The sequence below is a fragment of the Ahrensia marina genome (assembly GCF_001293565.1).
Taxonomy (GTDB): Bacteria; Pseudomonadota; Alphaproteobacteria; order Rhizobiales; family Rhizobiaceae; genus Ahrensia; species Ahrensia marina.
In genome coordinates, this window is record NZ_JXMU01000025.1 from 1 (window position 1) to 56916 (window position 56916).

Below are 56916 nucleotides of genomic sequence, written 5' to 3' on the forward strand. Positions count from 1 at the left end.
CGCAATTCCAAGAATTCATTTTCTCTCCCGCGAAGGGAGAGAAAAGGCACCGTGCCCTCCCTCCCACTTTGTAAGGGAGAGGGACACAGGGTGGGGGTTACTCAAACAATCCGTATTCCGCCCCCACCGGCTCTGGGCCGCAAGCGACCCAATCGCTTGCCTCCCCCATAATTGGGAGGAGGCGGTTAGTACCTTCCCCTCCCCACAGGCGTGAGGAGGCAGAAACTTATCCAACTACCTAAAGTCCACCCTCATAATCTTGCCCAAACAACGAGGACGATATGGATTGGCAGGCGGCGATAAACATCAACAGACAGGCATTGCTGCGGATCGTAGCGGCGCTGGTCGCGCTTGTTCATTCCAGTAAGGCTGTGCCACGCGCCCTGCGCCATCAAATCCTGCGCGTGCTCGGCCCTGCTGAAAGCGCCGCGCGGCGTATGATTGTGCTAGCCGCACGGTTTCAGAAAAGCGTAAGCAACGTATCTGCTTCTTCGGCCAACCCTACCCTGCCGGACTTTGCTACGTTTGACTGCGAAACAAAAACACCACGCTTTAAACTGTTTGATCCGCGCAAACGATTTGACTGGCTTAACGAGCAACCATCAAAACACATGCTGAAAGCTCTGCCGCGCATCAGCGTGATCGGCGTAACGAACCCCGTGTTCGAAACACCAAAACAATCCCACGAAGACAGCACCGCCCTCACCCGCCGCCTGCAAGCGCTGCAAGACGCGCTTTCCGACCTGCCCAAACAGGCAAAGCGACTGAACCGCCAAATGCAAAAGCGCAAAACCGCCCCCGCAGGACCAAGACGTGTGCCGCCCCTGCGGCCCGGCCTGCCGCCGGGCTTCCGGCAAAAGCCGCACCATGCCGTCGATCATGTCTTAAAAGAATGTCACGCGCTGGTGGTTCAGGCCCCCGCAGCACCGCCATAAGTCTTATAAATTTCCGCAAATGTGACCTGCCTTGCTGGCGCGGGAACGCACAACCATGTCCAAAATTTGAGGTCAAACCAGCTATAAGATAAACATTGCCGCCGCTCTTCCATCGCCCGCCACATTCGCCTAGTTTCCACGGCAGGAAATAAAGGAATTTAAAATGGCACTTGATGGTAAAATCGCAATCGTAACCGGCGGAGCGCAAGGCATCGGCTATGCCATTTCAAAGCGCCTTCTTCTGGATGGCGCAAAGGTCGCGATCGCCGATATCGATAAACAGGCAGGCCGCACAGCGGTTGAGGAACTATCGTCGCTCGGCAGCGTGGAATTCATTCATACCGATGTCGGCAACCGGCTTGATGTGCACAATTTGATTGCCGCTGTTGTTGAACAGTTCGGCGATATCGACATTCTGGTCAACAATGCCGCCGTTATCCACGGCGAGGATTTTCTGACAATTTCCGAAGAGGATTTCGACCGCGTTATGCGCGTGAATATCAAAGGCGGATTTTTGTGCGGTCAGGGCGTTGCCAAATTCATGGTCGACAAGGTGGAAAAAGGCGGACCGGCCGGCGCAATCGTCAATATGTCGTCGATCAACGGTCATTTCGCATTGGCCGATCAGGTGCCCTATTCGGTTTCCAAAGGTGCGGTCAATCAGCTGACAAAAGTCATGGCGCTGTCGCTCGCGCCGCATGGTATCCGCGTCAATGCGGTCGGGCCGGGTTCGATCATGACCAAAATGCTGTCATCGGTAAACAGTGATCCCGAAGCGCGCGCACGCATCCTGTCACGCACCCCGATGGGCCGCATCGGCAAGGCATCGGAAGTCGCGGCAGTCGTTGCTTTTCTGGCGTCCAACGAAGCAGCCTATATGACCGGCGAAATCGTGCATGTGGATGGCGGGCGCATGGCGCTTAATTATACCGTGCCGATCCCCGACGATGATGCCGCCGCTTCGGAGGATGACGAAGAGTAAGAATATTTGCTGATCCTCCTGACATGATGTTGTCAGGAGCCATGTGCCAATGTGCGCTCATCACAACCCGAGAGGAAAGAACATGAGCGCACCGACTGAAACAAAGAGCAAAACCGGCGAAGCCTGCTGGTTTGAAATCCCGTCAACCGATCTGGACCGCAGCCAGAAATTTTATGAAGCTGTGCTTGGCATCAAAATGATGAAGACAGAAAAAAGCGATGATCAACCCAATGATGTTGTCTGGTTCAAGAGCTTTGATTCAGAAGGCGTGTTCGGCCATATTTATCCCGGAAAACCGGCAAAAGAAGGCGAAGGCAATACGATCCACTTAACCAGCGAAGATAAGTTGGAAGATGTGATGCCGCGCGTGGAAACTGCCGGCGGGAAAGTCGTTTCGCCCGTCATTCCAATTCCGGCCGGCCGCTTTGTTTACATCACAGATCCGGACGGCAATTCTATCGGCCTGTTCAACGTGAACTAAAAAGGGTACTGACATGCGCCGCGCAGATCGCCTGTTCCAGATTGTACAACATTTGCGCGGCGGCAGACTTGTCACTGCCGCCAAACTTGCAAATCATCTGGAAGTATCCGAACGCACAATCTACCGCGATATTGCCGACCTGCAATCAACAGGCGTTCCGATCGATGGTGAGGCCGGTGTCGGCTATATCATGCGCGAAGGTTTTGACCTGCCGCCGCTCATGTTTACGCGCGATGAAATTGTTGCGCTGGTCGCGGGCGCACGAATGACCCGTGCCTGGGGCGGCGCGGCGATGGCTCGCGCGGCAGAAGAAGCTTTGATAAAGATCGAATCCGTCTTGCCAATAGACCGCCGCAACAATTTAAATGCGGTGGAAATCCACGCGCCGTCCCACCGTATGAAACAGAATGACCGTGAAATGATCGACGCGCTGGAACGGGCCTGCGACAAGCGTCAGATTATCGAGATTGTCTATACGAATGCGAAAGGCGAACAAACCAATCGTCCCGTTCATCCGCTCGGCCTCTGGTTTTGGGGCGGCGGCTGGACTTTTGTCGGCTGGTGCGAATTGCGCGAGGATTTCCGCATGTTCCGCATCGACCGGATATCGAAGTTCATCGACACGGGCAGTCAGTTCAAAGTGGAACGCGGCAAAACCTTGCGTGATTTTTATCGGCAGATGGAGGAATGCGGCGAAATTCCGCGCACTCAATGCAGCCTATAGCGCCAACAAAAAAGCCGGGCGATTTATCCACCCGGCTTTAAAGCATTCTATAATCAGCTCTTAGTCTTCTTCTGATGAATTATCATCGTTTGATTTCAAAGAGTTCAATTTTGCAAAAACCGCATCGGCATCAAAATCATCATCTTCAGTTTTGGCCGGCTTATAGTTTCGCGATTCATCCTCAAGCGCCATGCCTTCTGTTTGTGATGCCGGAAGCAGCGCCTCACCGGCAACGTCCACATCAGCTTCTGCCGGACGGTTTTTCGCCGCTTTGTTTACTTCAAAATCAAGATCAATCTGCGAACATAGTCCGAGTGCGACCGGGTCAATCGGTTGAAGATTTGCCGAGTTCCAGTGTGTGCGCTCACGAATTTGCTGAATTGTATTCTTCGTTGTTCCAACAAGACGCGAAATTTGCGCGTCTTTCAACTCAGGGTGATTACGCACCAGCCACAAAATCGCGTTCGGGCGGTCCTGACGTTTTGAAACAGGTGTATAGCGCGGACCTTTTTTCTTGGTCTGCGGCACACGCACCTTTGATTCCTGAATCTTCAAAACATGATCAGGGTTTTCTTCTGCCCGTGCAATCTCATCGCGGGATAGCTGGCCGGTGTTGATAGGATCAAGACCTTTAATGCCCTGCGCTGATTCGCCATCGGCAATCGCTTTAACCTCAAGCGGATGCAATGTGCAGAACGTCGCAATCTGGTCAAATGTCAGTGCGGTGTTATCAACCAGCCAAACGGCTGTCGCTTTTGGCATAAGCAAAGTTGCCATGAGATATACCTTTCCTGTTCGTCCGCGCCGGTGCCGCGGGCGTGGCTTTCAACCACTAATGTCCGGAATATGCCCTCGCATATCAAAACCGCGCGTCAAGCGCAACCAATTTACGCATCTGTGGAGCGTCATCAAACTGTCACCTGACTGTCATCCAGCGTTCACCAGCTTGAGGCAGAGCCATAACATTATTGAGGGCTAGGAGAACAGGCATGCCAAAATCAGGAAAATTATTAAGCAGCGTCGCGATAATGACGCTTGCAACCGCGACAGCAACGACCGTCAATGCGCAAGATACCAGCGCAAAGGTTTTCAACCGGATCGCATCCTTTCCGGTAAACACAAATATCCCTGAAAGCATGGAGCAAACATCAGAAAGCTCTGCGGAAATCATCGACGTAACTGCTGACGGCATGACGCTCGTTTACTCCGATAGCCCGCTTGGCGGCATTGGCATGGTTGATATTGCCGACCCTAAAGCACCAAAACCGGCTGGCTTTATCGCAACAGACGGCGAGCCGACCTCTGTTGCGATACAGGGCGCAAACGCACTGGTGGCAGTCAACACATCTGAAAGCTACACGCAGCCCGGCGGTAAATTATTGAGCATCGTCCTTGCCGACCAGTCTGTCGCGCAAAGCTGTGATCTCGGCGGCCAGCCGGATTCGGTTGCCATATCGCCGGATGGCTCGCTGATTGCCGTCGCGATTGAAAACGAACGCGATGAAGACCTGAACGACGGTGTTATCCCGCAATTACCGGCAGGATATGTGCTGACTTACAAACTGAACAATGGCGCGATCGACTGCGACAGCAAAGTCATGGCCGATATGACAGGATTGGCGGACATCGCGCCAACCGATCCTGAGCCGGAATTCGTAACAATCAATGATGCCAACGAAGTGGCAGTCACATTGCAGGAGAATAACCATGTGGTGGTATTCAATGGAACTACCGGCGACATCATTTCCCACTTTTCAGCGGGCACTGTCGACCTTGAAAACGTGGACACGAACGAAGAAGGTGCGTTGACATTTGACGACACTTTAGAAGGTGTTCGCCGTGAACCGGACGCCATGAAATGGCTCGACAACAACCGCTTGGTCATGGCCAATGAAGGCGATTATGAAGGCGGCTCGCGCGGTTTTACAATCATGAGCAAAACCGGCGAAGTTCTATTCGAAAGCGGCCTTGCTCTCGAATATGAAATCGCCATGGCAGGCCATTATCCTGAAAAACGTTCAGGCAATAAAGGCGCTGAGCCGGAAGGTCTGGAAGTCGGCACATTTGACGGCCAGCAATATATTTTCATCCTTTCCGAACGCGGCTCAGTCATCGGCACCTATAAAGATATGGGCGAAGGCAACGACCCCGAGTTCACGCAGCTTTTGCCGAGCGCTCTTGCTCCTGAAGGTGCTGTTGCAATTGAAAACCGAAATCTCTTGGCAATAGCCAATGAGGCGGATTTGATCGAAGATGGCGGTGTGCGCAGCCATGTTACGCTTTATGAATATGCGGACGGCGAAGCATCCTATCCGATGATAATTTCTTCGATGGATGAGAACGGACGTCCGATTGGCTGGGGTGCGCTTTCAGGTCTTACAGCGGACCCTGAGCAAGCTGGCATTCTGTACGCGGTCAATGACAGTTTCTACGCGATGCAGCCAACAGTTTTCACAATTGATGCCAATCAAAAACCGGCGAAAATTACAAAGGCAACACGTGTGACGCGCGGCGGCTCTAATGCGCAAATGCTTGATCTGGAAGGCATAACACCAGACGGCGAAGGCGGCTTCTGGCTTGCGTCTGAAGGACGCACCGAGCGTATGATCCCGCACGGCCTATACAGAATTAACGCCGATGGTGAGATCGAGGAACAGGTTGCATTTCCTGCTGAATTGCTGGCCGTAGAAAAGCGTTTCGGCTCAGAAGGCATCACTAAAATTGGCGATACATTATGGATTGCCATCCAGCGTGAGTGGAACGATGACAAAGCCGGTTTTGTCAAACTGGTTGCTTATAACACAGCCGATAAAACATGGGGTGCCGTCAGCTATCCGCTTGATGAGAAAGGCGCGGGCTGGGTTGGCCTTTCCGAAATCACCGCCTATGGCGATCAGGTATTTATCGTCGAGCGCGACAACCAAATCGGCGAAGCTGCGAAAATCAAAAAGCTCTACGCTGTTTCAGTTGATCAGCTAAAGCCGGGCAAACTGGGCGAAGAATTGCCCGTCGTTGAAAAAACACTTGTACACGATTTCCTGCCTGATCTGAAATCAACCGGCGGCTATGTCGTGGACAAGATCGAAGGCTTTACAATCGACAAGGCTGGCAATGCTTTTGCTGTAACAGACAATGACGGTATAGATGATTCCAACGGTGAAACATTGTTCCTGAATATCGGACCATTGGCAGTTTCTACGAACTAACTGGCACACCATCAAAAAAGGCGGCGCATCAGCGCCGTCTTTTTATTTGCCTATTTTTAGGCAACATCCAGAACTATTTTCCCGATATGCGCCCCCTCTTCCATCCGCTCATGCGCGCGCCACGCTTCCGCGAGCGGAAAAATCATATCCATGACCGGCGCGATACGCACTTCTTCAATCATGGGCCAGACATGCTCTTCAAGCTGCCGCGCAAGCAATGCTTTGACCTCAAGCGGGCGAATGCGCAACGTTGATCCGGTATGGGTCAGCCTCTTCATCATCAGTTTTGAGAAGTCGGCTTCGGTTTTAGCCCCGCCCAGAAAGGCGATCTGGACAATACGGCCATCCATCGCGGCACAGGCGTAATTGCGGTTGATATAATCACCGCCAACCATATCCAAAATAACATCAACGCCGCGTCCGTCCGTTACCTGTTTGGCAACAGACACAAAATCTTCCTCATGATATTCGACCACATGATCAGCGCCAAGCTGGCGGCATGCGTCCGCTTTTTCACCTGATCCAACAGTTGTAATGACGGTCGCGCCGAAAGCTTTGGCGAGTTGTATGGCCGTTGTACCGATGCCGGAGCTGCCGCCATGCACGAGAAAGACCTCGCCTTTTTGCAAAGCGCCGCGCTCGAAAACATTGTGCCAGACGGTGAAGAAGGTTTCAGGCAAAGCGGCGGCCTGCGTCATCGTCAAGCCTGCCGGAACAGGCAAAACACTGCCGGCATCCACGCTGACATATTGCGCGTATCCACCACCCGCAGTGAGTGCACAGACCGCATCGCCAACGCGAAAGCGCGTGACGTCATCGCCAACCGCTTCAACAATGCCTGCGACTTCCAGCCCCGGCAAATCAGACGCATCTTTCGGCGGCGGATAAGCCCCCATACGTTGAAGCACATCGGGCCGGTTTACGCCCGCAGCCTTTACAGCAATAAGCACCTCATGCGGCGCTGCCTGCGGTATATCGCGCTGACAGAGGCTGAGCGCTTTGGGGCCGCCCGGCTCGGTGATCTCCACCGCTTTCATCTTTTTTGTGTTGGTCATCATACCGTCCTTTTGATTACCCCTCACTTGTTTGATTACCCTCTTGGCAGCCGATTGTGGCAAGTTTAATCTTAGTCCAGTTTTAAGCTGTGAGGATAAAATGATGTTTGACGGGGACGACGAGCCAAAGAAAAAAACACCTTACCAGTTAGGCCAGAATATCGACGACCTTTCTGTTGGCGATCTGACAGAATTGATTGACGACTTAAAACAGGAGATTGTGCGCCTTGAAAAAGAAGCAGACGCAAAGGGCAAAAGTCTGGGTGCGGCACAGGCGCTGTTTAAAAGTTGAACATATGCTTTCAAAAGCGCCGTAAGCGCTAACACCATATTAACCCTTATGAGATATTAACTTTATTGTTCGGATTTATTCGAACTCAATCAAAGCTTTGGCTTTGTTTGACGCCTCCCCTGTATATCTTCAAGAGCCGCTTTTGCGGCTCTCTTTTTTTGTCCGGTTCATTCCTGTAAAAATACAGTCTTCGAAGCTCATTCTCCTGCAAATCAACAATTTACAAGAATGAAGGCACCTTTTACCTCTTTGGCCGTTAACCTTGCATTAAGGATGTTCTTGCGTGATCCTGTGGGAATATGGAATGTGGTCGTGCAAGACACGCACTGAAGCGTTATTGAGCAGAATAAGTTTTCTAAGGGTAGGTAATGACTAACAACGCAGACCATCAGAACACCATTCAATTTTCAAGCCGGAAGGCTGCATCGCCTGCGTTTACAAAACTTTATTCCGAAGGAATGGCGCTTGTCGAAGAAACGGCCGCTTATCTGGAAACTGAAGGGCGTGAAGAGGCTAAAAAATTAAAGCGCGTTGCCGCGACGCTTTATGCAGCCGAATCCATGCGCTTGACGACCCGCCTGATGCAACTTGCCTCCTGGCTGCTGCTGCAACGTGCATTGAACTCAGGTGAAATGTCTGAAGAGCAAGTCAGATCCGAAAAAGACAAAATCCGTCTCGACACAAATTCAAGCAATAAAGACGTGGCTTCCTGGAATGAACTGCCTGAAAAATTTACCGATCTGGTGCGCCGCTCACTGAGCCTCCAAGCGCAAGTTCGCACGATAGACGATGGCGGCGATCTTCTGGAAGATGGCGCATATGCAACGCAGGAAAATCCTGTTCTTAATCAGGTCAATCTCTTAAAAACAGCATTCGGGGCAAAATAAGCCCCGAACTTGCCGCTTAAGCTGAAGCTGCTTACGCCGACATCACGCACAAACAAAACCCCGCTGATCAGATCAACGGGGTTCAATTGTTTTTAAGCTTCAAAAAAGCTTAGAGGCCAAGCCCGTCGAAACGTTTCTTGAACTTGGAAACACGGCCGCCACGGTCCAGCATAGACTGGTTACCGCCGGTCCAAGCCGGATGCGATGACGGATCAATATCCAAATTCATTGTGTCGCCTTCAGAACCCCACGTTGAATAAGTCGTGTATTCTGTACCGTCTGTCATGACCACTTTGATCTTGTGGTAGTCTGGATGGATATCTGCTTTCATGTCGAAAACTCCAATATTTATAATGCTGTGGCGGACATATCGTCGCGCAACCACCAAAGTTTTAAAGGAAAAGCCGCGAACTCAACGCCCACGGCTTTGAAAATTGTTGAGGTGCCTATACATCAGGGATAATTCTGACACAAGACTGTTGGCAGCGATTCATGACAATGAATTTTCAAATGGCCAAAGAACAAACGAGCAAGTGACATGAGTAAAGATGTAAAGCGTGGCGATCGCGCCAAATCCAAATCGGTTCGCCCGCTTGCTGCTCTCCTGCCATATCTTGCCCGTTACAAGAAACTTGTTATCGGCGCGGTTGTTTCATTGTTCCTGGCAGCCTTCACCACACTGGCCCTGCCAACTGCGGTGCGCCGTGTGATTGACCACGGCTTTAGCGATGAAAACGCGGCGCTGGTCAATAACTACTTTACCGTCTTGCTGGCGATTGCGATGCTGTTGGCCATTGCCAGCGCCTGCCGGTATTTCTTTGTGATTACACTTGGCGAACGCGTCGTTTCTGATATCCGCCGCGATGTTTTTGAAAATGTAATGACGCTGTCGTCCACCTTCTACGACACGGCACAATCGGGCGAAATTGTTTCACGCCTGACCGCCGATACCACACAAATCAAATCTGCTGTGGGCGCCACCGCTTCGGTTGCTTTACGCAACATTATTTTAGGTGTCGGCGCACTGATCATGATGGTCATCACAAGTCCTTCACTGGCGGGCATTGTTGTCGGCGTTATACCGCTGATCGTATTGCCGCTCATTGCCTTTGGCCGGCGTGTCCGTGCCAAAAGCCGCAAGGCGCAGGATACTTTGGCAAACGCCTCTGCCTACGCATCCGAAGCAATAGGCGCGGTGCGCAGTTTTCAAGCCTTTACCAATGAAAGCGGTGCAACACGCCATTATTCCAATGCCGTTGATACGGCATTTAACGCGGCACGCTCTGCCATTGGCGCACGCTCCATTCTCACCGCATTTGCCATCTTCATGGTATTTTCTTCGGTCGTTGCCGTGCTCTGGATTGGCGCAAACCGTGTATTGTCAGGTGAAATGACACCCGGAACACTCGGCCAGTTCCTGCTTTATGCAATTTTTGCCGCAGGGGCGCTGGGCGCGCTATCCGAAATATGGGGCGAGATGCAATTGGCGGCAGGCGCAGCCGAACGGCTAAGCGAATTGCTGGTCGAACAAAGCGACATCAAAAGCCCTGAAAATCCTGCGCCCCTGCCGGAGCCTGCGCTCGGCACGGCTTCGTTTGAAGATGTCACTTTCGCCTATCCGACACGGCCACAGGACATGGCGTTGAAAGGCCTGTCATTCAACATTCAAGCCGGTGAAAGCGTTGCAATTGTCGGTGCATCCGGCGCGGGCAAAAGCACTCTCTTCGGCCTGTTGATGCGCCAATATGATCCGCAATCCGGTACCATCAAAATCGACGGGCTGAATGTGCGTGATGTCGATTTGAAACAATTGCGCGAGCGCATGGCAATTGTACCGCAGGATGTGACAATTTTGTCCGGAACGGTGGCCGAGAATATCGCTTTCGGTAAACCTGATGCCTCGATGGACGAAATCAAGGCAGCAGCGATCGCCGCACAGGCCCAGAGCTTTATTGAGGTCTTGCCGGAAGGCTATCATACACAGGTTGGTGAACGCGGCGTCACGCTCTCCGGCGGACAGAAGCAGCGCGTTGCGATTGCCAGAGCCATTTTGCGCGATGCGCCTATTCTTCTTTTGGATGAAGCGACATCGGCGCTGGACGCCGAGAACGAAACGCTCGTTCAAAAAGCGCTTGAAAAGCTGATGGAAGGACGCACCACGCTGGTTATTGCACACCGCCTTGCCACGATTTTAAAGGCGGACAGAATACTTGTCATGGACAATGGGCAAATCGTGGAAAGCGGCAATCACAAAACGCTTTCGGCCAAGAAAAACGGCGTTTATGCCCGACTGGCCAGCCTGCAATTTAACATCGGCAAAGCTGCATGAAGAATACAGCCATCGCACTTGAGAACTCACTCTCTTTTATCACGAAACACATGCCCCCAGATGCAATTGACTGGTGGGTTATTGGCTCCGCCGCCATCGCAATTTCAACGGATATTGATATTGTTCCCAAAGATGTTGACATTGTTGCCAATACAAAAAGCATAAAAGCGTTTCTGCAAAATGCGGGAGAACCTTTGGCACAATCCGTGGCCCATCCGCTTTTCAAATCATTTCCCTTTCAGCGTATTGCCGTGGAAAATGGTATTGCTGTTGAAGTAATGGGTGACCTGAAACTAAAAGACAAAACCCATGGATGGCAGCCGCTTTGCATAAGAACCCGACAAACTGTTATGTTTGGGAAAACAACAGTTTACGTACCTGCGATCGAAGAACAAATAGAAATATTAAAACGTTTCGGGCGGTCAAAAGACCTTGAAAAAGTGAAGCTTATCAACGCTCGGTGAGTTTAAGCTCGATACGGCGGTTACGGCTGCGCGCGCTGTCTGTGTCACCCTCAACAAGCGGTTGAAACTCACCAAAACCGGCGGCAACCAGACGGCGCGGTGTAACGCCCTGCGCGATCAAAAACTTGACCACAGATGTCGCACGCGCTGATGAAAGTTCCCAATTGTCGCGGTAGCGCCCGTTCCCCGATAAAGGCACATTATCGGTGTGGCCATCCACCCGCAAAACCCAATTGATTTCTTCGGGAATCTCGGTTTCCAACTGCTGGATGGCATCGGCAAGCTTTGCCATTTCGGCCCGTCCGGCATCATTGATTTCCGCACCGCCGGAAGAAAAAAGAACTTCAGACTGAAAGACGAACCGGTCACCGACAATGCGAATATTTTCGCGATCCGATAAAATCTCGCGCAAGCGCCCGAAAAAGTCCGAACGGTAACGGTTAAGCTCCTGCACGCGCTGGGCAAGAGCAACATTTAGACGTTTGCCCAAATCTGCGATCTTGGCATTGGCCGCGTCATCGCGTTTTTCTGAAATATCAAGCGCACTTTCCAAAGCCGCAATCTGTTTTCGCAAAGCCGAAATTTGCTGGTTCAACAGTTCAACCTGACTAAGCGCGCGCTGGCTGACTTGCTTTTCGTCATCCAGCTCTTCTGCCAATAAACCTGCGCGTTCATTAGCTTCCTGGGCAGCACCGGCACCACCAGCCAGCAATTGCTGCAAGCGTGAACGCTCTTCCTCATTGGCCTGCAACGAGCTTTGCAGACTAAGCAACTGGTCTTCTATATCCTGCCGGTCGGACTGCTCGAGAGCCAGCAGGTTTGTCAGTTCGTTAATCTGCGCATTCAGCCGGTTAAGAACGGCATCTTTTCCGGTGATTTCCTGACTGAGTAAAAATTGCGCCAGCACGAAAACCGACAAAAGGAACATAATCGCAAGCAGCAATGTGGACAGCGCATCCACAAAGCCCGGCCAATAATCAACCTGCGAACTTCCGCGCCTTCTTCGTGCCAGAGCCATTTACTTGTCCTTCGACAATTTCTGGATTGCTTCGGAAAGCTCTGAAAGCGTTTGACGGACAGCCTTTTGCTCTTTGGCCTGTGCATCGGCCCAATCACGCATCATTTGCTGCTCATTACGCATGGATTTCACAAGGCCCTGTATGCCTTCTGCCAGTGAGCCAAGGGCAGCATTCTGGCGCTGGTTTCCGCCGCCACTTTCGCTTTGCATGGCGGTGAGGCGCTCTGTAATCGCCTTTAGATTGGCGTCATCACCACCTGCAACGGCAAGTGCCGCGCCCGAATCAGGATCGGTTACAGAGGAAAGCCAGTTCTCAAGCTCTGTGTAAAAACGGTTTTGTGCACGCCCTGCCTGAAGGTCGAGAAAACCAAGAACCAATGAGCCGGAAAGTCCGAACAAGGATGAGGAAAACGCCGTGCCCATGCCTTCCAAAGGAGAAGAAAGACCGGCTTTCAGCGCATCCAAAATATCATTTGTGTCCCCTGACCCCGGATCAAGCGACTGGATGGTCGCGCCAATAGAGCCGATCGTCTGCAACAGGCCCCAGAATGTTCCCAAAAGGCCGAGGAAAACCAACAATCCGATAAGGTAACGTGATGTATCGCGGCTTTCATCAAGACGGGTGCCGATGGAATCAAGAATAGACCGCATCGAGACGGTGCTGATTGACACAGATTGCTGGCGGCTGAGCAGTGAGCGCATCGGCGCCAGAAGGACCGGCTCCTTGCGCGCGGCATTGACCGTGTCACCGGCTTTAAATGAATTCACCCAGCCCACTTCACGGAAAAGCCTGATAACCTGAAGAAAGGCCAGAACCACACCGACAAAAAGAACGCCTAATATCAGACCGTTCAATCCGGGATTGGTGACAAAAGCCGTCGATATCTGACGGTACAGGATTGCCGCCAGAAAACCGACTATCACCAGAAAGATGACCATCGAAAGCAGGAAAACCTGCGGGTTTGAAAGTTTATACGGATCGAATTTACGCCGTGTATCTCCAGCCGCCGGATCGTCAGGACCATTGATCGCCATCGATCGTCGTCTCCCTAGTCTTTTGGATGCCAAAGCATCCGTACCAAATTCACAGATCAACCATAGTAGAAACTATGGCTAAATTGAAAGCGTCAATGGCAGGAGACGGCGATAATTACGATTTTGCCGATTTAAACGGCTTACGGACAGTCTCGCCAAGTTGTTTTTGGATATATTCGTTGCCTGTCAGAATATTACCCGATTCCAGCATTGTCTGGCCGCCATTAAGGTCTGACACAAACCCGCCCGCTTCACGAACCAGAACAATACCTGCAGCAATATCCCAAGCGCTCAGGTGATTTTCCCAATAGCCGTCATACCGGCCAGCGGCAACATAGGCCAGATCGAGAGATGCCGCACCGCCGCGCCGCACGCCCACGCAATTGTTCATCACATTGCGTAGCTCGATCAGAAACTTACCATGATCGCCGCGTCCAAGATGAGGCAACCCGCAAGCAACAACACAGTCGGTGAGTTCACGGCGAGCCGCAACACGCAAACGCCGGTCATTTAAAAATGCGCCGCCGCCACGTTCAGCGGTAAACATTTCATCAGTGACAGGATTGTAGATCAGTCCGGCTGTGATAACGCCATGACGTTCCAGAGCGATCGAAATGGCAAAATGCGGAATACCATGAAGAAAATTGGTCGTTCCATCGAGCGGATCAATAATCCAGCGGCTTTGAGGGTCGTTGCCTTCTTTAACACCGCCCTCTTCCATCAAAAAGCCAAAAGCCGGACGCGCTTTTTGCAATTCTTCATAAAGAATTTTCTCAGCGCGTGTGTCCGCCTGACTGACAAAATCGCCCGGTCCTTTTACCGATACTTGCAGATTTTGCACTTCGCCAAAATCGCGTGCCAGTCCGCGGCCCGCTTTAACAGCGGCCTGAACCATCACATTCATCAGGGCAGAACGAGCCATTTTATTTTCCTAAGTTCAAGAGTATCGATTGCCGGTGCTTACGCTTCAGCGCGTTTTACATAAGTAACGTCAGAAGTATCGACGATGATTTTCTCGCCTGCGGTGATAAATGGCGGCACCATAACGCGCACACCGTTTTCAAGCATGGCCGGCTTGTAGGATGAAGAAACTGTCTGGCCTTTAACCACCGGATCAGCTTCGGTAATTTCAAGTGTTACCTGCCCCGGCAACTGAATACCAATCGGCTTTTCCTCATGGCTTTCAACGGTGACGATCATACCGTCCTGCAAGAATGCTGCACGTTCGCCAACAAAGTCGCGTTGCAATTCAAGCTGCTCATAGGTTTCAGAATCCATGAAAACCAATGCGCCATCCTGCTCATAAAGAAACTGATAGTCTTTTTGCTCAAGGCGGACTTTTTCCACTGTTTCACTGGCGCGGAAACGCTCGTTCAGCTTGGAACCGTCAAGCAGGTTTTTCAATTCAACCTGATTGAATGCGCCGCCTTTACCCGGTTTTACCGCATTGGTTTTAACCGCGACCCAAAGGCTGTTATTATGCTCAATAACATTGCCCGGCTTAATTTCATTGCCGTTAATCTTCATAGCTCATCTCATTTATGATTGTCAGAGTGGCGTAGCGCACCCCAGCGTTAAATAGGTCAATGGTGCTCCAGCACATCATTTTGCGGTTCATGACCATAAAAGACGCAAATATGCAAGATGGACACGCATTTTTGGGCTGTTTGCATTTAGCGCAATCGGTTCGCCCGTTCAATGGAAGCCTGCTGAACCTCGCCCGATATGCCTTCCCAAAAATCATCCAGCACGCGGTCACGCATACCGGCGCGCCGTGCAAGAACATACCATGCGGCTGCTTCTGTTGAATCAGCTTCTACACCGATACCGCCCCAGTATAATTTGGCCAAAGCTACCTGTGATGCCACATTGCCGGCGACCGCTGCCCGTTTAATCCAGCCAAATCCGGCTTCCAGATCACGTTCCCCGCCAATACCGCTCAGCAACATATTGCCGAGTTCCAACTGCGCCGAATCATAATTGTGAACGGCGGCGCGGGCCAGCCATTTGCGCGCTTCGGTAAGATCAACCTCAATATCACCCGTTCCGGCTGTGTAATATTGTGCAACCGCATATTGCGCATCGGGCACATTGCGTTCAGCAGCGCGCCGGTAATATTTAAAGGCATCGACTTGCCCTTTAAATCCCGGGCTTTGCTCAATGATGAGCTGCGCATAGTTAAACTGTGCCATCGCATTGCCAGCATCTGCTGCCGCTTTCATTAGGCGAACTGCTTCCTCATGCGGCACCGAATCCGCATCGCCGCGCTCAAGCAAAATAAGAGCATATCTAAATTGGGCTTCAGGCACACCCTGAGCCGCCGCCTTCTCATACCATTCACCGGCAAGTTCGGGATCGCGCGCTATACCAAGGCCGCGTGCATAAATCTCGGCAATCAGTGTTTGGGCAGCAGGATCACCCTTTTCGGCGCGCGGCAGAGCAAGATTGCGCGCGGTGATGTAATATCCGCGCTGAAATGCGCCATAAGCTTCGTCCGCAGGTTTTTCACCAAATCGGGATAAAGCAGCCGGTTCCTTCCCTTTTGGCAGTTCAACCCCTTCCGGCGCCGGTTCAAACGGGTCTTCCGCAGCAAAGGATATCTGTCCTGCAACACACAGGCTAACCACTAAAAAACTGACCTTTGCAACAGCTCTAACCATCAATCCTCACCGTCACTAAAAACAAATGTTTCCAGAACCTTGTTGGCTTGTTCACATGCCGCCTTTGCATCAACACCTTCATTCAGGACGGCTCTCGACAGTGCAACAAACTCGGCACCCGTTTGCGCGGCAGTTTCAAGCGATGATAAATCATTGCCGCCCATCACAATACAAGGCACTTCAACAACCGTCGACCACCATGCGGCCAATTCCAGGTTACGCTTGTGCGGTTCATTATGTGTGTCCTGTCCGAACCGGCCAAAGAAGACATAATCCGGGTCTTCCTCGCCCAACATCAAAGCTGCATGTTTGGTTTCTGCGCCGCCGGAACCGATAATCCATTTATGGCCGAATTCTTTGAGCGCCGTGCGCACTTCCGAATAGCCGCCAACAATATGTGTGCCGTCAACATTGCAGCGTCCGGCAATACGCGTATCACCGGCAGCGATGACAGCGGCACCTGCCGCCTGACCGTCGGCCACAACCGCGCTGAGCAAATTCTGATAGCGGTCTTCATCCAGCTCATATTGAGGCACAATAATCGAAGCGACATCACCGCCCTCCAGCGCCGCCTTCACTTGCGAAATCAATACATCATCAGGGACATCCGCCGGTGTAATCAACACCAGTCGTGCGCGGTTCTCGATGCTGTCTGTCATACTCATTCTCACAATTTATTACGCGATGTTTTGCAAGCCAATATCGACCGCAATACGGCGCGATGACGTTTTGCTCAAATTTATGGCTTTGGCAACGGTTAGAATGAGGTGATTTGTTTCGGAGCCCATAAGAATGGCTCACAAAAAGAAACAGCCGCATATTTAATATATGCGGCTGAATATCTGGCTAGGCCACTATCGGCCTGCCGAAAGCAGATGATCTAGTGCTTGGTTTCATCGGCTTGAGAGGATTTGATCTTTTCAATCTGCTCTTTCAAATGGAGTTTTTTCACCTTCAGTGCATTGACGCGCATTTGGTCCGGCATAGGACTCGCGCTTACGTCCGCAATCTCTGCTTCCAATGCGCCGTGTTTACGCTGCAATGAATCAAGATGGCTTGATATAGACATATAAATACCTCCAATTGTGAAGTTGATAACATTAAAAGGCTGTCAGAAAATCTCCCGTTTGTCGAACCATTCTTAGTAGGATTTTATATTCCTTCAATCTATGATAAAGGGACATTTAACAGTCGCCGAACACAGCAAGTTACGCAGGGAAATCTTATGTCAGATCAGGATCAGGCTGAACTGCGCTTGTCTCATGCCCGTCTCAAAACAGAACATGCCGATTTCGATGCTGCCATCACGGCCATGCTGGCCATGGGCTGTAATCCACTGCAAATCCAACGCATGAAGAAGAAAAAACTTGCGATAAAGGACAAGCTTAAGCAGTTGGAAGATGAAATTTTACCAGATATTATCGCTTAAAGCCAGAAAGACCGCCTCTTATGACTGAAAACAAAGTCGCGATCATTATGGGCAGCCAGTCAGATTGGCCGACCATGGAACATGCCGCCAATATGCTGGATGATCTGGATATTGCCTACGAAGCGCGCATCGTTTCGGCACACCGCACCCCCGAACGCATGTATGAGTTTGCAAAATCTGCCAAGGATGATGGTTTCGCGGTTATTATTGCCGGTGCAGGCGGCGCGGCGCATCTTCCCGGTATGACAGCCGCTTTAACACCGCTTCCTGTTTTCGGTGTCCCTATTCAAAGCAAGGCACTGTCCGGCCAGGATTCGCTGCTTTCCATCGTTCAGATGCCTGCCGGTATTCCCGTCGGCACTTTGGCAATCGGCAAGGCAGGCGCGATCAATGCCGCCCTCCTCGCGGCAGCGGTACTGGCCATTACAGATGAAGAATTGGCCGACCGCCTTAATGACTGGCGCGATGCCAATTCTGCCCGCGTTGCCCAATATCCTTCAAGCGAGAGCTAAGCCATGACCATGCCCCTCCCCGCCGGTTCGACAATCGGCATTATTGGCGGTGGTCAACTGGCCCGCATGCTGGCTCTTGCAGCAGCGCGTCTGGGCTTTAAGACAGCCGTACTGGAGCCGCAGGAAAATTGTCCCGCCGCACAAGTCGCCAATGTTCACATTCAAACAGCCTATGATGATAAAGAAGGCCTGGAAAAACTTAGCCAACTCAGTGACGTTATCACTTATGAGTTTGAAAATATTGATGTTTCCGCTTTAGAAAAGCTTTCATCGGATATCGATGTTTATCCAAGCGCACAAGCATTGCGCATTTCCCAAGACCGCTTGGTGGAAAAAACATTTCTGCAAAAATCAGGTCTCAATACTGCGCCGTATCGCGACATCGATAATGCGCAAACCCTGGAATCTGCTCTTCAAGAATTTGGCGAGCGCGGTATCTTGAAAACCCGCCGTTTTGGCTATGACGGCAAAGGACAAATCCGCTTTTCCGGCAAGCCGGACGATATGTTACCTGCTGAGGCGATAGAGGCGTTTGAAGGCGCACCGGCTATCCTTGAAGGCTTCGTCGAATTTACCTGCGAAATCTCTGTGATTGCCAGCCGCGGACAGGATGGCAATGTGTCCTGCTTTGAGCCTGCGGAAAATATCCACAAGAACGGCATACTGTTTTCTTCCACTGTTCCCAGTTCGGTTTCTGAAGCAACAAAACAAAACGCGATTGATGAAGCAACACGGCTGATTCAGGCGCTTGATTATGTTGGCACATTGGGGCTGGAGTTTTTCGTCATGCCGGATGGCAGCCTGATTGCGAACGAATTTGCACCGCGCGTGCACAATTCCGGTCACTGGACCGAGGCGGCCTGTAGTGTTTCCCAGTTTGAACAGCATATTCGCTGTTGCATTGGCTGGCCACTGGCTAAACAGCACCGCCATAGCGACTGCGTTATGGAAAATCTTCTTGGCCACGATATCGAAAAACTGGTCACTCTTGCCGGTGATCCAAACATTGTTTTGCACAATTACGGGAAAGCTGAAGCACGCGAAGGTCGAAAAATGGGGCATTTTACGCAGCTTGCGACTCGTAAATAGCGGTAAATTTACCTATATTTCGGGCCAGACCGGTTGACATGTACCATCAAATATATGTATCCACCGACAACTGAATTCTGCGCGCCCACCGGCGCGTTTTTGTTTGGCTTGACACAAGTCAACTAAACCAAGACAGAGCAAAGAACATGAAGATTAAAAACTCGCTCAAAGCGCTAAAAGCCCGTGACCGCAACAACCGTTTGGTTCGTCGTAAAGGTCGTGTTTACATCATCAACAAGCAAAACCCGCGTTTTAAAGCACGCCAAGGCTAATTTGCTGTTCAGATAGCCGCAAAACACAAAGTTTCGCGGCGATCACAATTATTTGCATTTGACGAAGCGCATCTAAACCATAGATTGGTTTTATGCGCTTTTTTGCTTTGTCATCGTCGATCTACTTATCACTGCTGGTTTTAACCGGCGGAAGCCTCGCTCACGCGCAGGAAATGGATGACGGTATAATACAGCCCTTTGATGAAGAGTTAGAGCCGGTTCAACCGTCTGATGATTCGATCATACCGCAAGTCGATGATGTCCCCCCAGCCAGTGAGGCCGTAAAATCAGAGCGTGAAAAACGCATTGATGATTTTTTTGATCGCTTGAAAAAGACACGTTCGCCCGGCGCGGCAAAACGGCTGGCAAACAATATCTGGTCCGAATGGTTTCGCTCCGGCAGCGCCAGCATCGATCTTTTGATGGAATGGTCCGATGAAGCGACCAAACGCAAGGACTACCACATCGCCCTTGATCTCCTCGACCAAGTGACAACACGGCAACCGGACTATGCTGAAGGGTGGAACAGACGTGCGACACTGCACTTTATTATGTCCAACTACAATAAATCTATGGCGGACATTCAAAAGGTTCTGGAGCTTGAGCCGCGCCATTTCGGCGCACTGTCAGGCATGGCCAATATTTTAGAGCGCTCCGGCAACAAACAAGCCGCGCTCGATGCCTGGCAGCGTGTCCTTGAAGTCTATCCGGCCATGCGTTCCGGACAAGATGCCGTCATTCGCCTTTTCGATGAACTGAGCGGCGATCCGGTCTAATCAGGAGAACAGAAACTATTTATCCGGTCAAAGCGTTCCTGATTGTCCAATCCATAAAAAAGTGACTGATATGAACATTATATATGCCCTTGTCTTCTTTCTTGTGGCGCTATTTTTTGTGCTCGCCGGCATCACACGCTTAGGCGTTTGGAAGATCGAACGTGCCAATCCGCCAGTGGGCGAATATAAAACCGTCAACGACACCAAATTGCACTATGTCCATATCAAGAATGAAGGAAGTGCAGATTTGCCGCCGATTGTCTTTCTTCATGGTGCCAGCGGCAATCTGCTCGACCAGATGTCCATCTATGGCGATGCATTGAAAGGCCGTGCCGAGATGGTCTTTATCGACCGCCCCGGCCACGGCTATTCCTCGCGCGGCCCTTCATCCAATGATCGCCCTGACGGGCAAGCGGACACCATCGCAGCATTGCTGGATAGCCTTGGCATTGAAAAAGCGATTATCGCGGGTCATTCATTCGGCAGTGTTGTCACACTCAGCTTTGCGCTCAACCACGCAGACAAGACCATTGGCACATTATTGATGTCACCTGTCAGCCATCCCTGGCCCGGCGGCGTGAGCTGGTATTACAATTTAACCGCCATGCCCGTGATCGGGCACATTTTCACCGAGACGTTAGCCTTACCGGCCGGACGGCGCCAGCTTGCAGGGGGGACGGCATGCGTTTTTGCGCCAAACAAGCCAACACCCGATTATACGGACGAAACCGCTGTGCGTCTGGTTCTGCGGCCTTATCACTTCCGCAACAATGCAACCGATGTTGCAGGGCTTCATGATTTTGTCAGCGAAGTTTCACCGCGTTACAGCGAGATAAAAACACCGGCAATTATTGTGACCGGTAACAGGGATGCGATTGTCCTGCCGGAAATCCACTCCCGCGGCCTTAATGCCGATATTGAAAATTCGACACTGGTCTGGATTAACAATGTTGGCCACAAGTCGGACCATGTCGCTCCAGATATTATGATCGCGGCGCTGGAAAATCTGGCAGGTGCTTCAAACGATCTGATGGCGATGCGCGATGCGCTCGAAGCCAAGGTCGCCGGCGATTCTTACGGTCCTGTTGAGAACTGTTTCGACAATGAAGAGTTCCGCGACAAAATCCGCATGGAGCTTGAACAAAAAACGGTCACAGACAGTTAAGCCTGCGACCGTAAAAAAGGTGGTTGCCAATCCGCTTAGATACCGGAAAGGCCGTCCGATCCGATATAGGCAATGCGCAACATATTGGTTGAGCCGGGTGTGCCAAGCGGAACGCCTGCCGAAATGATGATACGGTCACCGGGTTTGGCAAATTCCTCGTCATAGGCAATGCGGCAAGCCAGATCGACCATATCATCCAGATCAGTCGCATCACGCGTGACCACACAATAAAGCCCCCACGTCAGCGCTAAGCGGCGTGCGGTCTCCACCACCGGAGACAGGGCAATGATCGGCACCGCCGGACGTTCGCGCGCTGCGCGCAGGCCAGTCGTACCCGATGAGGTAAAGCAAAGAATTGCACTAAGATCGAGCGTTTCGGCAATCTGGCGCGATGCAGCGGAAATCGCATCGGAGCCGGTTGCTTCCGGCGCCGAGCGCTGGGCATTAAGAATACCGGGATAAGTCGGATCTTTTTCAACTTTACAGGCGATCTGCGACATCGTGCTGACCGCTTCCACAGGATAGTCGCCAGCCGCCGATTCAGCTGACAGCATGACAGCATCAGCGCCTTCAAATACAGCGGTTGCAACATCCGATACCTCGGCGCGCGTTGGCACAGGTGCCGAAATCATCGATTCCAGCATCTGGGTGGCAACCACGACAGGCTTGCCGGCAACACGGGCTTTGCGTGTGATTTGCTTTTGAATACCCGGCACTGCTTCCAGCGGCAGTTCAACACCAAGATCGCCGCGCGCGACCATAACCGCATCAGAAAGTTCGATGATCTCGTCAATGCGCTCAACAGCCTGCGGCTTCTCGATTTTCGATAGAAGGCCAACCTGACCTTTTGAAATTTTACGCACTTCAGCCAAATCTTCAGGGCGCTGAATGAACGACAGCGCCACCCAATCGACAGATTCTTTTAAAACCGCTTCTAGGTCGGCATGGTCTTTTTCTGTCAATGCGCCTGTAGGAAGCGTTGTATCGGGAAGGCTAACGCCTTTTTTGTTCGATATTTTGGTACCGGAAACAACCTTACAGGTGATCGACTTGCCGTCGGTTTCTTCGGCAATAAGGGATAAACGTCCGTCATCAACCAGAAGACGGTGGCCGGGTTGAACCGATTCCAGAATTTCAGGATGCGGCAAATGCACCCGCGTATTATCACCTTCGCCCGGATTGTCATCCATGACAAAGGTCTGGCCCGGCTCAAGTTCGACACTACCGTCTTTAAACATGCCGACACGCAGTTTCGGTCCTTGCAAATCGGCCAGAATACCAATCGGCCGTTCAACTTTTTCCTCAACGTTGCGGATTTTTTGAACCAAATCCCGCATCATATCATGGCTGGAGTGGCTCATATTAATGCGGAAAACATCCGCACCGGCTACGTATAGCTTCTCGATCATCTCTTCGCTATTCGAAGCAGGTCCAAGAGTGGCAAGTATTTTAACTTTGCGACCGCGTTTCAATAGGGTTCCCCTTAATAATTACTGTGCATTTGTATTCGTGTTCGTATTTTCGGATTGCTGCGCTTCATCGATAAGTTGAACCATCCAGCTTTGCTGGTTGCCGGTATCATATTCGCGAAAACCGGACCGTTGAAAACCACGTGCAAAGCAATCATTCACGCCGGTTATCTTAAACTCACGCTCTGCCACACACATGTTGACAGGGCCGTCCCAGCGGCCACCGCGCAGCGCATCTTCCGCATAAAGATAGTAATATCGCGATGCGAGCGGGCCTTCGATCAGCGTTTTGCATTTGGTTGGCTCCACATGCCACCAGCCCTCGGTAATCCAGCCGGTTCTGGCTCTGTAGCCTATGGAGACACCCACCAATTCCTGTGTTGCGTTGCAAACACGAAAATCAGCGCGCGCTGTCGTGGTTGCGGCAAAGGTGAAACCGGCACTTACCCCAACCACAATCAATGTGGCAGCAAGTGCGTTACGCATATAACTATGGAATCGTCCAAACAAGTCGTGCATTATCCAATTTATACCGACAAAAAATCAAAATTCTACCGGTTCGATATCGTTACTGTTTTTGGCATGGCTGCGTGACAAGTCAATGCAATTTTAGCAATTGAGTGTATTCACCAACGGAAATTCTACTTTGAAATTCAAGCATTCGCCTTGAATGAACAGCCAATGGCAACAATATTACGGGCAGCAACAAAAGGGCATCAATTATGGTCGACTTGTCAAAACAACAACAAACCGAACTTGAAGCGGCAGCCTTTCGCCGTCTGGTGTCACATCTTCGTTCCCGCTCCGACGTGCAAAACATCGATATGATGAATCTTGCCGGTTTCTGCCGCAACTGCTTGTCCAACTGGTACAAAGATGCCGCTGAAGCCGAAGGCATTGAACTGGACAAAATGGAAGCGCGGGAAATTGTCTACGGTATGCCTTATGAAGAATGGCGCGACAAATACCAGACCGAAGCAACTCCAGAGCAAAAAGCCGCTTTAGCCCAAAAGGCGGCAAAGCACGACTAGAGCATGTCAGGAAAAGTGGGAACCGGTTTTCCGCCCGGACATGCGGCAAATCAAAGGGCTAGAGCGTGGATGCGTTTCAGTGAAAAGCAGACACGCTCTAGCCTTCGTCGTCCCAGCTGAAATTGTCCGCACGGCCGGGCTGTGCGGGCGGCGGAACACCGTCTTCCACAAGGCGCTGGCGCACAGATTTGGCGATCAACGGATTGTCTACTACCGGCTCGCGTATCTCCAATACATCGCCCAGCAAAATACTGCCCCCGTCAAAATCGGGATCATCAATCGCTATCGGGTTTGTGCGTTGCAGATCGGCCTCCGTCTGCAAAGGCGGCAATGTCAGCAATGGCACATTTTCCGTTGCAAGCGAGGTTAACAGCGGCGAAGCTGCATCACCGAGCAATTGCTTAAGCTGACGTTCGACATAAAACGCCATTTTGCGTTTGCCTGCGGATGTAAAATTAATCCCGTCATTGGCGCGCAGACGCACCTGCTGCCCTTTAATGTCAGATCCGGTCGTGATGAAATTGCCCGCTTCATCAACAAACCCATCCCAGATATCAACGAAATACCCACCGGCAGCTTCAACCGCCTGCCGGTAAATCTCGTTAAACGTCAATATGTCCGCCGACATTGAGCGGAACCGGAACGGCGGACTTCCCACCCACATGACAGGCGTATTGGTGTTGCGTATTGCCGCGATCAGCGCGTTCACGCGCGAAACATATTCCGCTTCCCATTCAGGAAGCCCGACTTTTACCGATTTGTTTCCAATCCGCATAATCTGACGGTCGTTGGAGCCCAGCATGACGACAACAATCGCTGGCTCAACCTCTGCAATGATGGCAGGTATTTCTTTGGGCCAATCATAAAAATCATCGCGCACGAGACCGGAAGAACCATTAGTGCGCGTTTCCACGATAACATTTGCAACATCTTCAAAGGCTTCGACCAAACCTTCACTCATGCCATCGGCGGTAAAATCACCAATAACGAGAACTTTGCGGGCATTTTCCGCTTTTTCAACATCCGGCGTTGAACCAGCCGAAGCTGTCACGGCGGCCCTTTGCGTGCTGCGCGCGGCAGGTTGCGCGCGTTTTTTGGTTGCTCTGCGTGGCGCAGCGCTTCTTTTATTCGCCTTGGGAACTGTCTGAATATTTTTATTCGGCGCATCTTTGCGCTTGAACAATAAATCAAAAAGCGTTTTCGGCCGCTCCTGCGCCTGTGCTGGAACGGTAAAGCCCAATGCGCTGAATACCGGCACGGGCACAGCCTTTTGCGCAACGGGCAAAAATAGCGTTGCGCAAACAATCACACATAAAATCTTTGCCAAGTGCCGTATGCCAGGCACAAATGATTTCACTACTGGGACCACGAAACCCGCTCTTGCTAAGTTAGGTTACGCCGCTATCTGCGACGTAATGCACTTAGCACTTCCAGCGACGGATATCCATCCTGCGCCAAACCATAACGCGATTGAAACGCTTTGATTGCCGACCGTGTTTGCGGGCCCGGCTTGCCATCAATGGCACCATCATAAAAACCGCTGCGCTGCAAACGCAATTGCAACTCTTCGGCCTCTGCGACTGAAATGCGGGTATAAGGCCGCGTCCAATCCTTGCTTGGCGGGCCAAAGCCCGCAATCTGATCAGCCAGCAGACCAACGCCGAGCGCATATTTATCAGCATTATTGTAGCGCTTGATCACGTAGAAATTTTTCACCATCAAAAACGCCGGTCCGTCACGGCCCTGAAGAACTTTAAGCTCGGCATTGCGCGATGGTGCAGGAAACGGCTTGCCGTTTGGACGCCGAAGACCCATCTGTTCCCATTTTGCAAGGCTAAGTGATCCGCCCGGAAATTTGCGGCCCTCAGGCAGCGACACTTCATAGCCCCATGTCTGGCCGGATTGCCAACCGTTTTTACGAAGCAAATTAGCGGCGGTGTAAAGAGCATCAGGAATCGAATTCCAGATATCTGCACGTCCATCTCCGTCACCATCAACGGCAAATGCCTGATAGCTTGTCGGAATGAACTGCGTATGTCCCATGGCCCCAGCCCATGAGCCGGTCAGACCGTTCAGTGGCACATTGCCATTTTGAACAATTTTCAGTGCGCTGATAAGCTGCGAGCGTGCAAATTTCGCGCGTCTGCGATCAGCATAGGCAAGTGTTGCAAGCGCGCGCGGGACATAGTGCAAGCGCTCGGGATCTTTAAGTGCCTCGCCATAACTGGATTCCATAGACCAGATTGCCAGCACAATGTTACGGCTGACACCCATGCGGCTTTCAATCTGATCAAGCAAACGCTTATATTTGCGCGCCATGGCCTGACCATTGGCAACAGTGCGCTCGTTCACGCGGCTATCGATATATTGCCAGGCCTGATCTTTAAATTCGGGCTGGAAACGCGCCTTGCGCAACACTTCGCTATCCGGTGTTTTCACATTGGCAAAAGCACGGTCATAAATCTGTGTCGAGACACCGTTTTTAGCGGCAACACTTCTAAAATCACGTATCCATTGTTGAAATCCCGCATCGGCAAATGCAGGTGTCGAAATCAGGGTGCCTGCGCTGATGAGTGTCGCTGCCGCACCGATCATTAAATTACGTCGATCTAACATTTTCTTGCTCCCGGATATATCAAACATATATCTCAACTCGTTTTTACGCACATAAGTGGACAAAATTCGGCAACGAATTATCGCTGCAATCTCAACCCGACAAAACCGCTGGTCGTGTTTTCATGCGACGCAGCATCTGAAGTGAATGTCTTTTCGTGACGCACACGGCCCGTAAGAGCGACAAAGCGATTCAGATTATACACCAAGCCCAGCTCACCGCTAAGCGTCTTTTCATCCAGTTCGGCACCGGTAAAAGCTTCATACTCTGCGCCGAGTGTGGCCGTTGCCGTCAAATTCGATAAAATGCGGTGCTGAAGGCCAAGCTCGGTTGCATAAAGAATTGAGCCGGCCACATTTTCATTGCCGCTGTTTTGGAACGATGTGCTTGTTGCCCATGTCACATCGGTACCGCGCAACGGAGACCATGTGAATTCCGCATCAATTGTCGCGCCATGAACATCATCAAACCGCGCATCGGCAAGATCTTGCCAGCCATAACCGACAGCAATCTCACCGCTCAATTTCTCGCCCATATCAATTTCGGTGCCAAGACGTAGGCCATAACGTGTCGCATTGCGGTCAACACCGGCGCTATCAACGGCTTCATCCATAACCCGCTGTCCGTAATTAAACTCAACAAACGGCGACAATACGCCCGACAACGCATAGCCGCCACGCAGTGTAATGTCATAATTGGTCGAATTCAGGTCGGATTGAGAGATCGTGCGGCCATCGCTCAAGCGTGCGGCGCTATATTCCAAACGCTGGATGGCAGCGGTAAGCGCGGCTGTAACACCGCCAAAATCATGCGCGAGGGCCGCTGACCCGCCATATGATCTGGTCGTTGGGTCATTGACACCGCGCACACCAGGAAACAGCACAGGATCGATTGCATCAAAATAATCCGCCGATTGCGGATCATCGCTCGATACATTGAGGCGGCCGCCAAGCGTTAAAGTCGTCGAATTTGTTATATCAAGGCGCAAGCTGGCATCGGCATCATAAACCGGATCATCTTCTTCACCGGTAAGCTGTGTCGGAATTGATCCACCCAAATCCAATTGTAAAGCGTGGCGGCTCCAGTCGGAATTGACCAGCAAGCGCAGCGAGCTTTGAAGCGCGCTCTGGTCGCTCGTTGATTCTCCGATGCCGCTGCCGCTATTGAATTTGGTTGTTGTTCTTGTTGCTGAATAGCCGATCTCGACAGAGGGACGAAATGTAAAGTTTCCGAGCCTTATTCCCTGCGCGGCATAAGGATCGCCTTCATCAATGACGGTGCCTTGGTCAACGCCGCCTACCGGCCCGATACGCTGCGTTGTATCAACAGGTTCAGCAAGCAAGTCATCCGCATCTGCATTTTCATCAATAATTGCTTCGATCTCATCCTGATTCTCGATAATCAGAATATCGTCGTCAGCTTCCTGCGCGCTTGCGGGCAGGATCACCGTGGAGCAAAGCATACAGGCCAACAAGACGCGCAAGGCATATGGCCTACGCATTCCGTAATCGGCAATTTGACTGTATTTCTCGCACATAATGACGCGCCGGACCCTGTTTAGCTTAATTAGAAGTAAACAAGAGCGGTTAATGAACTGTTGATAAAGGTGCCAATCGGCATCAGTTTCAGTGGAAATTTTGTAGATTCTCGCGTGCCGCGACTTACCGCATGGACAAATTCTTACCGGTAACGTAGCCCTCAGAAAACGGGAAAGAAAAATATGGCAAATTCGTCCGAGCACATGGGCATCGCTTCAGCACTGCGAACACTGAATATCGAAAAAGCTGGGCTGGATGCTGTTACCGATGCGCTTGAGAATGGTCTGGGCGAACCATTTTCCAAGGCGACCGGACTGCTCAAAGGCATAACCGGCCGTGTTATCATTTCAGGTGTAGGCAAAAGCGGTCACATCGGCTCGAAAATTGCCGCCACACTCGCCTCAACCGGCACGCCTGCCTATTTCGTTCACCCTGCCGAAGCCAATCATGGCGACTTGGGCATGATTGCACGTGACGATGCCATTATCGCCTTGTCATGGTCAGGTGAATCGCGTGAGCTAAGCGGTATTCTGCATTATTCGAGACGCTTCGAAATTCCATTGATTGCTGTCACATCCGGCGTCAATTCAACGCTGGCCAAAGAGGCCGATATCGTTCTGGCCTTGCCGAAAAGTGAAGAGGCCTGCCCGCACGGTCTGGCACCAACGACATCGACCATCATGCAAATGGCACTCGGCGATGCGCTTGCGGTGGCCCTGCTTGAAGAGCGCGGCTTTACAGCGACAGACTTTGAAAAGTTTCACCCCGGCGGCCAGCTTGGTGCCAATCTGAAACGGGTTGGGGAAATCATGCACACCGGCGATGAATTACCGCTGGTAGAAGCAGGCACCCATATGCGCGAAGCCATCATCACAATCAGCCAGAAAAGCTTTGGCTGTGCCGGCGTGCTTGCAAAAGACGGCACACTGGCGGGGATTATTACCGATGGTGATTTGCGCCGTCATATTGATGGCGATTTGCTATCCATGTGCGTGGACGATGTGATGACCACCAATCCCAAAACGATCACACCGGATCATCTGGCTGCAACGGCTCTGACCATTGTCAATGAATCCAAAATTACAACCTTGATGGTTGTGACTGACAAGAAACCGGTTGGTATCGTTCACCTGCACGATTTACTGCGTATCGGCGCTGCCTGATTAGATCCAAGCGACTTATATCCAGCCTTGCAACTCGCGGCGGACCATCGTTTCGATAACCCTCATCCCGCCTTCGCTGTCGTTCAGGCATGGAATATGTGTGTAGTGATGACCACCGTTTTCTTCAAAAATCTCCGCGCCCTCTCCTGCTATTTCTTCCAGTGTTTCAAGGCAGTCTGAAACAAATCCCGGATTGATGGTCGCGACTTTGGTAATGCCCTGTTTTGGCAGCGCTGCAATCGTCTCATCGAAATAGGGTTGAAGCCATTCTTCCGGTCCGAAACGGGACTGGAAAGTGGTCATTAGCTTGCCTTTTTCCCAGCCAAGACGTTCTTCCAGAAGGCGCGACGTTTTCAGGCATTGGCAATGATACGGGTCGCCCTTTTTAAAATAACTAAGCGGGATACCGTGATAAGATGCAATCACACGCTCCGGCTCCCAATCCAGACCTGCCAAATGGTTCTCAATCGACTGCGCAATCGCCTCGATAAAAACCGGCTCATCATGATAGGACGGCACAGTGCGAAGAGCCGGCATGAAGCGCGTTTTCATCAACGATTCAAACACTTTATCATTCACCGTTGCCGTTGTTGCCGCCGCATAGTGAGGGTAAAGCGGGAAAGCGACGATCCGGTCACAACCCTGATCGCGAAGCGCCGTAATCTTCTCGTCAATTGACGGTTTGCCATAGCGCATCGCCCAATCAACGATCACGTTTTCATGCGATTTTAATGCTTCGCCCAATTTGTCAGACTGCGAGCGGGTGTAAGTGCGCAAATAGCTTTCATCCAGCTCATTGTTCCAGATTTCAGCGTAAGCCTTACCGACCTTTCCCGGCCGTGTATTAAGAACAATACCGTACAGGATTGGATACCAAAGCGCCTTTGGCCACTCAATCACGCGCTTGTCGGTCAAAAATTCCTGCAAATAACGGCGCATGGATTTAAAATCCGTACCGTCCGGCGTACCCAGATTGACGAGCAGCACTCCCACCTTGTGGATTTTGACAGTGGGGTGATCCGCAGGCAGCGGACCTACCGCTTTGGCTTGTTCAGGCTCAATCATTTGGGGCATTTCATTTTATTATCGCTTTAACACTGAGCGGTAAAATAGACTTCAGAGCCAATGTTTCAATGCGTCAAAATGGTTCCTGTAAAAAATGAAACCCCGCCAGGCAAAACCTGACGGGGTAAAAACAGAAACAAGAAAAGCTTATTTCGGTACGTTTATTGTCGCACCAATTTTCAAATCACCGGCATTAAGCTCAGGATTTGCTTCTTGAAGCTTGGTGAACATTTGACCGTTACCGTAAAACTCTGCGGCCAAATCCCAGAGGGTATCACCGGCAACGATCGTATGGGTTTTCATTTCCATAGTCTCTTCAGCCATTTCCTCTTTCTTCATGTCTTCTTCAGCCATTTCAGCTTCGGCAGACGCTTCTTTTTCCATGGTTTCGCCCTCGGCCATTTCGGCCTCAGGTGCTTCTTTTTCCATGGCTTCGCCTTCAGCCATTTCCGCTTCAGGCGCGGCCGCTTCAATTTGAGGACCGCTTGAGGCCAGATCGCCGGCACCTAGTTTTGTTTCAGGAACCATCACTTCTGCCTCGGCTGTCGCTTCGGCTTCAGCCGCTGGCGCTTCTGCTTCGCTTGCAGCTTCGGTTTCGATAGCCGGACCGGATGATGCCAGATCACCGGCGCCCAATTTAGTTTCCGGAACCATAACTTCAGCTTCGGTTTCTGCTTCAGCCTTCATTTCCGGCTCGGCAGCAGCTTCGTCTTCGGGCTTTTCCATTTCAGCTTTTTCCATAGAGGCAGCCGCTGAAATACGACCATCGGTGTAAGGCGTATATGGATTGTTTTCCGCAAGATAGTCAGCAAGAACCTGTTCAAGGCCCGGACCAAAGTCATAGGCTTTGGCCGCATCGACAAACATGCTGTAGCCGTCACCGCCATTACGCACATAATTGTTGGTTGCAGCCAGATATGTCGCATCAGGGTCAAGCGGTGAGAAATTACCTTCTCTATCCGCAACCATTACGTCAGAGATACGGCTGCCCGGTTCAGCATCCTTGTCGAAGGTGAATTTCATACCTGCAACCTGCGGAAAACGTCCTGCGCCTTCCTCGATCTGACCGACACCATTTTCAAGCGCTTCCAGAATATCTGCGCCTGTGGTCTCGAATGTCGCAAGTGTGTTCTGGAACGGTAGCACTGAAAGCGCCTCGCCCATCGTTACTTCACCGGCATCAATTGACGAACGCAAGCCGCCGCCGTTTGTGATGGCAAACACAACACCTTGATCTTTTGTCCGGTCGAGCATTGCATCGGCAACTAGAGTACCCATCGCACACTCACCGGCGCGGCACACATCGCGGCTGCCTTCGATCATCTCGGTGGTTTCGCCGATAACCTGCGCTTTCAGTTCCTCAATTGGACCGCCAAGCTCTTTCACACGCGCAAGAACATCAGCATTCGGCTCAACCGATGCATCCAGAAGATGAGGATCGCCGCTGGCAGACGTAACATTGCCCTCATCGTCAAAGACAACCTTCAGCTCACCCAAATATTTTGAATAGGCATAAGCCTGAACGATTGGTACGTCTTTACCAGACGGGTTTTTAACGTTCACGGGGTAAGTATCCACCGCATTTTCATCCGTGTTGGAGAGCAGCGTATGGCTGTGACCGCCAACGATCACGTCAATGCCGTCAACAGCAGCGGCAATTTCCTTATCGCGCGGCAGACCAACATGGGAAAGAAGGATAATTTTATTGACGCCCTGCTCTTCCAGTTCGGCAACAGCGCCCTTCAAATAGCCCACTTCGTCAAGAAACAGCACGTCTTTGCCCGGCGAAGATGTTTCGTCGGTATCAGTGGCCAGAACAGATAGGATACCGACTTTTTCGCCGCCTACTTCTTTGACAATATAAGGGGTTAGACCACCTTCAATGCCGGTGCTTGCGCCGGCAATTGTGTTGCCTGAGATCACAGGGAAGTCGACATTGCCGAGAAACTTTTTAAGGCCTTCAGGACCATCATCAAACTCATGGTTGCCAACGGCCATGGCATCAAAGCCCATGCCGTTCATAAATTCGGCAGCCGCATCGCCCTTATAGGTAATGTAGAACAAAGAACCTTGGAACTGATCGCCTGCATCTAGCAAAAGGACATTTTTGTCCTCGCCGGTCAAAGCATCGCGCCGCTCGTCAATTTTGGTTTGCACACGCGCAACACCGCCGAAACACTTGCCTTCGGCTTCATCTTCAGCACCGCAAGTTGAATCATATTTATTGATGGACTCAATACGTGAGTGCAAATCGTTAATATGCAAAATATTGAGTTCATAGTCAGCAGCAGCGAAGCTTGTGCTCAACGCTAACGCCGAAACACTCATCGCAGCCAATGCAGCAATCTTTTTCATGATAGTCTCCCTTAAGTCTTATCCATATCGCGATGTTATGTTCTGGCACCGCGATATCAAAATACCGTAATTCAATGTGGCAATGAATCAGGTCGTTCGTCAACGAAGAAACGCCGCCCGAACAAACAAAATCCCGGATACTGTCAGTATCCGGGATAATGAAATAAAACTGTTATAATAAAATATAGCTCTGATCAGGCTTATGCGCGTGTGAGCGAGAAGTTCAGACCTGAGTCATTTGTGCAGTTCATTGTTGTTCCACCGGCAACCAACAAGCAATTTGCGACAATCGTTTTTTGCTGAACGCTGGAATAGGACGAAATCTGGATCGTATTATTGCTGATGTAGCGGTAATTGCCATCCGCAACCTTATTGCCGGTATCAGCGGCTGTTCCGACAAAACTGCCATTGCCGAAAACATAAGAAGCCAATGTGCCCTGATTCCAGTTACCTTCGGCAAATGTTGGACCTGCAGGACGCGGTGGCGGCGCAGAAGGCCCTGCCACGACACAGCCACTCAACACAATGCCGGCAACCGCAATCGCCGCAGTAGATTTCAATATCCGCATCTTTTCTACCTTCTAAAACTCTATGAGACTATTCTATTAAATCAATTTTAACTAAATCAACAGCGAAATTTATCAAACAAAAGCCTATGGTTAACGCCTCATGAACCATAAACGCCTCTCTAGGGCGTCTATGGGGCACAATTATGAATGCTGTGAAATCAGGGCCTTAACACTGATCAAACAGTCAAACATTTAGAACGTCAGAGCGCGGTCTCCATCGGCATCTTTGATGCGTGTTGGCAGGCCAATTTCATTGAGAAGACCCAAAAACGGCTTAGGATCAAGATCCTCAACATTGGCCATTTCACCGACATCCCATGTACCGTTCGCGATTAACATCGCAGCAGCGACGGGTGGCACACCGGCGGTGTAGGAAATGCCTTGGCTGCCAACTTCGTTGTAAGCATCCTTGTGATCGGAAATATTATAAATGAAAACTTCCGCTGGCTTGCCGTCTTTTGTGCCTTTCACAAAATCGCCGATACAGGTCTTTCCGGTATAATCAGGCGCGAGGCTCGACGGGTCAGGCAGAACGGCTTTCACGACTTTGAGCGGAATAACTTCCTGCCCTTCAGCGGTTTTCACAGGCTGCTCCGATAGAAGACCAAGATTTTTCAGCACCGTGAAAACATTGATATAGTGATCGCCGAACCCCATCCAGAAACGCACATCGGCTTCCGGATAGCGGTTTGACAAAGAATGAACTTCATCATGGCCGGTCATATAGGCCTTCTGTTTGCCGACAACCGGCAGGTCGTACTCATGCCCGACCTCGAACATCTTGTTCGACTGCCATGCGCCATTTTGCCAGCTGTAAACAGTCCCGGTAAATTCGCGGAAGTTGATTTCAGGATCAAAATTGGTCGAGAACCATTTGCCATGTGAGCCGGCGTTAATATCAACGATATCAATGCTTTCCACACTATCAAGATATTCGTCAGCCGCCAGACGCGCATAGGCGTTAACAACGCCCGGATCAAAACCAACGCCCAAAATTGCCGTTACATTGGCGTATTTACAGGCATCGCGGCGCTTCCATTCATAATTGCCGTACCACGGCGGCGTTTCGCAGATTTTGTCCTGCTCCTCATGGATAGCAGTATCCATGTAAGCCGCACCGGTTTCGATACACGCCTCAAGAACACTCATATTCACGAATGGCGAACCAACATTGATAACGATCTCGCAGCCGGTTTCCCTGATCAGCGCGGCGACAGCGGCCGTATCGGTTGCATCCAGCGCATGCGCTTTAAAAACGCCATCAACTTTCATCGCTGATTTTTCGTGAACAGAGGCAATGATTTCATCGCATTTGGAAACCGTGCGGCTGGCAATATGCAAATCTCCAAGCACATCATTGTTCTGCGCACATTTATGCGCGACAACTTGGGCAACACCGCCCGCACCGATAATCAAACAGTTCTTTTTCAACGCTCAAATTCTCCTTTTGAGGATTACAAACGGCCTTAGCCGTGGCTGCTTTCAAATTCATCGTAGCCAAATTCACGGCACAGGGTCAAAGAACCATCCAGTTCCCTGATAACGATGGACGGCATTTTAACGCCGTTAAACCAGTTCTTTTTAACCAGCGTGTAACCGGCGGCGTCACCGATCGACAGCCGGTCGCCAATTTTAAGCGGCTCTTTGAACGAGCGCTCGCCAAAAACATCGCCAGCCAGACACGACTTGCCGCAGATCATATATTCATGATCACCTTCGCTCTCTAACGTGGCGCTTTCACGGTAAATCAGCAAATCAAGCATATGGGCTTCAACCGAACTATCAACGATAGCCAGTTTTTTCTCGTTCTCCAAAAGGTCAAGAACCGTCACTTCCAGACTAGCCGTTCCGGTGATGGCCGCTTCACCCGGCTCAAGATAGACCTGCACATCAAACCGTTCGGAAAATTCTTTCAGGCGTGCCGCCAGCTTGTCGAGCGGGTAGCCTTCGCCGGTAAAATGAATTCCGCCGCCAAGGCTTACCCATTCCAGCTTGGCAAGAAACGAGCCGAACTCGCCCTCAATGCGCTCTAACTGCTGGGAAAATTTCTCGAAATCATCATTCTCGCAATTATAGTGGATCATAACGCCGCTAATGCGGTCGGCATAATGATTGAGCGTGTTAACGTCCCACTCGCCCAAACGGCTGAAGCGGCGTGACGGGTCCGCCAGATCAAAGCCGGATGTCGAAAAGCCCGGGTTCAAACGCAAGCCGCGCTTGATGTCCGCAGTTTTTTCATCGAAACGCTCAAGCTGACCGGCCGAATTGAAGATGATTTTATCGGCATATGTAATCGCCTCATCAATTTCATGATCGGCCCAGGCTACGGAATAGGCATGGGTTTCCTTGCCGAATTTCTCGCGTCCGAGTTTCAATTCGTAAAGGCTGCTTGAGGTCGTGCCATCCATGTGGCCGCGCATCGTGCCGAAAACCGGCCATGTGGCAAAACATTTAAGCGCAAGCAGGCACTTTGCACCCGATGCCTCACGCAAATAATCCATCTTGGCCATGTTGGCAGCAAGCTTGGACCGGTCAATCAAGTAATAAGGTGTTTGCATTCAAATTCCCGCTCAAGCCCTGACTTTGATCAGCATAAAGGCGACCAATGACACAATCTTATGACAAATGAGCTTTTGGGTCAGCCCATTGAATTAAGATGTCCATGTAGGCGATCGCGCACGCCGCGCAACCCCTTATAATCAAGTTGCGCTTCGTTAAGCGCCATAAGTTGCATATTAAGGTCGCCAACAAGATGCGGGTTGCGCTGCAAAGCCGCCAGCGGATCAACAAAAACACCGATGGTGAACAGAATATCTGTGCCCCCGGGCAGCTTGGTCAATGTTTGCATCTCGCCGCGTAAAAACAGGCGCGCCAAATCTTCCATATCCGCAAAGTCGCCGTCTTCCGGCACCGGTAAATGCAGATCATCAACCGAATGGAGCGACCAGTTATGCCGGTCGACCGTTGCGCCAATCTGCAACCCGTCAAACATGCGCTCGATGATTTTCGCCTTGCGTGTTCCTTCAGTAAATCCGGGAACAGGCGCGTGGACCTCGGCCATGATTTTCCCGATCTTGTCGCGCATATTCCAAGCAGACGGGAAACAGACGCATCCGCAGGACAATTGCCAGCCATCGGCAGTCTTGCTCATGATCACAAGGTCATCGGCAACCAGCTTGGAGGCCGTAAGAAGCGATGGTTCTGTCGCATCAATCTGAACGCCGCATTGCCCGCCATCAGCCAATACACGGATATTATTTCCTGCTTTCTGGTAGGTATCGGGAAATGTCGTCAAAAGATGTTCACTGACAAGCTCGAAAACCTGTTCTTGAGCAGCTTCTGTGCCGCCAATATCGGCAAACACCAGATCAAATTCGGCATTTAGCAATGTCGATTTTTCAGCCAGATATGCGCCCATTCCTTCAAACGGGCGCAACCAATGAGCATCGCGCTCCTTTGGTGCGACGCCAATTTCAAATGCCTTTGGCAACGCGGCCAATTGCGGGGAACGATCACGCATTATCAGTGCCGGACCTAGTCTTCCATCGCTTCAAGCTCATCGATAATCTCTTCAATGACGCTGAGGCCTTTTTTCCAGAACTCAGGATCAGAAGCATCAAGGCCAAATGGTGCCAGCAATTCAGAATGATGCTTGGTGCCACCGGCACGCAGCATATCCATATATTTATCCTGAAATCCGCTCTCGGCATTTTGATAAACGGCATAGAGCGAGTTCACCAGACAATCACCAAATGCATAGGCATAAACATAGAACGGTGAATGGATGAAGTGCGGAATATAGGCCCAGAAGTTCTCATACCCTTCATTAAGCTCCACCGCCGGGCCCAAGCTTTCCGCCTGCACTTCCATCCAGAACTGGCCAAGCTGTTCTGATGTGATTTCACCCTCACGGCGGGCTTCATGCACTTTGCGCTCAAACATGTAAAACGCGATCTGCCGCACGACCGTGTTGATCATGTCTTCGGCTTTTTGCGCCAGCATTGCCTTGCGTTCACGCTTGTCCTCAACCTTTTCAAGCATAAAGCGGAAGGTCAGCATTTCACCAAACACGGAAGCGGTCTCGGCCAGCGTTAGCGGTGTGGACGCCATCAACGCCCCCTGCTCACCCGCAAGAACCTGATGCACGCCATGACCAAGCTCATGCGCCATCACCATCACATCACGTGGCTTGCCCAGATAGTTGAGCAGCACATAAGGGTGAACGGACGGGACACAGGGATGGGAAAATGCGCCCGGCGCTTTGCCTTCGCGCACCGGCGCATCAATCCAGTTCTTATCGAAAAACAATTGTGCAATATCCGCCATTTCAGGCAAAAATCCGCTATAGGCTGCAAGCACCGTATCTTTCGCATCATCCCAGGCAACAACGGCATTGGGCGTTTCCGGCAATGGCGCATTGCGGTCCCAGGCATTCAGTTTATCCATGCCCAGCCATTTGGCTTTCATCGCGTAATAGCGGTGTGAAATACGCGGAAAGCTTTCGCGTACAGCCTCTACCAGCGCATCGACGACTTCGCGCTCAACACGATTGTCCAGATGGCGGCTGTCAGCCACATCCTCGAACCCGCGCCAACGGTCAGAAATTTCCTTATCCTTGGCGAGCGTGTTGGTAATCAGCGTAAAGACGCGGATGTCATTGCCAAACTTCTTTGCAATCGCCTCGAATGCTTTTCTACGAATGTCGACATCCGGCTCCTGAAGCAGATTAAACACGCGCTCCGACGTCAGTTCCTTGCCATCGACATTAAACCGCATTGCGTTGGAGGTTTCATCAAACAGACGGTTAAAAGCGCCGCGGCTGGTAAGGGACTTTTCATGGAAAAGTTGCTCAATACGGTCTTCCAACTGAAAGGGCTTGTCCTTGCGCAAATCCTCAAGCCAAGGTTTGTAATGTGCTGCAAGCTCGTCGCTTGATATTGCTTTTTGCAATTGCTCGTCTTCAAGCAGGTTGAGCTCAAGACCAAAGAACAAAAGATGCGAACCGGCATCTGTCAGTTTCTGCTGGGCATCGCCGTAAAACTTTGCCCGTGCAGGATCGGACGTGTCACTGGCGTAAAGCAAACCGGCATAAGAGCCGATACGTCCGACAATCTCTTGAATTTCTTCGAACCGTTTGACCGCTTGTCCCAACTTTCCGTTGGCGGCAGCCACAGCCAGCTTGCCTTTCCAGGCTTCTTCAAATTCCGCACTATCAGTTTTGACCTTTTCAAAATCGGCTGCCAGCTCTTTGGAATCCAGCGACGGATAAAGATCCTCCAGCCGCCAGAGCGGCAGGCTGGCTTCATCAAGCGTGTGCGCACCGCCCTCAGCGGAAGCTGCCCATTGTTGAGATTTCATATTTTCAATCACATCTTGTGCCATGAGCGACATATTTTCCTGTCCAGCGGACCCGAGCAGAGAAGTACCTGCAATTTTACCGTTTAAATTAGGGCTGTCTTTAGCCGTTTGTGCCAATTTGATGGTGAACTTCAAATTCAGCGTCGAATCCAAGCTTAAGGACAGAATTTGTCAACGCAAGCCACCAAATCCACGATTTTAATTGTCGATGATGATCCGGTTCAGCGCCGCGTCTTGCAAGCTGCGATTGAAAACATGGGATATCTGACTTGGTGCTGTGAAAACGGCGAGACCGCCATTGATGCTCTGTCAGGCAATCATGCAACTGAGGTTGCTGCTATTGTTCTGGATTTGATAATGCCGGGAATTGACGGCCACGGCGTTCTGACGTTCATGCGTGATCATGAAATACAAAAACCTGTTATCGTTCAAACGGCACAAGGCGGCATGGAAACGGCGGTCAAAGCGATGCGCGCAGGCGCGTTTGATTTCGTTATCAAGCCTGTTTCTCCCGAACGTCTGAGAACCTCCATAAATGACGCGCTTAGAATTGAAGCGGTGAAACGCGCCCCGAAAAAGCAGCATATTGAAGCAGTTTTCAATCGCACAAATACGCAAAAGATAATTGCGTCCAGCGATAAAATGAACCGTGTTGCCGAATTGGTCGAACGCGCTGCAGCCAGCGACATTCCTGTTCTAATTGAAGGGGATTCAGGTACCGGCAAGGAGTTAATTGCCAAATCAATTCAGGCAAAGAGCGACAGATCATCCAAACCGATGGTGATCGTCAATTGCGGTGCCATCCCCGAAAATCTGGTCGAAAGCATTTTGTTCGGCCATGAAAAAGGAGCCTTTACCGGCGCGACCGAAAAACATACGGGCAAATTCGTTGAAGCGAACGGCGGCACGCTATTTCTAGACGAAATCGGTGAATTGCCGCTCAGCGCTCAAGTAAAGCTGCTACGCGCAATTCAGGAAGGCGAAGTCGAGCCGGTTGGCGCAAACACCAGCCGGAAAGTTGATATCAGGCTTATTTCGGCAACAAACCGCGATCTGATTGCGGCTGTTCGCGAAAACCGGTTCCGCGAGGATCTGTATTATCGTCTTAATGTATTCCCGATTTTGGTGCCGCCACTGCGCAACCGCCGTGGAGACATTAGAGCTTTAACCGAGCATTTTATTGCCCGTCACAATGCCGGTCAGCAAAGCTTTACCGCGCGCAACATTACAGATGCCGCGATTCATTTGCTTGAGCGTTATGACTGGCCTGGCAACATACGTCAGTTGGAAAACACGATTTTCCGCGCGATGGTGCTGTGTGACCGCGCCACGCTCGACGTACAGGACTTCCAGCATATTCAGGCACAAATGGATATGCCCGCTGCCGTAGAAAGGCAAGCACAGGCAAAGGTAGTTGACGCCCCTGACCTGGCGCCGGAATATCCGGTGGGCAGAAGCGATAATGATATAGCTTCCGACGACATCGATAGTGAACTTTCAAACATTGAAAACTTCATGATCGACGGCGAAGGCCATATGCGTTCATTGTCGGAAATTGAAATGCTCGCCATCAGGCATGCCATCGCCCATTACAGCGGTCAAATGAGCGAAGTTGCAAGGCGTTTGGGCATTGGCCGTTCGACGCTTTACCGAAAGCTCAAAGAGTATGATATCGAGCCGGATGCGCTGGTCTAAAGACCGTCCGGCGTTAAGTATCTGCTAACCATAAATCAAAAACCGGCTAAAACGGCATCTTTTGTCATTGTTCCACCGCATTTGCGGTTGATGACAGTGTTCGGGATGGACTGTTGATGCTGGACTTTGGACACAGACCCTCTATGTAATTTCTAGCGTTTGCAATTGGAAACTCACAATGGCACAACGCTAAGAGCCGGTTAACCATAATGATGTATTCAGTTCTGGTTATAACAACTAAGAGCAGCGTGCCTTGATTTTTGATCATATGTTTAAAAACCAAATAACATCTATGTCTGGCAGAAATTTTCTGACCAGATTTGTTGTTGTGTTCGCCATTTCAGTTCTTGCGGCAACCAGCTTTGCGCCTGAAGCATCGGCCGAAACCCGCTCTTTGAAGCTTTATTATATCCACACGAAAGAAAAAGCGGAGATCGTCTATAAGAAGAATGGGCGGTACGTTTCCAGCGGTTTGAATAAGATCAACCGTTTCTTGCGTGACTGGCGACGTAACGAGCCGACAAAAATGGACCCTGCGCTGTTGGATTTGGTGTGGGAAGCTTATCGCGCTTCCGGTTCGCGCAATTATATACATGTTGTTTCGGCCTATCGTTCACCGGCAACCAATGCGATGCTGCGTAAAACCCGTGGTGGCCAGGCCAAAAAAAGCCAGCATATGCTTGGCAAGGCGATGGATTTTTATATCCCCGGCGTCTCCGTTAAAAAACTTCGTGAAATCGGCTTTAAACTTGGCGGTGGCGGCGTTGGTTATTATCCGCGCTCCGGCGTGCCTTTCGTTCATTTGGACACAGGTAACGTCCGTGCATGGCCACGCATGAGCCGCGGTGAATTGACAAGACTCTTCCCGCGCGGTGGCACATTGCATTTACCGCCGGACGGCAAACCCCTGCCCGGCTATGACAGAGCAATGGCAGCTTACAAAGCACGCAAACGCAATGGCGGCGGCCCTGTAATCGAAGATAAGAAACGCAGCGGCGGTCTGCTAACAGCACTGTTTGGCGGACGCGACGAAGAAGAGGATAATGCGGAAGCAGCAACAGCAGTTGCCGCGACGCCTAAAGCGGCGGTGCGCCCGCAAGCAGCGCCGAAACCAGCCGACACGCCGGGAACAGTTCTTGCGGCTCTGCCAACACGCGCTTTGCCGGTACCATCTTCTGCGCCTAGAAACCGCTCGATTGAAAGCGCGGTCCCTGTCGCCATTTCTGCGGCAGCCCCGGTTCCAGAGCCAACACCTGAGCCACAGGCTGAAATTGCCAGCGCCCCTGAACTGCCGACATACGAAATTCCCGTTCCGGTCACCCGTCCGAACGTGTTGATTGCGCGCGCTGATGCGCCCGTTAACAGACAATCGGCACAGGATTTGGAGAACGCCTTGGCGCGTGCAAACCAGCCTGCACAAGCTGAACCGGACGTCACGGACGGCAATGCTGCTATTGCCGCTGCAATAGACAGCAATGTCAATGCCGCCGAAGAGCAGACAGAACTTGCCTATGCAATCCCTGTACCGACACCGGCACCGGAACGTGCTGCGCCTGCAGCAGAAACGATCGAACTTGCAAGCCTTCCGGCGCCTGAAAAGCCGCAGAGAATTGATGAGCCTGCCAAGGCAATTACGCAGGCTGAAAAATCGACGCAGGACGACACCACCGTTGTTGCCTACGCTCCACCGAACCGTGGCATAAATCTACCTTCAGCAACACCGAAGCCGCTTGCTGAAGAAAAGGTAGAACCTGCTGCGGCCGCTCCGGCTCCGAAAGCAAAATCCGGCCGCGTAGCAAAACAGAAAGAAGCTGCCACAGACGAAACATTGACAGCGTCGCTCAACGTGTCCGAAGAAGTTACGACAACGCCGAAGAATGCGCGTCCGAAAGCAAGCGATACAAATATCGTTGCCGCACCATCGGCAAAAATCGTTCCGGTTGATCAAATCGACCAGTCCCGATTCGGCTCATGGTCCACGGCCAGCGCATCAATCACGCAGGATGGCCGCGCCAGCGAACGCCCTGACTTCATTCAGAACGCCACAAGAGCGGTTCCAAGCGTCGTATACACATCGGGCTTTTCCAAAGACCCGCCGCCGGATACGAACTCATTCAGCGGCAATGCAGTGACATTTCTTGCTGTTGCCAAATTTGAGGGCGGATCGGGTTCCGGTGACGGTCGCGGCGAACCGCTTCAAATCCGCGTACCCAACTAATTTCGGATTTCAAACAAACAAAAGGCTGCCGATTGGCAGCCTTTTTTCATTCTCACGAATAAAAGAATTATTCGTCGGAAGGCGCTGTATCCGCAGGCGCCATACCCAGAGCATGCAGGTAAAGATCCAGGATCGCTTCATGTTCCAAACGCTCGTTCATGTCCTGCTTGCGAAGGGACACAACTTTGCGAAGGACTTTAACATCAAAGCCGTTGCCTTTGGCTTCTGCATAAATTTCTTTTATGTCATCCGCGATTGTTTTCTTTTCTTCTTCAAGACGCTCGATCCGCTCGACAAACGCCCGAAGCTGATCACTTGCGACACCTTGAATATCAGACATATTGGAAACTCCACTGGAAAGATTGAAGGCCTGATTTGCCGTAGCTCACTGGTCGGGTCAAGCAAAAACAGAAGAAATTTTAAACTTCAGAAAAAGAGCATTCACGGGAACAAAAACGATTGTCTCCGCATTGAGCAACAAAGGCGCTTATGCGCCCAAATTTGTACTGGAGTTCAAAATGACATTATCAAGCAACAAACGTTTACCCGTTTCTATCGCAGCACTGCTGCTGACATCCACCGCAGCATATGCCGCCGACGCAATTGACCCAATCCCCGAACCACAGCCAGTATTTGAAGAGCCGGTGCCTGAGCGCTTCTCTTGGACAGGCGGCTACTTCGGCGCCACGCTCGGTTATGGTTGGGGAAATGCCGACATCCTGGATGGTACAGGTGCACTGGTCACCTCAACGGATCCTGACGGCGTGATTGCCGGCGGCTTTGCCGGTTACAACTACCAGTTTGCAAATGGTGTCGTTATCGGCGGTGAAGCATCCGTCGACTATTTCGGTGTGAGAGAGGACCTTGGCGCCGGCGCTGAATTTGAAGGTGAGTATCTTGCCACGATCGGCCCACGCCTCGGTTACGCATTTGACCGCGCTCTATTCTACGTTGAAGGCGGTTATGCCCGCGCAGGCGCTCAGTTGAACCAAGGTGGTGCGACCGGCGATGCGGAATTTGATGGTTACTACGCAGGTGTCGGCATGGATTATGCCGTTACCGACAATGTATTTGCCGGTCTGAAATATAACTACCATGATTTTGGCGGCGATGACGTGTCAGTCGGCGGCGCACCATTTACGGTCGATGACTTCGACACCCATACTGTTAAAGCACGTGTTGGTTTCAAGTTCTAATAGAAGACTTGAGCATGTATCAAAAAGGGCAGCTTCAAGCTGCCCTTTTTATATGCGTTAGAATTTCCTAGCGCGGCAGGATGGATGATCCCATCAGGAATTCATCCACGGCCCGCGCCGCCTGACGTCCTTCACGGATGGCCCACACAACCAAGGATTGGCCGCGGCGCACATCGCCTGCAACAAACACCTTATCCGCAGACGTTTTGTAATCCTTGTCATTGGCTTTTACAGAGCGGTTACCGCGGCGGTCGGTATTCATCTCGATAGCATCGCCAAGTTCGCTAACCACGCCTGTGTCTTCCAGCGGGCCGGCAAAACCAATCGCAATGAAGGCAAGGTCAGCGCGGATATAAAATTCGGAACCCTCAATCGGTTCGCGCTTTTCATTCACTTCACAGCACTTCACATGCGTTAGCTGGCCTTCTTCGCCGATAAATTCCAGTGTCGCCACCTGAAATTCGCGCGTTGCGCCTTCTGCCTGAGAAGAAGATGTACGCATTTTGGTCGCCCAGTATGGCCAGACAGTCAGCTTGTCTTCCTTCTCCGGCGGCTGCGGGCGGATATCAAGCTGCGTTACTTTAACAGCGCCCTGACGGAATGCTGTTCCAACACAGTCAGATGCCGTATCACCGCCGCCGACAACCACAACATGTTTGCCCGATGCCAAAATAGGCTCGGATCGCCATGCAACGCTTTCAATCGATGCTTCCTTGCCAACACGTTTATTCTGCTGAACAAGGTAATTCATAGCCGGATGAACACCGAACAATTCGCCGCCCGGAATACCGGCTTCGCGTGGCACCTCCGCACCGCCGCAATAAATGATGGCATCAAATTCGGCTTGCAGTTCCTCAACGGTCTTATCGACACCAATGTTGACATTGGTATGGAACGTCACGCCCTCGCCTTCCATCTGCTTGGCGCGGCGGTCGATATGGTGCTTTTCCATTTTAAAATCAGGAATACCGTAGCGCAGTAAACCGCCGATACGCGCCTCACGTTCAAAAAGATGAACGTCATGACCAACGCGCGCAAGCTGCTGGGCAGCGGCCAGCCCTGCAGGACCGGAGCCGATAATCGCGACTTTCTTACCTGTTTTCTCATCCGCTATTTGCGGCTCGAAGAAACCGAGCTCTTCTGACTTGTCAGCCAGTGTTTGCTCAATCGTCTTGATTGTTACCGGCTCGTTTTCAAGATTAAGCGTACAGGCTTCTTCGCACGGCGCCGGACAAATACGGCCTGTAAACTCGGGAAAGTTATTCGTGGAAAGCAGGTTTTGAACCGCTTCTTCCCAATTATTATTGTAAACCAGATCGTTCCAGTCCGGAATCTGATTGTGGATCGGACAGCCGGTTGGTCCATGACAATAAGGCACACCGCAGTCCATGCAGCGCGCTGCCTGTTTAACAACCTCGCTGTCATCCAGCGGAATAGTGAATTCCTTAAAATGGCGGATACGATCCGAAGCCGGCGCATATTTGGCCGTCTGACGGTCAATTTCCAGAAAGCCTGTCACTTTACCCATCTTAAAATTCCTCTCTTGCCAATACAACCGCAGTGCCCGACACCGAAACCATCAACATGGATCCGCTATCACCCGCTGTTATATTCTCATAATCTATATCCACACCGATGACCGCATCAGCACCTAGCCTTTGTGCTTCTGCTTCCAACTCGGCTATGGCAATTTCGCGCGCCTCGCGCAGCGCTTTCTCATAGGCACCGGACCGCCCGCCGACGATATTTCGAATACCGGCAAAGAAATCCCGAAAGATATTGGTGCCCAGAATGGCTTCTCCGGTCACCACACCTTTGTAGTCGACAATACGCGCACCTTCTATGGAATTTGTCGTTGATACAATCATGACTTACTCCGCTGCGACCATGCCGCGCATCGCTTCCATTTCTTCCAATGCACGACGATATTCCACCGGCATCACTTTGCGGAATTTAGGGCGGTATTCTTCCCAATTATCCAGAATGTGCGATGCCTGTTTCGAACCGGTATACATTTTATGGTTCGTGATCAGTTGAAGCAGACGCTCTTCATCATGACGTGTCATATCACCGGACACATCAACGCGGCCCTTATGCGCCAGATCACCGCCATGGTGATGCAGCTTTTCAAGAATGTCGTCTTCTTCCGGCACCGGCTCAAGCTCAACCATTGCCATGTTACAGCGACGCTCAAATGTGCCGTCTTCATCAAGCACATAAGCAACACCGCCGGACATACCAGCCGCAAAGTTACGCCCGGTATTACCAAGAACGACAACAACACCGCCGGTCATATATTCACAGCCATGGTCGCCGCAGCCCTCAACAACGGTCACCGCACCGGAGTTACGAACCGCAAAGCGCTCACCTGCCACACCGCGAAAATAAGCTTCGCCCTGAATAGCACCATATAGAACCGTGTTACCGACAATAATGCTCTCATTTGCAATAATGTTGGAATCTTCCGGCGGGCGCACAACAATACGGCCACCGCACAGACCTTTACCAACATAGTCATTGCCATCGCCGACCAGATCGAATGTGACACCACTCATCAGGAATGCCGCGAAACTCTGCCCCGCAGTACCGTTGAGCGTGACATGGATGGTGTCATCACGCAGACCTTTATGGCCAAAGTTCTTGGCAACGGCACCTGAAAGCATCGCGCCGGCAGAACGATCCACATTGTGAATAGAAGTTTCGATTTTGACAGCCTGCCTGCTTTCAAGCGCAGGTTTAGCCTGTTCGATCAACTTGCGGTCAAGGATGTCGTCAATCGGATGTTTCTGACGCTGGGTCCAATAAGTCTCCGACTTGTCCGCTTCAGGCTTGAAGAACATTTTTGCAAAATCAAGACCTTTGGCCTTCCAGTGCTCGATCAATTGAACCTGGCTAAGCATCTCGCTCTGCCCGATAATATCATCAAGCTTGCGATAGCCCATCGCGGCCAGCCATTCGCGCACTTCTTCTGCCACATAGAAGAAGTAGTTGATCACATGCTCCGGCGCGCCTTTAAAGCGTTTACGCAATTCAGGGTCCTGTGTTGCCACACCAACCGGACATGTATTCAGATGGCATTTACGCATCATGATACAGCCTGCAGCGATCAATGGCGCTGTCGAGAAACCGAACTCATCCGCACCCAGCAAAGCGCCGATAATCACATCACGGCCTGTTTTCAGACCACCATCAACCTGCAGTGCGATGCGCGAGCGCAAACCGTTCATCACAAGCGTTTGGTGTGTTTCAGCCAGACCCATCTCCCAAGGTGAACCGGCATGTTTCAGTGATGTGAGCGGAGAGGCGCCCGTGCCACCGTCATAACCCGATACTGTAATATGGTCAGCCCGTGCCTTGGCCACACCGGCAGCCACTGTGCCAACGCCCACTTCAGAAACCAGCTTGACCGAAATATCGGCTGCCGAATTCACGTTTTTCAAATCATAGATCAGCTGCGCCAGATCTTCGATTGAATAAATGTCGTGGTGCGGTGGCGGTGAAATCAAACCAACGCCCGGTGTTGAATAACGGGTTTTTGCAATCGTCGCGTCAACCTTGTGACCCGGCAACTGTCCGCCTTCACCCGGCTTGGCGCCCTGTGCAACCTTGATCTGGATCATATCCGCATTGACAAGATATTCTGTCGTCACACCGAAGCGGCCTGAAGCCACCTGCTTGATGGCAGAGCGCTCCGGGTTTGCCTTACCATCTGGTGTCGGCATGAAACGGTCTGGTTCTTCGCCGCCCTCGCCTGTGTTCGATTTACCGCCAAAAGCGTTCATCGCTCGTGCAAGTGTTGTGTGTGCTTCGCGTGAGATCGAACCGAAACTCATCGCACCGGTTGAAAAGCGCTTAACAATATCGGACGCCGGTTCCACCTCATCAATTGAAATCGGATTGTCCGATTTCTTGATCGAAAACAGACCGCGAATAGTATTCGCCCGCTCGGATTCGGCGTTTAGCTCGGCTGCAAATTCCTTATAGGTGCTATAGGAATTCTTGCGCACGGCATGTTGCAGGTTCGCCACCGCGCCCGGTGACCACGCATGGTTTTCACCGCGCATACGGTAAGCATATTCACCGCCCACATCCAAAGCATTGCGCAATACCGGATCATCGGAAAACGCAAGCGTATGGCGGCGCACCGTTTCTGCGGCAACTTCTGTCAGACCTACGCCTTCAATCGTTGTGGCAGTACCAAAGAAAAAGCGGTCAACAAATGACTGGCTCAAACCAACCGCATCAAAAATCTGCGCGCCGCAATAGGACTGGTAAGTCGAAATGCCCATCTTGGACATGACTTTCAAAATCCCTTTGCCGATTGATTTCATGTAGCGCGTTACAACTTCATGCGGATCAACTTCCGGCGGAAACTCGCCCTTCTCATGCATATCGAGCAAGGTATCAAATGCCAGATATGGATTGATTGCTTCGGCGCCATAACCGGCAAGCAGGCAGAAATGATGCACTTCGCGCGGCTCGCCTGTCTCAATCACAAGACCAACAGATGTGCGAAGCCCTTTACGGATAAGATGATGGTGCACAGCCGCCGTTGCCAGAAGCGCAGGGATCGCGATGCGGTCCGCCGCAATTTTCCGGTCTGAAAGGACGATAATATTATAGCCGCCATGAACAGCCGCTTCCGCGCGCTGGCATAGTTTTTCAATCGCCGCTTCCATTCCCTCGGCACCGTTTGATGCCGCATAGGTATAATCGATGGTCTTGGTATCAAACAGATCTTCGGTATGACCGATGGAGCGGATTTTCTCCAAATCACCATTGGTCAGGATCGGCTGGCGCACTTCCAGACGCTTCTGTGACGATGTGCCCTGCAAGTCCAGAATATTGGGACGCGGACCGATGAAAGAGACAAGACTCATCACCAGTTCTTCACGGATAGGGTCGATCGGCGGGTTGGTCACCTGCGCAAAGTTCTGCTTGAAGTAAGTGTAAAGCAGTTTCGACTTGTCACTCATCGCAGAGATCGGCGTGTCGGTTCCCATGGAACCAATCGCTTCCTGTCCGGTGGTCGCCATCGGCGCCATCAGGATTTTTGTGTCTTCCTGCGTGTAACCAAATGCCTGCTGGCGATCGAGCAGAGACGCATCTGTGTTTGGCTCACGCGCGGCAACCGGCTTGAGATCTTCCAGAATAAGCTGCGTGTCTTCCAGCCATTTTTGATAGGGGTTTGCTTCAGCCATCTGCTGTTTGATTTCAGCATCGGAAACAATTTTGCCAAGCTCCATATCAATGAGCAGCATTTTGCCCGGCTGCAAACGCCATTTGGTAACGATGCGCTCTTCCGGCACTTCAATGACACCGGCTTCAGATGCCATAATCACAAGATCGTCCTTGGTGACGATATAGCGCGCAGGACGCAGGCCGTTACGGTCAAGCGTCGCGCCGATCTGGCGGCCATCGGTAAAGGCAACTGCAGCCGGTCCGTCCCACGGCTCCATCAATGCGGCATGGTATTCGTAGAACGCTTTGCGGCCCTCATCCATGGAATCATTGTTTGACCACGCTTCAGGAATAAGCATCATGACAGCGTGAGGCAGCGAGTAGCCGCCCTGTACAAGAAACTCCAATGCGTTGTCGAAACATGCCGTATCGGACTGGCCCTCATAGGAAATCGGCCAAAGCTTTGCGATCTCATCACCAAAAAGCGGCGAGGAAACAGAAGCCTGACGCGCGGCCATCCAGTTAACATTGCCGCGCAGCGTGTTGATCTCGCCATTATGCGCCACCATCCGGTACGGGTGGGCAAGCTTCCAGCTCGGGAATGTATTTGTCGAGAAGCGCTGGTGAACCAAGGCGACAGCAGTTTCAAAGCGCGGATCAGTCAGGTCTTTATAGTAAGGCCCGACCTGATCGGCTAAGAACATGCCTTTGTAAACGATGGTACGGCATGACAAAGAGACAATGTAGAAGCCATTGTCACGGCCTTGCGTTTCATCAAAAATACGGTTCGAGATTACTTTGCGCAGAACGTAAAGGCGGCGCTCGAACGCGTCTTCATCCAACCCTTCAGGGCAGGCAAAGAACACCTGAACATGATAAGGTTCGCTTGCCGCAATTTCCGGCGCTTTGGATAGCTTGTCATTATCGACAGGCACATCGCGCACGCTAATCAGCTCAACACCTTCCGCCAGAGCACATTCGGTAATAATGCCCATACAATGCGTTCGCAGCGCTTCATCCTGCGGCATAAATATATGCGCGACAGCATAGGCACCTGCATCGGGCAAAGAAACACCGTCCTCTGCCAGCACCTCGCGGAAAAACACATCCGGAATCTGCACCAGCATACCGGCACCATCGCCCATCAACGGGTCAGCACCCACAGCGCCGCGATGCTCAAGGTTTTCCAGCATCGCCAGACCTTGGGCAACAATATCGTGAGACTTCTTGCCCTTCATATTGGCAATAAAGCCAACACCGCAGGAATCATGCTCGTTGCGTGGATTATATAGACCCTGCGCGGCAGGCATACCGCGATTAACCGTATCTTTCTTCGCCGTGGCTGTGCGTTTGTCCGCAGTCAAACCGCGTTCAGTTGCATCTAAAGATGGCGTCACTTTCGTCATCATAACCCTCCGGCATATTTAAAGATGGTCCGCGCGGACCGTTCGACATACTCTGCCCCAAAACAACAAAAACACCCACATAATATGTGGCAATGCGGCGTAACTTGTCCCGTCACCGGAGATATCCAGTGGCGTCCTCAAGTCAATCGCCTTGTTGGAGTTTTTGCGCCCAAAATTTAGGCACGTAATTGTGAAATCACCAATGGTGAGCCACAAATTCCAAATTAGGACAGCATTGCTGACCTGATCTATGGCAGACTTCTAAAAAAAAACAAGGCACGACATCGGCGTTGGAGACCATTTTTTTGTTTGCTGCCGAAAAAACCAAAATAAGGCCGCATTTCATCTGATTTTGCGTGACTTAATGCCGTTATTTTGTGCATAACCCAGCAAATTCACGGGCATTTCGGAGCATTTTACTATGTTTTTTACATCGGACAACTGGGCAGGTGCCCATGAAACGATTGCAAATGCCTTGGTAAAGCAGGCAGACACATTCCAGCCCTCCTATGGCATCAGCGAAACTGACCGCGCAGCGCATGAAAGCATCAATCGGCTTTTTGAACGCGAGGTTTCCACCTTTTTCGTGGCCACCGGAACTGCCGCCAATGCGCTGGCGCTCGCCTCGGTCAATAGACCCGGAGGCATCGCCTTTTGTCACTGCGAAGCGCATATATTTGAAGATGAATGCGGCGCGCCTGAATTTTTCACCAATGGCGCACGCCTCAGACCCGTTGATGGGCCGTTGGGCAAAATTGACCCTTCACAACTGGCAAAAGCACTGGAGCAATTTCCGCACGGCTCGCTCAATTCAGGACAATTGATGGCGGTCTCCATTACTCAGGCAACCGAGGTTGGCGCGCTTTATACACTTGAAGAAATCAGGGAAATATCAAAAATTGCCAAGCAATACGGCCTTCCGCTGCATATGGATGGCGCAAGATTTGCCAATGCAATTGCTGCGACAGGCTGCACGCCCGCGCAAATGACATGGGAAAGTGGTGTCGATATCTTGTCGTTCGGCGGCACAAAAAACGGATGCTGGTGTGCAGAGGCACTCATTTTCATGGATCCGGCACGCGCCGACGGCGTTCCTTTTTTGCACAAACGTTCGGCACATCTGTTCTCAAAATCGCGGTTTGTGGCCGCACAATTTGATGCCTATCTGAAAGACAATCTTTGGCTGGAACTGGCTGGACATGCCAACAAAATGGCGAAACTGCTCGCGCAGGAAATAAGTGCCAGCACGACAATGCGTCTGGCCTGGCCCTGTGAGGCCAATGAGGTTTTCGCCATTATGAAGAAAGCCCATGCTGAAGAAGCACAAAAGGCCGGCGCTCATTTTTACGACTGGCCCGCTCCCCGCGGCATGGAAAGCCTTGTCGCTGATGATGAATATCTTGTTCGCCTCGTGACAAGCTTTGCCACGAAACCTGAACAAATAGCGCAATTTGCCGAACTGATTTAAGTTTTGGCTTGGTTATTGGGCCTGTTCACCATTCTGTGAGCGGGACGTGCGAGAATCTCGCATCCTCTTCATTTCCTTTTGATGGCGTTTTTTGAAACTCTGTTGATGACCGGCGCGGAGGCTACGGTCGAGAAATAGCAATCAAAAAATGACACAAAGGAAGTTACTCATGTCTAATGCAGTCAAATCCACAGTATCAGCAGCAGTTATGGCGTCAGCAGTTGCAGCAGCAGTTGCAGGCGTAAATCTTGGCACAGTCAGCGAAGCGCATGCAGCAAAAGAAAAGTGCTTCGGCGTTTCACTTGCAGGCCAGAACGACTGCGCTGCAGGCCCGGGCACAACATGCCAGGGTACATCAACAGTCGATTATCAGGGCAACGCATGGAAATATGTTGAAGCCGGAACATGTGAAACAATGAGCGTTGGCGACAATAAAAGCGGTTCTCTGACAGCTCTCACACGCGATGTACCTGCTTAAGTAGATCGCCCACAACTTGTTGCAAATCGGAGATATACACTATGACATCTTGTCCCCCCCTGCGTCATCGTGATGAAGCCTCGCCAGTATCGTCTGAAGGCTCACACTCTCGGTTTGCAACAAGACTGAAAGATAAACTGGCATCGGCATCAGCCGGTGTCGGTTTTAAACATGATCACCTCGACGCCATTTTAGACAATCCCGGCGATGTGGGTTTTCTGGAAGTTCATGCCGAAAACTATATGGGCGATGGCGGTTATCCGCACCGCACATTGGAGCGTGTAAGACAGGATTTCCCGATTTCCCTGCACGGTGTCTGCATGTCCATTGGCGGACCGGACCCGTTGAGCAAAGACCATTTACAGCGCTTTAAAGCATTGGTTGACCGCTATGATCCTGCCATGATTTCAGAACACTTGGCCTGGTCGACCCATGAGGATGTTTTTCTCAACGACTTGCTGCCTTTGCCCTACACGAGCCAAACGCTGGCCCATGTCTCAGATCATGTAAACCAGATGCAGGACATGATGGGATGCCAGATGTTTCTCGAAAATCCGGCCACCTATGTGCTCTTTGAAAACTCGACGATGAGCGAAACAGATTTCATGCGCGAGATCGTGAAGCGCACCGGATGCGGGCTTTTACTCGACATCAACAACGTCTTTGTTTCTGCAACCAACCACAAATTTTCCGCTTTGGAATATCTGGACGCATTTCCGCTTGAACATGTCGGTGAAATCCATTTGGCAGGTCATACCGAACAGGAAGACGACGAAGGCCAGCCACTGCTGATCGACAGCCATAACCGGCCTGTCTCTGATCCGGTATGGTCTTTATATGAAGACGTGATTGAAACGGCCGGATGTATTCCCACCCTTGTGGAATGGGACTCCGAACTGCCTGAATGGCCGGTACTACGCGCCGAGGCAGGCAATGCAAATACAATTTTAAAACGGGCAAAGCGGATGCACGAAATGGCACCGCTCGGAAAACGCCATGCTAGTTCCGTTTAACATCATGACCCGCGACTCATACCAAACCAAAGCTTTCGCTGCCGGTATGCTCAATCCTGACGCGCCAAGGCCCGGCGAAGTCATCGGCCCTAACGGCAAAGCCGCAAACAAGCGCTATGATGTGTATCGCAATAATGTGACGGTCAGCCTTATCAATGCCGTTGCCGATATTTATCCGGCGGTGCAAAAAATTGTTGGCGAGGAATATTTCCGCGCCATGGCGCGTGAATATGTGCGCGCACACCCGCCCAAATCACCTTTGCTTTTCTTGTATGGTCAGAACTTTGGCGATTTCATAGATGGTTTCGAGCCTGCCAAAAAACTTCCCTATCTTGGTGACGTGGCCCGTATCGAGCGCGCCTGGCTGACTGCCTATCACGCAGCAGATCTGCCGCCACTCGATCCTGCTCAACTGAGTCTGGTAGAACCGGAAAGACTGGCAGAGATTTGCTTTCAGCCGCATCCGGCAAGTTTCATTATCAGCTCTGATTATCCAGCCCATGATATTTTTCTCATGAATCGCGGTTTCATGGAACTCAGCAAAGTTGACATGGACAAACCGCAAGCACTCATGATGACGCGGCCGCAGACGGACACGCGACTCATACTCTTAAACAAGAGCGAACATGTTTTCATGAACGCAATTCTAAAAGGCAGTTCTTTGGGGGAAGCTGCGACATTGGCCACTGAAGCTGACGCCAATTTTGATCTAAATCACAACCTGCAAATGCTTCTGGCGACCGGAGCGACCACGCAAATCCTACTGGACAGCAAAGGGGTATCACAATGACCACAATTTTCGAACATGAAGAAAAAACAGCCCCGAGCGACGACACTGCGCCAACAGGCATTATTGGCAAAGCATCGAATTTAATCCAATCCGTTGCACAAAAAGACATAACCCAGTTGGTATTGCGCATTGCCGTTTCCGTTCCGTTTTGGAAATCAGGCGATTTGAAATGGGACGGCTTTCTTCAACTGTCTGAAATTGCGCCGCTCTTGTTTGAAAACGAGTTCCAGTTGCACATTCTAGGCAACACATACCCGTTCCCGTTCCCTTATGTTTTTGCTTTTGGTGCCGGACTTGGCGAAGTCATTTTGCCGGTATTTTTGGTTCTCGGCATATTCACACGATTTGCAGCGTTCGGTATTCTAGGTATGACTGCTGTCATTCAATTGACAGTGCCAACCGGCTGGCCGGTTCACCTGACATGGGCGGCAATGGCACTTGCTATTATGGCATGGGGTCCGGGGCGTATTGCTGTCGATCATTTCTTAAAGCGTATCTATCGCTAGGGCCTCAAGACATTCGCACAAAAAAGCCGCCGGATGACCGGCGGCTTTCATCAGTTGGCAATACGATTAGTTGGTCGCTTTTGCCTCAATCTGCTTCGCGCTATCATCGCCTGCTTTGGCGATTTCAATTTTGCGCGGTTTCATTGCTTCAGGCACTTCGCGCGCCAGATCAATGTGAAGTAGGCCGTTTTTCAACCTGGCACCTTTCACCTCGACATAATCGGCAAGCTGGAAGCGGCGTTCGAAAGCGCGCGATGCAATGCCACGGTGCAGCATTTCGTGCTTTTCAGAACCTTCTTCCGGTGTTTGCGCTGCCGCAATCTTCAGCACGTTAGGACGGGCTTCGATGGTGATGTCATCTTCACCGAAACCGGCGACGGCCATCGTAATGCGGTAGGCATTTTCATCGATACGTTCGATATTATAAGGCGGGTAAGTTTGTCCGTTTTCTGGCTGTGCAAGTGTATCAAGCATTGAAAACAAACGGTCAAAACCAACAGTTGAGCGGTTTAAAGGTGTAAAATCTACATGACGCATTAGGTGTCCTCCTTTGAGCGACATATGGCGATCATACCTGCCGGTATAATCCCCTTAGTTTGCGATATTTGACCTGAAACACCCGTATTTGGCGTGCTTCTCGTGGCCAGCAGACCCACAATTGGCGTCTGCTCCCATAATTTGGTGATGGCAAAATCCTGTTTCAAGACCTTTTTTTTTACAAGAGGCAAACACCCCGTATTTTTATGAATGGAAAATGAACAGCGCCTTCCGTCTGGGTTCAGGGGCAAAATGTTTAATTGGTTTTATCGACGGAACTGGCCAGACAATTCAAAGGCCGGCTCCACTAAAAAGGAGACGACTGATGAAAAAATTTATTATTGCAACTGCACTACTGGCCATGGGCGCAACAAGCTTTACCGCTCCTGCTCAAGCCGCACCTTTGCGCGCTGAAACAGCGCTAACAACAACGCTGGATGTCACAAAGGCACACTCTCCCAAACGTAGAGATTGGCAGAAACGCGTCCACCGTGCACGCATACTAAATCCGCGCCAGGTAGTACGGAAACTTCGTCACCGTGGTTTCCGCAATATCAGAAACGTACGCTACAATCATGGCCGCTACTATGCCGTTGCAAGAGGGCGATATGGCCCTGTGCGCCTGACAGTCAGCGCAAAGACCGGTCAAGTGATCACACGTGAGCGTATCCGCAAGCACCGCCGAAACAATGAATACCGTCACGGTTATCGCGGTCAGCGCAACGGCTTCAGCTTCACATACACATTCCGCTAACGCGAATTTGAATTAGCTGGACTGTCCTGTCCCTTCCTGTCCGGCTATAAAACCGGAGACGAGCAATTGTCTCCGGTTTTTCTTTGACCTTTGAACAGGTTAAACCTATCACTGTGACATCTGAAACCGAGCTTTCCGCACAACAATGACGAGCCTCCTGAAAATCGCAAGCAATCTCGGCCCTGAACCGGATATGCTGGATATGCTCGAAACGGATGACGGGTTTAAAATTCGCTTCGCGGTGTTCAAGTCGAAAGAAAAACCAAACAACGGCACCATCATTCTGCTGCAAGGGCGCAATGAAGCCATTGAGAAATACCTGGAAACCATTGCTGAACTTGTAGAGCGCGGTTTTGATGTCGTTACATTTGACTGGCGCGGACAAGGAGGCTCGACAAGATTTTTCTCCGATCACCGCCGCGGCCATATTGATAGCTACGAGCAATATAGTGACGATCTGGAATATGTGTTCCAAAATATTGCTTTACCTGAATGCCGCGCACCGTTTTATATCGTTGCTCATTCGACCGGCTCGTTAGTCGCGCTTTACTGCGCGCCGCGCCTTAATAACCGTGTCCGGCGCATGTTGCTCAGCTCACCGTTTTTGGGCGTTGGCGAAGAGATATTAAGCGAAAATCAGGTTATTTTTCTATCGAGTATTTTTACGTTTCTTGGGCTGGGCGCAATGCATATGGGCGGCAGCCGTTACGGCATTGCAGCCATGCCGTTTGAGAAAAACCGTGTCACAACAGATCGCGAACGCTACGCCCGCAATCAGGAATTGATGAACCCAAGTCGCGGGCTTGGGCTGGGCAGCGCGACAGCAACATGGCTGCACGCTTCCATGAAAGCCGTTCAGGCCGTTCGCCAAAGCGAACATATGGCCCAGATTCACATACCGGTTTTGCTCATAAATGCAGGGGCAGACCGCGTTGTCTCACGCGCGGCCGTTGAGGATTACGCGCACCGTATCCGTTCCGGATCATTGATCACAATTGACGGCGCGCGCCACGAACTCATGCAGGAAGCAGACACCTACCGCGAACAGTTTTTCGCAGCACTTGATGCTTTTATACCCGGCTCACCTGACTAGACCATTCTGGCCGGAGATTGCTCTAGAGCGTGTCTGCTTTTCACTGAATCATATCCGCGCTCTAACTCTTTGATTTACCGCATGTCCGAGCGGAAAACCGGTTCCCAC

The 56916-nt window shown here is 51.2% G+C and carries 54 protein-coding genes; 27 read left to right on the top strand and 27 right to left on the bottom strand.

The window, feature by feature from the left end:
- Positions 1-281 precede the first annotated feature (281 nt).
- From SU32_RS14295 to SU32_RS14310, 4 genes are all read left to right on the top strand, one after another.
- A complete protein-coding gene (locus SU32_RS14295; protein WP_054000058.1) occupies positions 282-935 on the top strand; it encodes a hypothetical protein in 654 nt (217 codons plus the stop codon).
- A gap of 163 nt (positions 936-1098) precedes the next feature.
- Positions 1099-1917, top strand: coding sequence for an SDR family NAD(P)-dependent oxidoreductase (locus SU32_RS14300; protein ID WP_054000059.1), 819 nt, complete (start codon positions 1099-1101; stop codon positions 1915-1917).
- Positions 1918-1999: 82 nt separating this feature from the next.
- A complete protein-coding gene (locus SU32_RS14305; protein ID WP_054000060.1) occupies positions 2000-2398 on the top strand; it encodes a VOC family protein in 399 nt (132 codons plus the stop codon).
- 13 nt (positions 2399-2411) lie between these two features.
- Positions 2412-3122, top strand: coding sequence for a helix-turn-helix transcriptional regulator (locus SU32_RS14310; protein WP_054000061.1), 711 nt, complete (start codon positions 2412-2414; stop codon positions 3120-3122).
- A gap of 60 nt (positions 3123-3182) precedes the next feature.
- Here SU32_RS14310 and SU32_RS14315 read toward each other — a convergent pair whose 3' ends face one another.
- Positions 3183-3899: a DUF1013 domain-containing protein gene (locus SU32_RS14315; RefSeq protein WP_054000062.1), complete on the bottom strand. Its 717-nt coding sequence runs from the start codon at positions 3897-3899 to the stop codon at positions 3183-3185.
- A 212-nt stretch (positions 3900-4111) separates the two neighbouring features.
- Between SU32_RS14315 and SU32_RS14320 the strand changes: the two genes are divergently transcribed.
- On the top strand, positions 4112-6328 hold the full coding sequence (locus SU32_RS14320) for an esterase-like activity of phytase family protein (protein WP_144421156.1): 2217 nt from the start codon (positions 4112-4114) through the stop codon (positions 6326-6328).
- Between the two features lie 56 nt (positions 6329-6384).
- On the opposite strand, the gene SU32_RS14325 is transcribed toward SU32_RS14320, so the two are convergent.
- Positions 6385-7383: an NAD(P)H-quinone oxidoreductase gene (locus SU32_RS14325; protein ID WP_144421159.1), complete on the bottom strand. Its 999-nt coding sequence runs from the start codon at positions 7381-7383 to the stop codon at positions 6385-6387.
- A gap of 100 nt (positions 7384-7483) precedes the next feature.
- Here SU32_RS14325 and SU32_RS14330 point away from each other — a divergent pair, with 100 nt between their 5' ends.
- Positions 7484-7675 carry a DUF1192 domain-containing protein gene (locus SU32_RS14330; protein WP_201454963.1) on the top strand — a complete coding sequence of 64 codons (192 nt, stop codon included), beginning with the start codon at positions 7484-7486 and terminating at the stop codon, positions 7673-7675.
- A 368-nt stretch (positions 7676-8043) separates the two neighbouring features.
- Entirely contained in the window at positions 8044-8562 is a 519-nt protein-coding gene (rcdA, locus tag SU32_RS14335; RefSeq protein ID WP_054000064.1) for a protease adaptor protein RcdA, read from the top strand.
- 109 nt (positions 8563-8671) lie between these two features.
- On the opposite strand, the gene rpmE is transcribed toward rcdA, so the two are convergent.
- The gene (gene rpmE / locus SU32_RS14340) at positions 8672-8893 is read right to left on the bottom strand and encodes a 50S ribosomal protein L31 (RefSeq protein ID WP_054000065.1); all 222 of its coding nucleotides are present in this window, start codon (positions 8891-8893) and stop codon (positions 8672-8674) included.
- 207 nt (positions 8894-9100) lie between these two features.
- Between rpmE and SU32_RS14345 the strand changes: the two genes are divergently transcribed.
- Positions 9101-10891, top strand: coding sequence for an ABC transporter transmembrane domain-containing protein (locus tag SU32_RS14345; protein ID WP_054000066.1), 1791 nt, complete (start codon positions 9101-9103; stop codon positions 10889-10891).
- Positions 10888-11355 (top strand): nucleotidyltransferase family protein, encoded by a 468-nt coding sequence (locus tag SU32_RS14350; RefSeq protein WP_054000067.1) that lies wholly within the window; start codon positions 10888-10890, stop codon positions 11353-11355. The genes SU32_RS14345 and SU32_RS14350 overlap by 4 nt, the downstream gene beginning before the upstream one ends.
- Here the strand turns inward: SU32_RS14350 and SU32_RS14355 are convergent.
- From SU32_RS14355 to SU32_RS14385, 7 genes are all read right to left on the bottom strand, one after another.
- On the bottom strand, positions 11342-12373 hold the full coding sequence (locus SU32_RS14355) for a peptidoglycan -binding protein (RefSeq protein WP_054000068.1): 1032 nt from the start codon (positions 12371-12373) through the stop codon (positions 11342-11344). The two genes, SU32_RS14350 and SU32_RS14355, sit on opposite strands and share 14 nt — an antisense overlap.
- Positions 12374-13408 carry a flagellar motor protein MotA gene (locus tag SU32_RS14360; protein WP_054000069.1) on the bottom strand — a complete coding sequence of 345 codons (1035 nt, stop codon included), beginning with the start codon at positions 13406-13408 and terminating at the stop codon, positions 12374-12376.
- Positions 13409-13523: 115 nt separating this feature from the next.
- Positions 13524-14330, bottom strand: a complete 807-nt coding sequence (locus SU32_RS14365) for an inositol monophosphatase family protein (RefSeq protein ID WP_054000070.1) — start codon at positions 14328-14330, stop codon at positions 13524-13526.
- A 38-nt stretch (positions 14331-14368) separates the two neighbouring features.
- Positions 14369-14935, bottom strand: a complete 567-nt coding sequence (gene efp, locus SU32_RS14370) for an elongation factor P (RefSeq protein ID WP_054000071.1) — start codon at positions 14933-14935, stop codon at positions 14369-14371.
- Between the two features lie 146 nt (positions 14936-15081).
- Positions 15082-16068 (bottom strand): tetratricopeptide repeat protein, encoded by a 987-nt coding sequence (locus SU32_RS14375; RefSeq protein ID WP_054000072.1) that lies wholly within the window; start codon positions 16066-16068, stop codon positions 15082-15084.
- Positions 16068-16727, bottom strand: coding sequence for a thiamine phosphate synthase (locus SU32_RS14380; RefSeq protein ID WP_054000073.1), 660 nt, complete (start codon positions 16725-16727; stop codon positions 16068-16070). Before SU32_RS14380 ends, SU32_RS14375 begins: the two co-directional genes overlap by 1 nt.
- 221 nt (positions 16728-16948) lie before the next feature.
- Positions 16949-17137, bottom strand: coding sequence for a YdcH family protein (locus tag SU32_RS14385; protein WP_054000074.1), 189 nt, complete (start codon positions 17135-17137; stop codon positions 16949-16951).
- 156 nt (positions 17138-17293) lie between these two features.
- On the opposite strand from SU32_RS14385, the gene SU32_RS14390 reads away from it, so the two are divergent.
- The 6 genes from SU32_RS14390 to SU32_RS14415 all read left to right on the top strand — a co-directional run bounded on the left by SU32_RS14390 (position 17294) and on the right by SU32_RS14415 (position 21311).
- Complete coding sequence (locus SU32_RS14390; protein ID WP_054000075.1) at positions 17294-17497, top strand: YdcH family protein; 204 nt, start codon at positions 17294-17296, stop codon at positions 17495-17497.
- Between the two features lie 20 nt (positions 17498-17517).
- A complete protein-coding gene (gene purE, locus SU32_RS14395) occupies positions 17518-18009 on the top strand; it encodes a 5-(carboxyamino)imidazole ribonucleotide mutase (protein WP_054000076.1) in 492 nt (163 codons plus the stop codon).
- A gap of 3 nt (positions 18010-18012) precedes the next feature.
- On the top strand, positions 18013-19098 hold the full coding sequence (locus tag SU32_RS14400; protein WP_054000077.1) for a 5-(carboxyamino)imidazole ribonucleotide synthase: 1086 nt from the start codon (positions 18013-18015) through the stop codon (positions 19096-19098).
- A gap of 146 nt (positions 19099-19244) precedes the next feature.
- Positions 19245-19370 carry a type B 50S ribosomal protein L36 gene (ykgO, locus tag SU32_RS14405; protein ID WP_054000078.1) on the top strand — a complete coding sequence of 42 codons (126 nt, stop codon included), beginning with the start codon at positions 19245-19247 and terminating at the stop codon, positions 19368-19370.
- Positions 19371-19462: 92 nt separating this feature from the next.
- Complete coding sequence (locus SU32_RS14410) at positions 19463-20146, top strand: tetratricopeptide repeat protein (RefSeq protein ID WP_201454964.1); 684 nt, start codon at positions 19463-19465, stop codon at positions 20144-20146.
- Between the two features lie 70 nt (positions 20147-20216).
- Positions 20217-21311 (top strand): alpha/beta fold hydrolase, encoded by a 1095-nt coding sequence (locus SU32_RS14415; RefSeq protein ID WP_054000079.1) that lies wholly within the window; start codon positions 20217-20219, stop codon positions 21309-21311.
- Between the two features lie 35 nt (positions 21312-21346).
- On the opposite strand, the gene pyk is transcribed toward SU32_RS14415, so the two are convergent.
- Positions 21347-22783 (bottom strand): pyruvate kinase, encoded by a 1437-nt coding sequence (pyk, locus tag SU32_RS14420; RefSeq protein ID WP_054000080.1) that lies wholly within the window; start codon positions 22781-22783, stop codon positions 21347-21349.
- Between the two features lie 18 nt (positions 22784-22801).
- Complete coding sequence (locus SU32_RS14425; protein WP_054000081.1) at positions 22802-23266, bottom strand: DUF1036 domain-containing protein; 465 nt, start codon at positions 23264-23266, stop codon at positions 22802-22804.
- Positions 23267-23502: 236 nt separating this feature from the next.
- Here SU32_RS14425 and SU32_RS14430 point away from each other — a divergent pair, with 236 nt between their 5' ends.
- On the top strand, positions 23503-23811 hold the full coding sequence (locus tag SU32_RS14430) for a DUF1244 domain-containing protein (protein ID WP_054000082.1): 309 nt from the start codon (positions 23503-23505) through the stop codon (positions 23809-23811).
- A 97-nt stretch (positions 23812-23908) separates the two neighbouring features.
- Here SU32_RS14430 and SU32_RS14435 read toward each other — a convergent pair whose 3' ends face one another.
- From SU32_RS14435 to SU32_RS14445, 3 genes are all read right to left on the bottom strand, one after another.
- Complete coding sequence (locus tag SU32_RS14435) at positions 23909-25138, bottom strand: SGNH/GDSL hydrolase family protein (protein ID WP_054000083.1); 1230 nt, start codon at positions 25136-25138, stop codon at positions 23909-23911.
- Positions 25139-25212: 74 nt separating this feature from the next.
- Complete coding sequence (locus tag SU32_RS14440) at positions 25213-26427, bottom strand: lytic murein transglycosylase (protein ID WP_054000084.1); 1215 nt, start codon at positions 26425-26427, stop codon at positions 25213-25215.
- A 77-nt stretch (positions 26428-26504) separates the two neighbouring features.
- The gene (locus SU32_RS14445) at positions 26505-27962 is read right to left on the bottom strand and encodes an outer membrane beta-barrel protein (RefSeq protein WP_054000085.1); all 1458 of its coding nucleotides are present in this window, start codon (positions 27960-27962) and stop codon (positions 26505-26507) included.
- A 183-nt stretch (positions 27963-28145) separates the two neighbouring features.
- Here SU32_RS14445 and SU32_RS14450 point away from each other — a divergent pair, with 183 nt between their 5' ends.
- Positions 28146-29126, top strand: coding sequence for a KpsF/GutQ family sugar-phosphate isomerase (locus tag SU32_RS14450; protein ID WP_054000086.1), 981 nt, complete (start codon positions 28146-28148; stop codon positions 29124-29126).
- A gap of 15 nt (positions 29127-29141) precedes the next feature.
- Here SU32_RS14450 and hemH read toward each other — a convergent pair whose 3' ends face one another.
- The 7 genes from hemH to SU32_RS14485 all read right to left on the bottom strand — a co-directional run bounded on the left by hemH (position 29142) and on the right by SU32_RS14485 (position 38473).
- The gene (gene hemH / locus SU32_RS14455; RefSeq protein WP_054000087.1) at positions 29142-30200 is read right to left on the bottom strand and encodes a ferrochelatase; all 1059 of its coding nucleotides are present in this window, start codon (positions 30198-30200) and stop codon (positions 29142-29144) included.
- Positions 30201-30338: 138 nt separating this feature from the next.
- A complete protein-coding gene (locus SU32_RS14460) occupies positions 30339-32546 on the bottom strand; it encodes a 5'-nucleotidase C-terminal domain-containing protein (RefSeq protein WP_054000088.1) in 2208 nt (735 codons plus the stop codon).
- Positions 32547-32746: 200 nt separating this feature from the next.
- Positions 32747-33115 carry an Omp10 family outer membrane lipoprotein gene (locus tag SU32_RS14465; RefSeq protein ID WP_144421157.1) on the bottom strand — a complete coding sequence of 123 codons (369 nt, stop codon included), beginning with the start codon at positions 33113-33115 and terminating at the stop codon, positions 32747-32749.
- Positions 33116-33307: 192 nt separating this feature from the next.
- Entirely contained in the window at positions 33308-34546 is a 1239-nt protein-coding gene (locus tag SU32_RS14470) for a saccharopine dehydrogenase family protein (protein WP_054000090.1), read from the bottom strand.
- A 35-nt stretch (positions 34547-34581) separates the two neighbouring features.
- Positions 34582-35673, bottom strand: a complete 1092-nt coding sequence (nspC, locus tag SU32_RS14475; protein ID WP_054000091.1) for a carboxynorspermidine decarboxylase — start codon at positions 35671-35673, stop codon at positions 34582-34584.
- An 80-nt stretch (positions 35674-35753) separates the two neighbouring features.
- Positions 35754-36635 carry a heme-dependent oxidative N-demethylase family protein gene (locus SU32_RS14480; RefSeq protein ID WP_054000092.1) on the bottom strand — a complete coding sequence of 294 codons (882 nt, stop codon included), beginning with the start codon at positions 36633-36635 and terminating at the stop codon, positions 35754-35756.
- A gap of 14 nt (positions 36636-36649) precedes the next feature.
- On the bottom strand, positions 36650-38473 hold the full coding sequence (locus SU32_RS14485) for a M3 family oligoendopeptidase (protein ID WP_054000111.1): 1824 nt from the start codon (positions 38471-38473) through the stop codon (positions 36650-36652).
- A gap of 168 nt (positions 38474-38641) precedes the next feature.
- Here SU32_RS14485 and SU32_RS14490 point away from each other — a divergent pair, with 168 nt between their 5' ends.
- Positions 38642-40168 (top strand): sigma-54-dependent transcriptional regulator, encoded by a 1527-nt coding sequence (locus tag SU32_RS14490; RefSeq protein WP_054000093.1) that lies wholly within the window; start codon positions 38642-38644, stop codon positions 40166-40168.
- A 292-nt stretch (positions 40169-40460) separates the two neighbouring features.
- Positions 40461-42386, top strand: coding sequence for a peptidoglycan L,D-endopeptidase MepK (locus SU32_RS14495; protein WP_082376790.1), 1926 nt, complete (start codon positions 40461-40463; stop codon positions 42384-42386).
- Positions 42387-42453: 67 nt separating this feature from the next.
- On the opposite strand, the gene SU32_RS14500 is transcribed toward SU32_RS14495, so the two are convergent.
- On the bottom strand, positions 42454-42726 hold the full coding sequence (locus tag SU32_RS14500) for a DUF2312 domain-containing protein (protein ID WP_054000095.1): 273 nt from the start codon (positions 42724-42726) through the stop codon (positions 42454-42456).
- A 178-nt stretch (positions 42727-42904) separates the two neighbouring features.
- Between SU32_RS14500 and SU32_RS14505 the strand changes: the two genes are divergently transcribed.
- Positions 42905-43582, top strand: coding sequence for an outer membrane protein (locus tag SU32_RS14505; RefSeq protein WP_144421158.1), 678 nt, complete (start codon positions 42905-42907; stop codon positions 43580-43582).
- A 67-nt stretch (positions 43583-43649) separates the two neighbouring features.
- On the opposite strand, the gene SU32_RS14510 is transcribed toward SU32_RS14505, so the two are convergent.
- The 3 genes from SU32_RS14510 to gltB are packed head-to-tail and all read right to left on the bottom strand — an operon-like array spanning position 43650 to position 50169.
- Positions 43650-45110 (bottom strand): glutamate synthase subunit beta, encoded by a 1461-nt coding sequence (locus tag SU32_RS14510; RefSeq protein ID WP_054000097.1) that lies wholly within the window; start codon positions 45108-45110, stop codon positions 43650-43652.
- A gap of 1 nt (position 45111) precedes the next feature.
- Complete coding sequence (locus SU32_RS14515; protein WP_054000098.1) at positions 45112-45450, bottom strand: heavy metal-binding domain-containing protein; 339 nt, start codon at positions 45448-45450, stop codon at positions 45112-45114.
- A gap of 3 nt (positions 45451-45453) precedes the next feature.
- A complete protein-coding gene (gltB, locus tag SU32_RS14520; protein WP_054000099.1) occupies positions 45454-50169 on the bottom strand; it encodes a glutamate synthase large subunit in 4716 nt (1571 codons plus the stop codon).
- Between the two features lie 421 nt (positions 50170-50590).
- On the opposite strand from gltB, the gene SU32_RS14525 reads away from it, so the two are divergent.
- The 5 genes from SU32_RS14525 (at position 50591) to SU32_RS14545 (ending at position 54424) form a co-directional block, all read left to right on the top strand.
- Entirely contained in the window at positions 50591-51637 is a 1047-nt protein-coding gene (locus SU32_RS14525) for a threonine aldolase family protein (protein WP_054000100.1), read from the top strand.
- A gap of 169 nt (positions 51638-51806) precedes the next feature.
- Complete coding sequence (locus SU32_RS14530; protein ID WP_054000101.1) at positions 51807-52115, top strand: BufA1 family periplasmic bufferin-type metallophore; 309 nt, start codon at positions 51807-51809, stop codon at positions 52113-52115.
- Between the two features lie 41 nt (positions 52116-52156).
- Positions 52157-53128 (top strand): MNIO family bufferin maturase, encoded by a 972-nt coding sequence (bufB, locus tag SU32_RS14535; protein ID WP_054000102.1) that lies wholly within the window; start codon positions 52157-52159, stop codon positions 53126-53128.
- On the top strand, positions 53112-53918 hold the full coding sequence (locus tag SU32_RS14540; protein WP_201454965.1) for an HvfC/BufC N-terminal domain-containing protein: 807 nt from the start codon (positions 53112-53114) through the stop codon (positions 53916-53918). Before bufB ends, SU32_RS14540 begins: the two co-directional genes overlap by 17 nt.
- Positions 53915-54424, top strand: coding sequence for a DoxX family protein (locus SU32_RS14545; RefSeq protein WP_082376787.1), 510 nt, complete (start codon positions 53915-53917; stop codon positions 54422-54424). The genes SU32_RS14540 and SU32_RS14545 overlap by 4 nt, the downstream gene beginning before the upstream one ends.
- 66 nt (positions 54425-54490) lie before the next feature.
- Here SU32_RS14545 and SU32_RS14550 read toward each other — a convergent pair whose 3' ends face one another.
- Positions 54491-54961, bottom strand: coding sequence for an Hsp20 family protein (locus SU32_RS14550; RefSeq protein ID WP_054000104.1), 471 nt, complete (start codon positions 54959-54961; stop codon positions 54491-54493).
- A 325-nt stretch (positions 54962-55286) separates the two neighbouring features.
- On the opposite strand from SU32_RS14550, the gene SU32_RS14560 reads away from it, so the two are divergent.
- Positions 55287-55715 carry a hypothetical protein gene (locus tag SU32_RS14560; RefSeq protein ID WP_054000106.1) on the top strand — a complete coding sequence of 143 codons (429 nt, stop codon included), beginning with the start codon at positions 55287-55289 and terminating at the stop codon, positions 55713-55715.
- A gap of 145 nt (positions 55716-55860) precedes the next feature.
- Positions 55861-56808 carry an alpha/beta hydrolase gene (locus tag SU32_RS14565; protein WP_054000107.1) on the top strand — a complete coding sequence of 316 codons (948 nt, stop codon included), beginning with the start codon at positions 55861-55863 and terminating at the stop codon, positions 56806-56808.
- The last annotated feature ends 108 nt before the right edge of the window (positions 56809-56916 follow it).

Bases quoted from the DNA above. Each gene is read 5' to 3' on its own strand.
- SU32_RS14330 (WP_201454963.1), top strand. From the start codon at position 7,484: ATGATGTTTGACGGGGACGACGAGCCAAAGAAAAAAACACCTTACCAG.
- SU32_RS14300 (WP_054000059.1), top strand. From the start codon at position 1,099: ATGGCACTTGATGGTAAAATCGCAATCGTAACCGGCGGAGCGCAAGGC.
- SU32_RS14320 (WP_144421156.1), top strand. From the start codon at position 4,112: ATGCCAAAATCAGGAAAATTATTAAGCAGCGTCGCGATAATGACGCTT.
- SU32_RS14505 (WP_144421158.1), top strand. From the start codon at position 42,905: ATGACATTATCAAGCAACAAACGTTTACCCGTTTCTATCGCAGCACTG.
- SU32_RS14465 (WP_144421157.1), bottom strand. From the start codon at position 33,115: ATGCGGATATTGAAATCTACTGCGGCGATTGCGGTTGCCGGCATTGTG.
- rcdA (WP_054000064.1), top strand. From the start codon at position 8,044: ATGACTAACAACGCAGACCATCAGAACACCATTCAATTTTCAAGCCGG.
- SU32_RS14385 (WP_054000074.1), bottom strand. From the start codon at position 17,137: ATGTCTATATCAAGCCATCTTGATTCATTGCAGCGTAAACACGGCGCA.
- SU32_RS14315 (WP_054000062.1), bottom strand. From the start codon at position 3,899: ATGGCAACTTTGCTTATGCCAAAAGCGACAGCCGTTTGGCTGGTTGAT.
- SU32_RS14440 (WP_054000084.1), bottom strand. From the start codon at position 26,427: ATGTTAGATCGACGTAATTTAATGATCGGTGCGGCAGCGACACTCATC.
- SU32_RS14560 (WP_054000106.1), top strand. From the start codon at position 55,287: ATGAAAAAATTTATTATTGCAACTGCACTACTGGCCATGGGCGCAACA.
- SU32_RS14530 (WP_054000101.1), top strand. From the start codon at position 51,807: ATGTCTAATGCAGTCAAATCCACAGTATCAGCAGCAGTTATGGCGTCA.
- SU32_RS14515 (WP_054000098.1), bottom strand. From the start codon at position 45,450: ATGATTGTATCAACGACAAATTCCATAGAAGGTGCGCGTATTGTCGAC.
- SU32_RS14410 (WP_201454964.1), top strand. From the start codon at position 19,463: ATGCGCTTTTTTGCTTTGTCATCGTCGATCTACTTATCACTGCTGGTT.
- SU32_RS14525 (WP_054000100.1), top strand. From the start codon at position 50,591: ATGTTTTTTACATCGGACAACTGGGCAGGTGCCCATGAAACGATTGCA.
- SU32_RS14565 (WP_054000107.1), top strand. From the start codon at position 55,861: ATGACGAGCCTCCTGAAAATCGCAAGCAATCTCGGCCCTGAACCGGAT.
- SU32_RS14295 (WP_054000058.1), top strand. From the start codon at position 282: ATGGATTGGCAGGCGGCGATAAACATCAACAGACAGGCATTGCTGCGG.
- SU32_RS14425 (WP_054000081.1), bottom strand. From the start codon at position 23,266: ATGCGTAACGCACTTGCTGCCACATTGATTGTGGTTGGGGTAAGTGCC.
- SU32_RS14485 (WP_054000111.1), bottom strand. From the start codon at position 38,473: ATGAAATCTCAACAATGGGCAGCTTCCGCTGAGGGCGGTGCGCACACG.
- SU32_RS14430 (WP_054000082.1), top strand. From the start codon at position 23,503: ATGGTCGACTTGTCAAAACAACAACAAACCGAACTTGAAGCGGCAGCC.
- SU32_RS14305 (WP_054000060.1), top strand. From the start codon at position 2,000: ATGAGCGCACCGACTGAAACAAAGAGCAAAACCGGCGAAGCCTGCTGG.
- SU32_RS14325 (WP_144421159.1), bottom strand. From the start codon at position 7,383: ATGACCAACACAAAAAAGATGAAAGCGGTGGAGATCACCGAGCCGGGC.
- SU32_RS14415 (WP_054000079.1), top strand. From the start codon at position 20,217: ATGAACATTATATATGCCCTTGTCTTCTTTCTTGTGGCGCTATTTTTT.
- SU32_RS14540 (WP_201454965.1), top strand. From the start codon at position 53,112: ATGCTAGTTCCGTTTAACATCATGACCCGCGACTCATACCAAACCAAA.
- SU32_RS14400 (WP_054000077.1), top strand. From the start codon at position 18,013: ATGACCATGCCCCTCCCCGCCGGTTCGACAATCGGCATTATTGGCGGT.
- SU32_RS14500 (WP_054000095.1), bottom strand. From the start codon at position 42,726: ATGTCTGATATTCAAGGTGTCGCAAGTGATCAGCTTCGGGCGTTTGTC.
- SU32_RS14495 (WP_082376790.1), top strand. From the start codon at position 40,461: ATGTCTGGCAGAAATTTTCTGACCAGATTTGTTGTTGTGTTCGCCATT.
- efp (WP_054000071.1), bottom strand. From the start codon at position 14,935: ATGAAGATTAACGGCAATGAAATTAAGCCGGGCAATGTTATTGAGCAT.
- SU32_RS14460 (WP_054000088.1), bottom strand. From the start codon at position 32,546: ATGAAAAAGATTGCTGCATTGGCTGCGATGAGTGTTTCGGCGTTAGCG.
- SU32_RS14510 (WP_054000097.1), bottom strand. From the start codon at position 45,110: ATGGGTAAAGTGACAGGCTTTCTGGAAATTGACCGTCAGACGGCCAAA.
- SU32_RS14360 (WP_054000069.1), bottom strand. From the start codon at position 13,408: ATGGCGATCAATGGTCCTGACGATCCGGCGGCTGGAGATACACGGCGT.
- gltB (WP_054000099.1), bottom strand. From the start codon at position 50,169: ATGACGAAAGTGACGCCATCTTTAGATGCAACTGAACGCGGTTTGACT.
- SU32_RS14345 (WP_054000066.1), top strand. From the start codon at position 9,101: ATGAGTAAAGATGTAAAGCGTGGCGATCGCGCCAAATCCAAATCGGTT.
- SU32_RS14310 (WP_054000061.1), top strand. From the start codon at position 2,412: ATGCGCCGCGCAGATCGCCTGTTCCAGATTGTACAACATTTGCGCGGC.
- rpmE (WP_054000065.1), bottom strand. From the start codon at position 8,893: ATGAAAGCAGATATCCATCCAGACTACCACAAGATCAAAGTGGTCATG.
- SU32_RS14355 (WP_054000068.1), bottom strand. From the start codon at position 12,373: ATGGCTCTGGCACGAAGAAGGCGCGGAAGTTCGCAGGTTGATTATTGG.
- SU32_RS14375 (WP_054000072.1), bottom strand. From the start codon at position 16,068: ATGGTTAGAGCTGTTGCAAAGGTCAGTTTTTTAGTGGTTAGCCTGTGT.
- purE (WP_054000076.1), top strand. From the start codon at position 17,518: ATGACTGAAAACAAAGTCGCGATCATTATGGGCAGCCAGTCAGATTGG.
- SU32_RS14445 (WP_054000085.1), bottom strand. From the start codon at position 27,962: ATGTGCGAGAAATACAGTCAAATTGCCGATTACGGAATGCGTAGGCCA.
- SU32_RS14350 (WP_054000067.1), top strand. From the start codon at position 10,888: ATGAAGAATACAGCCATCGCACTTGAGAACTCACTCTCTTTTATCACG.
- SU32_RS14380 (WP_054000073.1), bottom strand. From the start codon at position 16,727: ATGACAGACAGCATCGAGAACCGCGCACGACTGGTGTTGATTACACCG.
- SU32_RS14480 (WP_054000092.1), bottom strand. From the start codon at position 36,635: ATGCGTGATCGTTCCCCGCAATTGGCCGCGTTGCCAAAGGCATTTGAA.
- ykgO (WP_054000078.1), top strand. From the start codon at position 19,245: ATGAAGATTAAAAACTCGCTCAAAGCGCTAAAAGCCCGTGACCGCAAC.
- hemH (WP_054000087.1), bottom strand. From the start codon at position 30,200: ATGCCCCAAATGATTGAGCCTGAACAAGCCAAAGCGGTAGGTCCGCTG.
- SU32_RS14550 (WP_054000104.1), bottom strand. From the start codon at position 54,961: ATGCGTCATGTAGATTTTACACCTTTAAACCGCTCAACTGTTGGTTTT.
- SU32_RS14365 (WP_054000070.1), bottom strand. From the start codon at position 14,330: ATGGCTCGTTCTGCCCTGATGAATGTGATGGTTCAGGCCGCTGTTAAA.
- SU32_RS14390 (WP_054000075.1), top strand. From the start codon at position 17,294: ATGTCAGATCAGGATCAGGCTGAACTGCGCTTGTCTCATGCCCGTCTC.
- bufB (WP_054000102.1), top strand. From the start codon at position 52,157: ATGACATCTTGTCCCCCCCTGCGTCATCGTGATGAAGCCTCGCCAGTA.
- SU32_RS14545 (WP_082376787.1), top strand. From the start codon at position 53,915: ATGACCACAATTTTCGAACATGAAGAAAAAACAGCCCCGAGCGACGAC.
- SU32_RS14450 (WP_054000086.1), top strand. From the start codon at position 28,146: ATGGCAAATTCGTCCGAGCACATGGGCATCGCTTCAGCACTGCGAACA.
- nspC (WP_054000091.1), bottom strand. From the start codon at position 35,673: ATGCAAACACCTTATTACTTGATTGACCGGTCCAAGCTTGCTGCCAAC.